The organism is Wenjunlia vitaminophila DSM 41686 (assembly GCF_000380165.1).
GTDB lineage: Bacteria > Actinomycetota > Actinomycetes > Streptomycetales > Streptomycetaceae > Wenjunlia > Wenjunlia vitaminophila.
Genome location: NZ_KB904675.1, coordinates 1 through 52,363 on the forward strand (window position 1 = coordinate 1; position 52,363 = coordinate 52,363).

At 73.2% G+C, this 52,363-nt stretch carries 44 protein-coding genes and 1 pseudogene; 21 read left to right on the forward strand and 24 right to left on the reverse strand.

Going from position 1 to position 52,363, the window contains the following annotated elements; genetic code table 11:
* Positions 1-414: 414 nt before the first annotated feature.
* Positions 415-657, reverse strand: coding sequence for a hypothetical protein (locus A3IG_RS0115720; RefSeq protein ID WP_018384534.1), 243 nt, complete (start codon positions 655-657; stop codon positions 415-417).
* Between the two features lie 107 nt (positions 658-764).
* Between A3IG_RS0115720 and A3IG_RS0115725 the strand changes: the two genes are divergently transcribed.
* Positions 765-1,508, forward strand: a complete 744-nt coding sequence (locus tag A3IG_RS0115725; protein WP_018384535.1) for a helix-turn-helix domain-containing protein — start codon at positions 765-767, stop codon at positions 1,506-1,508.
* 2 nt (positions 1,509-1,510) lie between these two features.
* A complete protein-coding gene (locus tag A3IG_RS0115730) occupies positions 1,511-1,981 on the forward strand; it encodes an NUDIX domain-containing protein (RefSeq protein WP_026220301.1) in 471 nt (156 codons plus the stop codon).
* 33 nt (positions 1,982-2,014) lie between these two features.
* On the opposite strand, the pseudogene A3IG_RS35965 reads toward A3IG_RS0115730, so the two are convergent.
* Positions 2,015-2,278: pseudogene (locus A3IG_RS35965) on the reverse strand (Uma2 family endonuclease); the annotation flags it as partial.
* Positions 2,279-2,488: 210 nt separating this feature from the next.
* Positions 2,489-5,026, reverse strand: coding sequence for a helicase-associated domain-containing protein (locus A3IG_RS29930; protein ID WP_018384538.1), 2,538 nt, complete (start codon positions 5,024-5,026; stop codon positions 2,489-2,491).
* 213 nt (positions 5,027-5,239) lie between these two features.
* On the opposite strand from A3IG_RS29930, the gene A3IG_RS33340 reads away from it, so the two are divergent.
* Positions 5,240-6,184 carry a hypothetical protein gene (locus A3IG_RS33340; RefSeq protein WP_018384539.1) on the forward strand — a complete coding sequence of 315 codons (945 nt, stop codon included), beginning with the start codon at positions 5,240-5,242 and terminating at the stop codon, positions 6,182-6,184.
* Positions 6,185-6,251: 67 nt separating this feature from the next.
* The gene (locus A3IG_RS34280; protein ID WP_157862255.1) at positions 6,252-8,936 is read left to right on the forward strand and encodes a WD40 repeat domain-containing protein; all 2,685 of its coding nucleotides are present in this window, start codon (positions 6,252-6,254) and stop codon (positions 8,934-8,936) included.
* A gap of 68 nt (positions 8,937-9,004) precedes the next feature.
* Here the strand turns inward: A3IG_RS34280 and A3IG_RS0115755 are convergent, their stop codons facing one another.
* The 4 genes from A3IG_RS0115755 to A3IG_RS0115770 are packed head-to-tail and all read right to left on the reverse strand — an operon-like array spanning position 9,005 to position 13,045.
* Positions 9,005-9,973, reverse strand: coding sequence for an ABC transporter substrate-binding protein (locus A3IG_RS0115755; RefSeq protein WP_018384541.1), 969 nt, complete (start codon positions 9,971-9,973; stop codon positions 9,005-9,007).
* Between the two features lie 20 nt (positions 9,974-9,993).
* Complete coding sequence (locus A3IG_RS29935) at positions 9,994-10,884, reverse strand: ABC transporter ATP-binding protein (RefSeq protein WP_018384542.1); 891 nt, start codon at positions 10,882-10,884, stop codon at positions 9,994-9,996.
* Positions 10,881-11,978, reverse strand: coding sequence for a FecCD family ABC transporter permease (locus tag A3IG_RS0115765; RefSeq protein WP_018384543.1), 1,098 nt, complete (start codon positions 11,976-11,978; stop codon positions 10,881-10,883). Before A3IG_RS0115765 ends, A3IG_RS29935 begins: the two co-directional genes overlap by 4 nt.
* Entirely contained in the window at positions 11,975-13,045 is a 1,071-nt protein-coding gene (locus A3IG_RS0115770) for a FecCD family ABC transporter permease (protein ID WP_018384544.1), read from the reverse strand. Before A3IG_RS0115770 ends, A3IG_RS0115765 begins: the two co-directional genes overlap by 4 nt.
* A gap of 301 nt (positions 13,046-13,346) precedes the next feature.
* On the opposite strand from A3IG_RS0115770, the gene A3IG_RS0115775 reads away from it, so the two are divergent.
* Positions 13,347-13,982: an HAD family hydrolase gene (locus tag A3IG_RS0115775; RefSeq protein ID WP_018384545.1), complete on the forward strand. Its 636-nt coding sequence runs from the start codon at positions 13,347-13,349 to the stop codon at positions 13,980-13,982.
* A gap of 29 nt (positions 13,983-14,011) precedes the next feature.
* Here the strand turns inward: A3IG_RS0115775 and A3IG_RS0115780 are convergent, their stop codons facing one another.
* Positions 14,012-14,251 (reverse strand): hypothetical protein, encoded by a 240-nt coding sequence (locus A3IG_RS0115780; RefSeq protein WP_018384546.1) that lies wholly within the window; start codon positions 14,249-14,251, stop codon positions 14,012-14,014.
* 222 nt (positions 14,252-14,473) lie between these two features.
* Between A3IG_RS0115780 and A3IG_RS35880 the strand changes: the two genes are divergently transcribed.
* A complete protein-coding gene (locus A3IG_RS35880; RefSeq protein ID WP_018384547.1) occupies positions 14,474-14,857 on the forward strand; it encodes a cold-shock protein in 384 nt (127 codons plus the stop codon).
* A 67-nt stretch (positions 14,858-14,924) separates the two neighbouring features.
* Here the strand turns inward: A3IG_RS35880 and A3IG_RS0115790 are convergent, their stop codons facing one another.
* From A3IG_RS0115790 to A3IG_RS0115805, 4 genes are all read right to left on the reverse strand, one after another.
* The gene (locus A3IG_RS0115790) at positions 14,925-15,857 is read right to left on the reverse strand and encodes a 1,4-dihydroxy-6-naphthoate synthase (protein WP_018384548.1); all 933 of its coding nucleotides are present in this window, start codon (positions 15,855-15,857) and stop codon (positions 14,925-14,927) included.
* Positions 15,854-16,663: a futalosine hydrolase gene (locus tag A3IG_RS0115795; protein WP_018384549.1), complete on the reverse strand. Its 810-nt coding sequence runs from the start codon at positions 16,661-16,663 to the stop codon at positions 15,854-15,856. Before A3IG_RS0115795 ends, A3IG_RS0115790 begins: the two co-directional genes overlap by 4 nt.
* A 25-nt stretch (positions 16,664-16,688) precedes the next feature.
* The gene (locus A3IG_RS0115800; protein WP_026220304.1) at positions 16,689-17,162 is read right to left on the reverse strand and encodes a hypothetical protein; all 474 of its coding nucleotides are present in this window, start codon (positions 17,160-17,162) and stop codon (positions 16,689-16,691) included.
* Positions 17,163-17,245: 83 nt separating this feature from the next.
* Complete coding sequence (locus tag A3IG_RS0115805; protein ID WP_018384551.1) at positions 17,246-18,595, reverse strand: MFS transporter; 1,350 nt, start codon at positions 18,593-18,595, stop codon at positions 17,246-17,248.
* Positions 18,596-19,087: 492 nt separating this feature from the next.
* Between A3IG_RS0115805 and A3IG_RS29940 the strand changes: the two genes are divergently transcribed.
* Positions 19,088-20,002 (forward strand): DUF3027 domain-containing protein, encoded by a 915-nt coding sequence (locus A3IG_RS29940; protein ID WP_051087516.1) that lies wholly within the window; start codon positions 19,088-19,090, stop codon positions 20,000-20,002.
* A 102-nt stretch (positions 20,003-20,104) separates the two neighbouring features.
* Positions 20,105-23,278: a sacsin N-terminal ATP-binding-like domain-containing protein gene (locus A3IG_RS0115815; RefSeq protein WP_018384553.1), complete on the forward strand. Its 3,174-nt coding sequence runs from the start codon at positions 20,105-20,107 to the stop codon at positions 23,276-23,278.
* Between the two features lie 109 nt (positions 23,279-23,387).
* Here the strand turns inward: A3IG_RS0115815 and A3IG_RS0115820 are convergent, their stop codons facing one another.
* Entirely contained in the window at positions 23,388-25,874 is a 2,487-nt protein-coding gene (locus A3IG_RS0115820) for an HAD-IC family P-type ATPase (protein ID WP_018384554.1), read from the reverse strand.
* 75 nt (positions 25,875-25,949) lie between these two features.
* Entirely contained in the window at positions 25,950-26,243 is a 294-nt protein-coding gene (locus tag A3IG_RS0115825; protein ID WP_018384555.1) for a DUF2530 domain-containing protein, read from the reverse strand.
* A 186-nt stretch (positions 26,244-26,429) separates the two neighbouring features.
* Between A3IG_RS0115825 and A3IG_RS0115830 the strand changes: the two genes are divergently transcribed.
* From A3IG_RS0115830 to A3IG_RS0115840, 3 genes are all read left to right on the forward strand, one after another.
* Positions 26,430-26,864 (forward strand): MarR family winged helix-turn-helix transcriptional regulator, encoded by a 435-nt coding sequence (locus A3IG_RS0115830; protein WP_018384556.1) that lies wholly within the window; start codon positions 26,430-26,432, stop codon positions 26,862-26,864.
* A 101-nt stretch (positions 26,865-26,965) separates the two neighbouring features.
* On the forward strand, positions 26,966-28,405 hold the full coding sequence (locus A3IG_RS0115835; RefSeq protein ID WP_407701027.1) for an MFS transporter: 1,440 nt from the start codon (positions 26,966-26,968) through the stop codon (positions 28,403-28,405).
* A gap of 160 nt (positions 28,406-28,565) precedes the next feature.
* Positions 28,566-29,537, forward strand: a complete 972-nt coding sequence (locus A3IG_RS0115840) for an alpha/beta hydrolase (protein WP_018384558.1) — start codon at positions 28,566-28,568, stop codon at positions 29,535-29,537.
* A 165-nt stretch (positions 29,538-29,702) separates the two neighbouring features.
* Here the strand turns inward: A3IG_RS0115840 and thpR are convergent, their stop codons facing one another.
* Positions 29,703-30,290: an RNA 2',3'-cyclic phosphodiesterase gene (gene thpR / locus A3IG_RS0115850; RefSeq protein WP_040911614.1), complete on the reverse strand. Its 588-nt coding sequence runs from the start codon at positions 30,288-30,290 to the stop codon at positions 29,703-29,705.
* A gap of 120 nt (positions 30,291-30,410) precedes the next feature.
* Between thpR and A3IG_RS0115855 the strand changes: the two genes are divergently transcribed.
* Positions 30,411-31,400, forward strand: a complete 990-nt coding sequence (locus A3IG_RS0115855) for an aldo/keto reductase (protein WP_018384560.1) — start codon at positions 30,411-30,413, stop codon at positions 31,398-31,400.
* A gap of 216 nt (positions 31,401-31,616) precedes the next feature.
* Here A3IG_RS0115855 and A3IG_RS0115865 read toward each other — a convergent pair whose 3' ends face one another.
* Positions 31,617-32,051, reverse strand: a complete 435-nt coding sequence (locus A3IG_RS0115865) for a hypothetical protein (RefSeq protein WP_018384561.1) — start codon at positions 32,049-32,051, stop codon at positions 31,617-31,619.
* 318 nt (positions 32,052-32,369) lie between these two features.
* On the opposite strand from A3IG_RS0115865, the gene A3IG_RS0115870 reads away from it, so the two are divergent.
* Complete coding sequence (locus A3IG_RS0115870; protein WP_018384562.1) at positions 32,370-32,906, forward strand: hypothetical protein; 537 nt, start codon at positions 32,370-32,372, stop codon at positions 32,904-32,906.
* A gap of 85 nt (positions 32,907-32,991) precedes the next feature.
* Here A3IG_RS0115870 and A3IG_RS32655 read toward each other — a convergent pair whose 3' ends face one another.
* Positions 32,992-33,531, reverse strand: a complete 540-nt coding sequence (locus A3IG_RS32655; protein WP_058032791.1) for an NUDIX domain-containing protein — start codon at positions 33,529-33,531, stop codon at positions 32,992-32,994.
* A gap of 1 nt (position 33,532) precedes the next feature.
* Entirely contained in the window at positions 33,533-34,885 is a 1,353-nt protein-coding gene (locus A3IG_RS0115880; protein ID WP_026220306.1) for a hypothetical protein, read from the reverse strand.
* Positions 34,886-35,075: 190 nt separating this feature from the next.
* Here A3IG_RS0115880 and A3IG_RS29945 point away from each other — a divergent pair, with 190 nt between their 5' ends.
* Positions 35,076-35,543 (forward strand): ATP-binding protein, encoded by a 468-nt coding sequence (locus A3IG_RS29945; RefSeq protein WP_018384565.1) that lies wholly within the window; start codon positions 35,076-35,078, stop codon positions 35,541-35,543.
* Positions 35,544-35,583: 40 nt separating this feature from the next.
* On the opposite strand, the gene A3IG_RS0115890 is transcribed toward A3IG_RS29945, so the two are convergent.
* Complete coding sequence (locus A3IG_RS0115890; RefSeq protein WP_018384566.1) at positions 35,584-35,979, reverse strand: NUDIX hydrolase; 396 nt, start codon at positions 35,977-35,979, stop codon at positions 35,584-35,586.
* A gap of 137 nt (positions 35,980-36,116) precedes the next feature.
* Complete coding sequence (locus A3IG_RS0115900) at positions 36,117-36,809, reverse strand: GDSL-type esterase/lipase family protein (protein ID WP_018384568.1); 693 nt, start codon at positions 36,807-36,809, stop codon at positions 36,117-36,119.
* Positions 36,810-36,868: 59 nt separating this feature from the next.
* Here A3IG_RS0115900 and A3IG_RS0115905 point away from each other — a divergent pair, with 59 nt between their 5' ends.
* On the forward strand, positions 36,869-37,927 hold the full coding sequence (locus A3IG_RS0115905) for a hypothetical protein (protein WP_018384569.1): 1,059 nt from the start codon (positions 36,869-36,871) through the stop codon (positions 37,925-37,927).
* A gap of 106 nt (positions 37,928-38,033) precedes the next feature.
* Here the strand turns inward: A3IG_RS0115905 and serC are convergent, their stop codons facing one another.
* Entirely contained in the window at positions 38,034-39,152 is a 1,119-nt protein-coding gene (serC, locus tag A3IG_RS0115910) for a phosphoserine transaminase (RefSeq protein WP_018384570.1), read from the reverse strand.
* A gap of 252 nt (positions 39,153-39,404) precedes the next feature.
* Between serC and A3IG_RS31965 the strand changes: the two genes are divergently transcribed.
* Positions 39,405-40,985 (forward strand): protein kinase domain-containing protein, encoded by a 1,581-nt coding sequence (locus tag A3IG_RS31965; protein ID WP_051087517.1) that lies wholly within the window; start codon positions 39,405-39,407, stop codon positions 40,983-40,985.
* Positions 40,986-41,063: 78 nt separating this feature from the next.
* Positions 41,064-43,967 carry an FAD-binding and (Fe-S)-binding domain-containing protein gene (locus A3IG_RS0115920; RefSeq protein WP_018384571.1) on the forward strand — a complete coding sequence of 968 codons (2,904 nt, stop codon included), beginning with the start codon at positions 41,064-41,066 and terminating at the stop codon, positions 43,965-43,967.
* A gap of 64 nt (positions 43,968-44,031) precedes the next feature.
* Here A3IG_RS0115920 and A3IG_RS0115925 read toward each other — a convergent pair whose 3' ends face one another.
* Positions 44,032-45,132, reverse strand: coding sequence for a citrate synthase 2 (locus tag A3IG_RS0115925; RefSeq protein WP_018384572.1), 1,101 nt, complete (start codon positions 45,130-45,132; stop codon positions 44,032-44,034).
* Positions 45,133-45,436: 304 nt separating this feature from the next.
* On the opposite strand from A3IG_RS0115925, the gene pdxH reads away from it, so the two are divergent.
* Positions 45,437-46,102, forward strand: a complete 666-nt coding sequence (gene pdxH / locus A3IG_RS0115930; RefSeq protein WP_026220307.1) for a pyridoxamine 5'-phosphate oxidase — start codon at positions 45,437-45,439, stop codon at positions 46,100-46,102.
* Between the two features lie 478 nt (positions 46,103-46,580).
* On the opposite strand, the gene A3IG_RS0115935 is transcribed toward pdxH, so the two are convergent.
* Positions 46,581-47,330: an SIS domain-containing protein gene (locus A3IG_RS0115935; RefSeq protein ID WP_018384574.1), complete on the reverse strand. Its 750-nt coding sequence runs from the start codon at positions 47,328-47,330 to the stop codon at positions 46,581-46,583.
* Between the two features lie 115 nt (positions 47,331-47,445).
* Here A3IG_RS0115935 and A3IG_RS0115940 point away from each other — a divergent pair, with 115 nt between their 5' ends.
* Positions 47,446-48,138: a metal-dependent transcriptional regulator gene (locus A3IG_RS0115940; protein WP_018384575.1), complete on the forward strand. Its 693-nt coding sequence runs from the start codon at positions 47,446-47,448 to the stop codon at positions 48,136-48,138.
* A gap of 447 nt (positions 48,139-48,585) precedes the next feature.
* Entirely contained in the window at positions 48,586-49,449 is an 864-nt protein-coding gene (locus A3IG_RS0115945) for an alpha/beta fold hydrolase (RefSeq protein WP_026220308.1), read from the forward strand.
* Between the two features lie 19 nt (positions 49,450-49,468).
* On the opposite strand, the gene A3IG_RS0115950 is transcribed toward A3IG_RS0115945, so the two are convergent.
* The gene (locus A3IG_RS0115950) at positions 49,469-50,116 is read right to left on the reverse strand and encodes a bifunctional DNA primase/polymerase (protein ID WP_018384577.1); all 648 of its coding nucleotides are present in this window, start codon (positions 50,114-50,116) and stop codon (positions 49,469-49,471) included.
* A 432-nt stretch (positions 50,117-50,548) separates the two neighbouring features.
* Between A3IG_RS0115950 and A3IG_RS0115955 the strand changes: the two genes are divergently transcribed.
* On the forward strand, positions 50,549-51,931 hold the full coding sequence (locus tag A3IG_RS0115955; protein WP_018384578.1) for a tetratricopeptide repeat protein: 1,383 nt from the start codon (positions 50,549-50,551) through the stop codon (positions 51,929-51,931).
* The last annotated feature ends 432 nt before the right edge of the window (positions 51,932-52,363 follow it).

Here is a 52,363-nt window from a genome sequence, read left to right on the forward strand (position 1 = left end):
TCGCGGTCGCGGCAGTGGCCACGAAGGCCACCGCCTGGTCCGCGATCCGCTCGGCCCGCTCGCGGGACTGCCCGTTGTGGACGATCACGAAGTGGGTGAGGCTGTCGAACAGTTCCTCACCAGCCGCCGCGCGACCAATCTTCTGGTCATTGGCCGTTGCCGTCATGCGAATACTCCTTGAGTGTCGCTGTGCTCTGGCACTTGCGCCCGCATCGGTCGCCGAGACACGGCCTATGGCGACCGGGGGGGATGGGAGGCCGACCCGAACGGGGACGGGGGAGCCAGGGAAGGTGGCACCCCGTTCGGGGCGGCCGGTCTACTGGCTGATATCGAGGGCCATGCCGATCACCAGGCCACACGAGCCGCTGACCATGAGGATGAACAGGACCCCGGCATACCGGCCGATGGCGCGCATCACAGCCCGTCCCGACTGTTGCCGTTCTTGATGGCAAGGCGGGCGCTCAGTTCTTCCCGCGCGGTCGGGGCCACCACGTTGTCCGGCAGGGCATCCCACTCGACGCCTCCGCCGACGGGCCTTATCTGCACCCGGGCGCCGACCTCGCCCATGACGACGCCGATACGTCCACTGGCAGTGTCCTTCGCCAGTTCACCGATGCCTGGTCTGGTCTGCTGGTTGCTCGCCATGCGGACGAGCATCCTGCCGCTCATCAGGACGTCGGAACCTCCGACAAACCCCACTTCGGGACGTCCCGCGTCGGGTAGAACGTCCCTAGTGCCGTCCCCGGCTGTTAGGAGAGATTGGGATGCCGAACGAGAGGTTACGTGCTGCCATGGCGGCCGGCGGCTGGACTTATGCCGCCCTTGCGGACAAGGTCGAAGTCGACCCCAAGTCCGTTGAACGATGGGTCAATCTGGGGCGTACGCCGCGCCGGGCCACAGCCATGCTGGCAGCGGAAATACTAGGAGAAGACGTGCACGCTCTTTGGCCCGCGCTCCGGCAGGCACGCCCTGCCCGCGCTGTCAGTCCGGAACTTGTGGCTCTCTACGACCAGCGGGCGGACATCCCCGTGTCCACCTTCGTGGACATGCTGACCCAGGCGCGTGAGCACATCGACGTGCTGGTGTACGCCGCCGTCTTCCTGCACGAGGCGTACCCGCGGCTCAACGACTTGTTGCGAGAGCGAGCGGACGACGGGTGTGCGGTCCGTATCGCGATCGGCGACCCGGACAGCACGAATGTCCAACAGCGTGGCGCGGAGGAGAGGTTCGGCCACGGGATTGAGTCCCGTTGCCGACTCGCCCTCATGCACTACCGCCCGCTCGCCGGGGTACCTGGCATCGAGGTGCGCACCCATGCCACCACCCTCTACAACTCGATCTATCGTGCGGATGACCAGGTGCTGGTCAATGCCCATGTCTGGGGCGTGAACGCCTACGGCGCTCCCGTGTGGCATCTCCGACGCAGCGGGAAGGGCGGCATGTTCGACACCTACGCCAGCAGCTTCGACGGGGTGTGGGAATCCGCGACGCCGGTACGAGAAGGGTGACCATGGCACGGACCGAGTACTACGACGACCCAGCGGCACCGGAGCCGAACAGCCTGGTGATCGCCGCGTCCGCCGTGGTCACCGACGACGAAGGGCGCGTACTCCTTCAGCGCCGCAGGGATAACGATCTATGGGCGCTGCCAGGTGGCGGCATGGAGATGACCGACTCACTCCCAGGAACGGCCGTCCGCGAGGTGAAGGAAGAAACCGGACTGGACGTAGAGATCACCGGGCTCGTGGGCACGTACACCGACCCTCGCCACGTCATCGCCTACTCGGACGGTGAGGTGCGCAGGCAGTTCAACGTCTGCTTCACCGCTCGTGTGATCGGGGGCCGACTCGCGATCTCGGACGAGTCCACGGAGCTGCGGTTCGTCCAGCCGGAGGAGATCGATCAGCTGCCGATGCACCACACGCAGCGGCTGCGGATCCGCCACTTTCTGGAGCACCGTGAGCAGCCCTATCTCGGCTGATCGCGCCCTCAGCACTCGCTTTAGGAGACAGTGCACCACCAACTGCCCCCGGTACGGGTCGGCGATGACGTAGACCGGGATGCAGGCGCCGGCGTACGCCCGCGGCTTGAGCTCGTAGTCCCGGGCCCGGCTGGTCGGGGAGACCACCTCGAAGGCGATCTCGATGACGCTCGCCTCGTAGACCGCGTCGTTCCGCTCCACCTCGGCCCGCGGCAGGACGATCAGGTCAGGGCAGAGCTCGGAGTCCTCCCGGGGGAAAGGGGTGATGGTGTCGCCGGTGACGTTCGATGATGGTATTGAGGTGGAAGGCGCGTGTGGGCGACAAGATGATCTCTCCGTGGACGACCTCGGCCCGGTAACCCTCGGGCACCTCGACGTGCCGAAGGGTGCTACGTGCGACTGCCAGCTCCACGGTCACGCGGGGCCCCTCTCCCGGCGGTGACCCCTCGGGGCGACGCTCGGGGTCGGTGGTCGGCTCGGTTTGACGGTGGTCGTCTGCCTGGGGCGTCATGCCGGTTCGTCCTCGAGTTCAGCCGTACCGGTGATCCGGTGCAGGGGGAAGGTGCGGACCGTGTCCGTGGCGTGGTCGTAGGCGGTGACGGTGCCGCCCTCGACCCGGACCGGGGTGACGACGTGCTGGCTGGCCGCGCCCTCCGCGTTGACGCAGCCGATCCACAGCGTCTCCCCGGCCAGCACCGCCGCCTGGAGCGCCGCCCGGGTGTCCGCGGCGGCCGAACGGGGCGCGGCGCCCGGCGGGGGAACCGCCGGGCGGCGGCGCACGGTGGCCGCCTTGTCGCCGGCGCGGATCGCCTTCAGGGCGGCCTCGACCAGCGCCTCGTCCGGGGCCGGGGGCCCGGAGGCGACCGGGGTGGGCGCGGACCGCGGCGGGGTCCGGTACACGTCCTCCCGGGCGATCAGCACGTCGCCCTCCGCCGACTCCGCGGCCGGGGCGTGGCCCAGCTCCCGCAGCACCTCCAGCAGCCGTTCCGGCGGGCACTGCGCGGCCACCGCGGTCGGGGCCAGCCGGCGCAGCCCCAGGCCGGCGCAGCGGCGGTCGGCCAACAGCTCGGTGAGCACCGCGGGGTCGTCGCAGCGCAGGTACGCCGAGGCCGCGCCGACCCGCAGCCGCCCGTGCCGGCGCGCCACGTCGTCGATCAGGTAGGTCAACGGCTGCGGCACCGGGGTGCGCGAGTGCCGGGCGAGGAACGCGTGCAGGTCCACGGCGCCGTGCCCGGCGTCCAGGGCCCGGCGCACCGACTCCGGGGTGAACCGGTACACCGTCGCCCCGCCCTTGGACTCCACCTCGGCGGCGACCCCGAGCAGGTCCGCGAGGGGGCGTCGCAGCGGGCCCGGGGCGACCGCGGTCAGGTCCGCCTGGAGCAGCACGTGGTCCAGCGGCTCGGGCAGCAGCGGGGCGAGGTCCCCGGCGGCCCGGCCCCCCGCCAGCAGGGCGCGCCCGTGCCCGGACAGCGCACCGCGGCCGGTGACGCCCAGCAGTTCGGCCTCGTCGGCGGTCCATCCGGTCACCGCGACCCGGAAGTCCTCCGCGGCCCCGCGCAGCGGACGGTCCCAGCGCAGCCGCGCCAGCAGGGCCCCGCGGTCCGCCGAGGCGCCCGGGGGGAGCTCGGCCAGGAGCCCGAGCAGCCGGCGGCGCAGCTCCGGGGCGAGCGGGCGGTCCAGGTCGGGGCCGAGCGGCGCCAGCACCCGACCCCGGCTGTCCTTGCTGCCCACCAGGCCCGGGACCCGGGTCCCGGCCAACCAGGCCCTGGCCAGGTGCTCCCACCGGTCCTCTGGGGCGAGCCGCAGCCACTCGTCGTAGCCGGGCGTGGGCGCCCAGCGTTCGTCGGCGTCACCGTCGCTGGCCAGCAGCCCGGCGGCGAAGCACAGGTCCAGCCAGAACGCGGCTGTCCTGTCGTCCGTCTCCAACGCCGCGGCGGTGCGCCGCAGCTCCCGCACGCTCAACCCGCCGGCCCGCAGCACCGGCGGGCCCCCGGTGTTCCACCGCGCGAGCAGTTCCTCCGCGGTGCGCACCGCGGTGAACGCCTGGCCCGCGGCCATGCCGTCCACCGTTCGCGGCTCGTGTGCCACGGCGGTGACCGCGGGCGGCTCGGGCTGGAGCTCGCGGTGCGCCCGACCACCACGCAGGTGCAGCGCCACCTCGCGGGGCAGCACCACGGTCCGTGGCCCGGCGGGCAGCAGCAGCCCCCGGGCGAGCAGCCACTGCACGCCGGTGGTGGCCTCGCTGGCCCGCACCCGTCGCACCCGGCCCGCCCCGCCCCGTCCGGTCCGTGCGCGCCCGGCGGGCTCCCCGGCGGCCGTGTCCGTGCCGGCCCCGGTGGCCTTCCGGTCGTCGCCGCCGCCGTCCGCCGGGCCGGTGGCGTCCGCGCCGAGGACCTCACCGTAGGGCGGGCCCCAGACCAGCTTGTCCAGGACGTCGTGCGCGCCCGGCGGGGCCTGTTCCAGCAGCGCGGTCATCCGTTGGCGGTCCTGGAACAGCGCGGTCAGGGCCGTCACCGCGCTCACCGCGTCGTGGGTCGGGGGAAGCCCCACGTCGGCCAGCAGGTCCTGCACCCTGGCCGGTGACCAGCCGGCGACGCACTCGGCGAAGCCCGGGCCGAGTCCGGTGGACGAGGGCGAGGCCGGGGTGGGGGCGAGCAGGTCGTGGGCGGTGCGCACCAGGTGGAACCGTTCCGCGCCGCCCCAGACCAGGGCCAGCTCCCGCAGCCGCTCCAGCGCGCGGTCCACCGACGCCGGGTCCACGTCGGGCAGCAGCGCGTGGAGCTCGTCGGGGGCGCAGGCGTCACCGCTGATTGCGAGCGCCTCGGCGGTCTGGAGGGTGAAGCGGTCGAGCTGCTCCAGCGCCCGCAGCACCGAGGCGCGGGTCCCCGCCCTGGTGGCGAGCTGGGTGAGGTCCGAAGGCACCGGGGCGAGCAGGTCCGGCCGGGAGCGCAGCAGCGCGGCCAGCGCCCCGTCGGGTCGGGCCCGCAGCTCCTCGGCCAGGGTGCGGGGGGCGGCCCGGGACCCCGTTCGCTGTGCGCTGCTCATCGGTACTCCTTGCCTGGGTCCCTGCTCCATCCCGGGAAGCGGAAACCCGGCCGGCGACGGCGGGAACCCCCGCCGTCGGCCAGGGGAGGACGTCAACCGCTCAACACTAACCGCAGCGACGGGAACGGGTCCTGTCCCCGCGCCAGTGCTTACCGTTGTCCGGACGGGATCACGACCGCCGCGGCACGGGCACCGACGACGTTGAGGGCTGGGATGGGGAACGAGACGGAGCGGTTGATCGACGACTACCTGGGCCAGGTCGGGGAGCTGGCCCGGCGCACCCTGCCGTCCGACTGGGGCGGGGACCTGGTGGCGCGGCTCCGCGAGGACATCGAGCGGGAGCGCGCCGAGGAGGAGGACAGCCCGGCGGGGATACGGCGGGTCCTGGGCCGTCTCGGCAGCCCGGACGAGGTGGTGGAGGCGGAGACCTGGCAGCGGGCCGCCGAGGGGGTGCCGCCGCCGTTCCCCGGCGACACGAGCCAGCAGGGCATGGTGTTCGAGCCGGACCCGGACGCGCAGTGGTGGCGGAAGCCGGGCCGGGACGACGGTCCGGACGACGCCGCGTCCCTGCCGGGGCCCGGGAGCGGGGGGGAGCGCCCCGGCGGACCCGGTGGCCCCGGGGCGGGGGACGACACCGCGGACCAGGACGGGACCGGGCAGGACCACGGGCCGGCCGCGGGCCGCTTGCCAAGGTGGGTCCGGGCCGCCGCGACGTCCCGGCGGTCAACGGAGGGCGCCGCCGGGACGGAGGCGGGGACTGACGCGGGGGACGGCGGCCCAGTGGCCCGGGGCGGGCTGCTGAGCGGCCGGGGCCTCCTCCTGTCCTGGCGGGAGCTGGTCGCGGCCGGGCTGCTGGTCGGCGGGCTGGTGGCGAACCAGTGGATCGCCCTGGTGGCCGGCTGGGCGCTGGCGTACTTCTCCGGCCGGCTCAGCCGTTTCGAGGCGAAGCTCGCGGCGGTCGGCATCCCGCTGCTCTCCGTCGGGGCCGCCGCCGTCTACCTGTGGGGCCGCGCGGAACGCCGCTGGGGCGAGCCCCTGCCGGAGGGCGAGTTGCGGTCGGTCCTCGCGGACCTGGTGCCGTTGACGGTGGGGGCGGCGGCGGTCGGCTCCGCGCTCTTCCTGCTCTGGCGGGCGCACCGCCACTCGAGGACGGGTTGACGGACTGTCACAGGGATCTGCCACCGTGTCCGCCGACGGTTTCCCTATGTCCCGAGTGAGTTGAAACGTGAGCGGTTCCCCGGCGGCTGGTGTGCTCAGCCCGAACGTCCTGAAGCAGATCGAACGACTGGGGGGCCGGGTGCCCGACGGTTTCCGGCCCCGGGACTGGTCGGTGCCCACGCCGGCAGGCGAACACCGGGTGCCCCCGGCGGTGCAGGAGTTCCTGGCCGTGGAGTGGCCCTCCGACCAGGGGCTGTGCACCGACGACGAGTTCCGCTGGGAGGTGCACCTGCCGTCGGACTGCGAGGTGGGGCGCCTCGTGGTGGAGGACACCCCACGGGCCTGGTACGCCGTCGGCTGGGACGAGGGCCAGTGGTTCCTGCTCGTCGATCTCGCCGAGGCGGACACCGACGACTTCCGCGTGTACCGCGTCGACCACGACGGGAGTGACGACGCCAGCAGTTGGCGGTACCTGTCGAGGCTCCTGGACGATCTGCGGATGGTCAGGGACCGGATCGTCGTCCCCGACACCGTCCTGGCCGGCGAGGCCGCTGCCACCTCCGCCGGGGCCGACGAGGTGGTCACCGACGCCCACTCCCTGGTCAACGCCGACCCCCTGACCGTGATGCCGCTCCTGGACGGCGTGACGACCGAGCGCGGTGAGCAGGCTGCCTCGGTGTACCGGGCCTCGGTGGGCCGGCACCACAACGCCGGCGCGGCGGTCCGCCGGCAGTTGCTCGCCCTCGACGCGGCGCGCCTCGGCGAACTCGGCCTGTCCCGGGAGCTCGCCGAGGTGCCGGTGCCGGGCGCGCCGCCGCTGGACTGGACGGTGGAGTGGGCCACCGGCGCGGCGCTCGACCGGCGGCTGCGGCTGCGGCTGCCCGTCGCCGGGCCCCAGGCGTTCGCCGAGCTGGACGGCCGGACCGTGGCGGTGACCGTGCACGCGTGGAAGCTCCACGTCCACGACCTGGCCACCGGGCGGAGCCTCGTCGAGGCCCACCTCGAGTGCGACCAGGAGTTCGCGTCGCTCGCGGTGGCCGAACTCGACGGGCGGTGGATCGTCGTGACGGGCAGCAACTGTCCGGGCTGTGACCGCCACGACACCTGCCGGGCGGAGTTCCGGCGGTGGAACCTGGCCGACGGCAACCCGGTCGGTGCCCCGGTGCGCGCGCACCCCAGGTCGGTCAACGCCCTGGCCGTCGCGGCGGTGGACGGCAGGCCGGTCCTGCTCAGCGGCGGATACGACTGCGTGCTGCGCATGTGGGACCTGCGCACCGACGAGCCGATCGGCGAACCCGCGGTCGGGCACCAGCGCGGGGAGGAGTGGGAGCTGGGCATAGGCGGCGTGGCCGTGACCGAGATCGACGGCCGGACGGTGGCCGTCACCGGGGCGGGCGACGGCACGGTGCGGCTCTGGGCGCTCGGCGAGGGCTGCGTGCCGGGACAGCTCATGACCAGCGGCGACGACGGGGACACCTGGATCACCTCGGTGGCCGTCTGCCGGCTCGACGGCCTGCCCGTCGCGGTGACCAGCGGCGACGACGACGTGCGGGCCTGGGACCTGTGCAGTGGCCGGCAGTTGGGCGCGGTGGTGACGCGCGGCTGCACGCGTTCCGACGTCGTGGAGATCGACGGGCGGCCCGTGGTGGTGACCGCCACCTACGACGGTTGGGTGCGCAGGTGGGACCTGGCCACCAGGGAGGAGATGGGCTCCCCGGTCAACGTGTTCACCGGGGACCGGCGCGTGGTCAGCGCGGTGGCCGCGGTGCGGGTGCGGGGACGCGCGGTCGCCGTGGTCCCGGACTACAGGGAGACGGCCGTGGTGGACCTGACCTCCGGAGGGTCGGACCGGACCGGTGTCGGCCACTCGGACGCCATCAAGGCGCTGGCCGTCGCCGACTCCGACGGCTCCCCGGTCGTGGTCACGGGCGGCGATGACGCCACCGCCAGGATCTGGGACCTGCGCGACGGCTCACCGGTGTGCCCGCCGCTGTCCGGCCACTCGGTGTGGGTCAACGCGGTGGCCGTGACGCGCGTCGGCGATCGCCCCGCGGTGCTGACCGCGGACGGCGACGCCGTCCGGGTGTGGGACCCGGCCACCGGTGAGCTGTCGCGGCGGATCGAGGCCCTCCGGGCCGATGGCGGGCACCAGGTGCTGACGCTGGCCGCCGGCCGGGTGGGCGGCCGGGACGTGGCGGTCACCGGGGGGTATGACGGCCAGGTGCTCGCCTGGGGCCTGGGGGACGCGGCAGCGGTGGTCCGTCCGACCCCGGTCGGGCCGGGGAAGTACCTCTACTCGGTGGTCGAACTGGCCGGGCGGCAGGTCGCCGTGGCGGGGGACGGCGCGGTGGTGCGGGTCCTCGACCTGCTCAGCGGCGAGGAACTGCGCTCCCTCGACGAGGGTGCCGGCGTCGACGCGGCCACGGTGGCGCGGTCGGGGGAGCGGGTGTTCGTCGCCTTCGCCACCTACGGGGAGCTGGTGGTCCGGGACCTGGCGAGCGGAGCACGGGTGGGCGCGCTGGCCGGCACCGGCTCGACGAAGGCGCTGGCCCTTGCTGACGTCGGGGGGCGCCTGGTCGCCGCCAGGGCGGGCTTCGACCGGACGGTGCAGGTGTGGGACGTGGCGGAGGACCGGCCCCGCCCGACCTCGTTGACCTTCCCCGAGGAGGTGAACGCCCTCGCCCTCACCCGCGGGGGCCGCCTGGTCGTCGCCTTCGGATCGGACCTGGCGGTGCTGTCGCCGCGGGGCTAGCCACGGCTGGGAGCGGTCCCCGGCCGGCCCGCCGCGTGGTGCCGGGCACCACGCGGCGGGTGGCGGGGTCACGCCGTGAGGTGTGCCTGCATCTCGTCGAGGATCTTGTCCGCGGCGGTGTAGCCGATGCCGACGATCCACAGGTCGTCGTTGACGGCGAAGGCCCGGTCGTTCTTGACCGCCGCGAGGTTCTTCCACAGCGGGCCGCCCGTGACCTCCTTCTCCTTGGACTTCTCGGGCGAGCCGTAGGTGGAGTAGAAGATCACGTCGCCGTCGGCCTTGTCGATCTTCTCGGGGCTGACCTCCACCTTGAACGTCTCCACGTCCTGCACCTCGGGTCGCCCGAGACCGACGTCGGCGAGGATGGTGCCGATGTAGCTCTGCCGCGCGTACAGCCGGATGTTGGCGCCCTCGACGAAGCGGACCACCGAGACCTCGGTCTCCTTGGCCCTGGCGGCGCCGCCCACGGCCTCGGCGACCTCCTTGGCGCGGGCCTGGTAGTCCCTGACGACCTTCGCCGCCTCGTCCTTCTTGTTGAGGGCGTCCGCGTGGAGCTCGAAGTTCTCCTTCCACTCGTACCCGGTGGCCTTGGTCATCACCGTGGGGGCGATCTTCGACAGCTCGTCGTAGCGCTGGGCGTCGCGGTCGCCGTTGGTGAGGATGAGGTCCGGCTCGAGCGCCAGGATGGCCTCCATGTTCGGCTGGCCGATCGTCCCCACGTCCTTGATGCCCTCGACCTGGTCCTCGCCGAGGTAGTTGAGGTAGCCGTCGGCCACCTCGGTGCGGGTGCTGCCGACCGGCTTGACGCCCAGCGTGAGCGCCGTGTCGAGCTCCGCGGTGTCCAGCACCACCACGCGCTCGGGGCGCACGGGCACCTGTACGGGCCCCTGGGGGGTCTGCACGGTGCGTTTGCCGCCGTCCTTGCCGCCCTTGGCCTCTGCGGAACCGTCGGAGTCGTCGGACCCGCAGGCGGCTGCGGACAGGGCGGTGGCGGCGGCGAGGGCGGCGACCAGGGCGGTGCGCAGGGTTCGGTTCATGGAGGTGTCTCTTTCGGTGGTCAGGGGTGGGGCAGCGCGTCGTCTTCGGTCCGGGCCACCTCGGTCGGGGTGACCCCGGTGCGGGTGTCGTCGCCGTGGCCGTGGGGCCGCCAGGGCGGGCCCGGCACCACCAGGGGGTCCCCGGTGACCGGGTCGGGCACCACCACCGCGTCCAGGCCGAAGACCTCGCGGACCAGTTCCGCGGTGACGACGTCCCGTGGACGGCCCTGGGCGATGATCCGGCCGTCCCTCATGGCGACCAGGTGGTCGGCGTAGCGGGCGGCCTGGTTCAGGTCGTGCAGCACGGCGACCACGGTGCGGGCCCGGCCGGTGTCCCGCGCGGCGTCGGACGCGAGTTGACGGACCAGGTCCAGGACCTCGATCTGGTGGGCGATGTCCAGGTAGGTCGTCGGCTCGTCGAGGAGCAGCAGGTCGGTGTCCTGGGCCAGTGCCATGGCGATCCACACCCGCTGCCGCTGTCCGCCGGACAGCTCGTCCACCATCCGGTCGGCGAGTTCGACGGTGGCGGTGCGTTCCATCGCCACCGTCACCGCTCGTTCGTCCGCCTCCGACCACTGCTGCCACCAGTGCTGGTGCGGCTGGCGGCCCCGGGACACCAGGTCGGCGACGGTGATGCCCTCCGGCGGCACGGGGGTCTGCGGGAGCAGGCCGATGGCGCGCGCCACCTCTCGGGTGGGCACGGAGCGCAGTTCCCTGCCGTCCAGCAGGACCGTGCCGCCGGCCGGTCTCAGCAGGCGTCCCAGGGCCCGCAACAGGGTGGACTTGCCGCAGGCGTTGGGGCCGACGATCACGGTGACCTCGCCCGTGGGGACCTCCAGGTGGAGCCCGTGGACCACGGTGCGGCCCTCGTAGGCCAGGGTCAGGTCGCGGGCGGCCAGACGGGTGCTCAACGGGGGCCTCCGGAACGGGCACGGACGATCAGCCACAACAGGTAGGGGGCGCCCACCGCGGCGGTGAGCACGCCCACCGGCAGTTCGGTGGGGGAGAACAGCCGACGGCCCAGCAGGTCGGCGAGGACCACGATCACCGCCCCGGTGAGGGCGGAGCAGACCAGCGGGGGCTGGGCGGTGCGGGTGAGCCGGCGGGCGATCTGCGGGGCGAGCAGGGCGACGAAGTCCACGGGTCCCGCCGCGCCGGTGGCCACCGACGCCAGGACCACGCCGATGCCGACCAGGCCGAGGCGGACCCGGCCGAGCCGCAGGCCGAGCGCCGTGGCGGTGTCGTCGTCGAACGCCACCGCGCGCATCGCCCACCCCGCCCAGGCCAGGGCCGGAAGCCCGAGCAGCAGCACCCAGAACAGGGGCTCGGCCTGGTCGTAGCCGCGGCCGTTGAGGCTGCCGGTCAGCCACACCTTGCCCTGTTGGGCACGGAACTGGTCGCCGTGGGTGAGGAAGAGGTTGCTGAGCGAGGACAGGGCCACGGAGAAGCCGATGCCGATGAGCACGAACCGCTGGGCGTGCAGCCCACCCCGCCAGGCGAACACGTAGACGAGTGCGGCGGCGGTGATCCCGCCGGCCACCGAGACGTAGGGCAGGGTCTGCCAGGAGGTGAGCCCGAAGGTCAGCGCCGCGACCGTGGCGGCGCCCGCGCCGTGCGAGACGCCGATGATGTCGGGGCTGGCCAGCGGGTTCCGGGCGACGGTCTGGATCAGCGCGCCGGCGAGCCCGAAGGCGACGCCGACGAGCAGCGCCACGGTGAGCCTGGGCAGCCGCAGGGTTCCCACGACCAGCTCGTCGGGGCTGGGCTGGCCGAGCACCACCTTCACCGCCTCGACGGGCGAGGTGGTGGTCTCGCCCAGGCAGAGCGAGGTGACGCAGACGGCGGCGAGCAGCGCGGCCAGGGCGGCGGCGACCGCCACGGCCCTGCGGTTCACCAGCAGCGAGGCGCCCGGGCGGCGCAGCACCGCGTAGCCGGCGGGGCGGGCGACCCAGGCCGGCCCCCCCGAGGGGGCGGCCGCGGTCGTCGCGGGCGGGTTCCCGGTCATGTCGCCACCACCGTGCGCCGGCGCACCAGCGCCACCAGGAACGGGACGCCGATCAGGGCGGTCATCACCCCGGCGGGCACCTCGGACGGGGGGAAGACGATCCGGCCGACCACGTCGGACACGAGCAGCATCGTCGGCCCGAGCAGCGCGGACATGGCCAGCACCCAGCCGTGCGCGGCCCCCACCAGGCCGCGGGCCAGGTGGGGCACGGTGAGCCCGACGAACGCGATGGGGCCGGCCGCGGCCACCGCGGCCCCGGTCAGCACCACCGCGGCCAGCGCGCCGACCAGGCGCACCAGGGCCACGTTCTGACCGAGTGCGGTCGCCACGTCCTCGCCCAGCGCCAACGCGTCCAGGCCGCGGACCACCAGCAGCACGAGGCAGCCACCGAACGCCACGACCAGCAGCGTCACCCAGGCCACCCGGGTCTCCCGGCCGGAGACCGAGCCGACCTGCCAGAACCTGAACTCGTCCAGGGCCGCCGCGTTGGTGGTCAGCGCCGCGGAGACCACGGAGGCCAGGAAGGCGTTGATGGCGGCGCCGGCCAGCGCCAGCTTGACCGGGGTCGCGCCCTCGCGCCCGTGGGCGGCGACCGCGTACACCAACACGGCGGCCACCGCGGCGCCCAGGTAGGCGAACCACATGTACCCGTACAGGTCGTGCACCCCGAACACGGCGATGGCCAGCACCACGCCCGCGGCGGCGCCGTGGCTGACCCCCAGGATTCCCGGTTCGGCGATGGGGTTGCGGGTCACGCCCTGCATGACCACCCCGGCGACCGCGAGCGCGACGCCCACCGCGATGCCCACCAGGGTGCGCGGCATCCGCAGGTCGCGCACCACCTGGGCGTTCTCGGTGTCCCCGCCGTGGATCAGGGCGTCGAGGACCTGGTCCGGCGGGATGTGTCGGGCCCCGACGGCGAGGCTGAGCAGGACCGCGAGCAGCAGCAGGGCCCCGGCGACCAGCAGGGCGCCGACGCGGCGCCGCAGCAGCGCCCCCCGTGGCGGCCCGCCGCCGTCGGGGGGAACGCCGCCCTGACGGACGCCGCTGGTCGGTTGGGTGCGCATCGTTCACATTCCGTCGTGGTGGTGTCGCGTCATGCTGTCCGGGCGGGCGGTGTCGTGGGGGACGGGCACGGTCGGCGAAGTGCACCGGCCGCAGGTGAGCTTAGGCTCAGCTAACCTCGCTCACAATACGTTCCCACCGTCACCGTGCGGTGGGCGGCCCCGCTCTGGTCGCCGCAGGTCAGGGCCGCGGACCGGAGAGGTGGCCGCGAACGGTCCAGAGTCGCTGGTCGGCCGCGGCGGACGCCCTGCCGGAGTGCCTCCGGGTGACAGCCCCGGGGGACGGTCGGGGACAATGGGACACATGTTCACCACTGGGCCCCTGACCGTCGGTTTCGACCTGGACATGACGTTGATCGACTCCCGTCCCGGCATCCGCGCCGTGTACCAGGCGCTGGCCGAGCAGACGGGGACCTACATCGACGCGGACCTGACGGTGACCAGGCTGGGCCCCCCGCTCGCGGAGGAACTGGCCCACTGGTTCCCGGCCGAGGAGGTCGCCGCCATGGTGCGGCAGTACCGGGCGCTCTACCCGGTGCACGCCATCCACCCGACCACCGCGATGCCCGGCGCCAGGGAGGCGGTCGCGGCCGTGCGGCGGCTCGGTGGGCGGGCGATCGTCGTCACCGCCAAGAACCAGCCCCAGGCCCAACTGCACCTGACGCACCTGGGCATCGACGCGGACGCCCTGGTCGGTGACGTGTGGGCGGAGGAGAAGGCGGTCGCGCTGCGCGAGCACCGGGCCGCCGTGTTCGTCGGGGACCACCTGGGTGACGTGCGCGGGGCGCGGGCCGCCGGGGTGTTCAGCGTCGCGGTGTGCACCGGGCCGTGCGACGCCGACGAACTGCGGGCCGCCGGGGCCGACCTCGTCCTCCAGGACCTCACCGGGTTCGCGGAGTGGCTGGAGGTCTACGCCCGCACCGGGTCACCGGACGCCTGACCGGCGGCCGGCCGGGGTGCCGGGGGGGCTCACTGCGCGGCGCGGGCCTGTCGCCGCTGCGCCCGGATGGACCGCAGCAGGCCGGCGCCCGAGATCAGGAAGCCCACTCCCATCAGCATCGACACCAGGTAGGCCGCGGTGGGCAGGGGGTCGAGGTCCAGCAGCAGGGGCACCACGGTGACGGCCGTGGCCACCGCGCCGACGAGGAAGACCGCAGCGCCGACGCGGACCAGGACGTCACCGGGGTCCCGGGGGGTTTCGTTACTCACCGGTCCAGGGTAGGCCGCTGGGGGGAGGAGGGCGCTGACGGGAGTAGGAAGCGCGGCGAGGTCAGGGGATCTTGCCACCGGCTGGGGGACCATTAGCCTGGTGGCAGCGGGTTACCGGTGCGTCCGGTCGCCCGCGACACTGCGTTTCCGTTGCTTTTCCGTGTGCCTTCCGGTACGCGAACCGCTTTGAGTTTACCCATCGACGCGAGGACGAGGTCTGACGTGCCTACCGGCAAGGTCAAGTGGTTTAACAGTGAGAAGGGCTTTGGCTTCCTCTCGCGCGACGACGGCGGCGACGTCTTCGTGCATTCGTCGGTGCTGCCCGCAGGGGTGGACGCACTCAAGCCGGGGCAGCGTGTGGAGTTCGGGGTGGTGGCCGGGCAACGCGGTGACCAGGCCCTGTCCGTGATCCTGCTGGAACCGGCGCCGTCGGTGGCCGCGGCGCAGCGTCGCAAACCGGATGAACTCCTGCCGATCGTGCAGGACCTGACCACCCTGCTCGAAGACGTCGCGCGGTCGCTGCAACGGGGCCGCTACCCGGAGAAGACCCACGGCCGCAAGATCGCCGGGGTGCTGCGCGCCGTCGCCGACCAGTTGGACGTCTGACGCGCCCCCTGCCCCCTGCCCCCTCCCCGCGCCGGTGCACGAGGGCGGGGGCGGGGGTGGGGCCGGCTCAGGGGAACGTCAGGGCGTCCGGAGCCGTCGGGGGGACGATGCCCTCCGCCGCGGCACGGTCCAGCAGCCCGCGCACCGCGGCGTACCCGTCCTCGCCCAGGTCCGCCGTGAACTCGTTGACGTACAGCCCGATGTGTCGTTCCGCCACGGCCGGGTCCATCTCCTGGGCGTGCTCGGCGACGTAGTCCCGGGACGCCTCGGGGTTCTTCCAGGCGTACCGCACCGACTCCCGGGCCGCCGCCGCCAGACGGCGCAGCTCGGTCCCCCCCAGGTCGCGTCGGGCGATGATCGCGCCGAGCGGGATGGCCAGTCCGGTCTCCAGTTCCCAGGACTCGCCCATGTCCGCCAGGCGGTGCAGGCCGTAGCGCTGGTAGGTGAACCGTGCCTCGTGGATGACCAGGCCCGCGTCCACCACACCGTCCCGCACCGCCGGCATGATGTCGTGGAACGGCAGCACCACGATCCGCCCCACCCCGCCGGGCACCGCCCGCGCCGCCCAGAGCCGGAACAGCAGGTAGGCCGTGGACCGCTCGCTCGGCACCGCCACCGTCCGGCCCGCGAGGTCCGCGGGCCCGAGGGCGTCCCTGGTGAGCACCAGCGGCCCGCAGCCGCGGCCCAGGGCGCCGCCGCACGGCAGCAGGGCGTACTCGTCGAGCACCCAGGGCAGCACCGCGTAGGACACCTTCAGCACGTCGAACTCGCCGCGTTCGGCCATCGCGTTGGTGATGTCGATGTCGGCGAACGTCACCTCGATCGGGGGCGCGTCGGGGACCAGGCCGTGCGCCCAGGCGTGGAAGACGAACGTGTCGTTCGGGCAGGGCGAGTACGCGATCTGCAGCGGCGCCCCCGAAGCCCCGGGGCCGTGCGGGGAGTTCTGTGGGTCCCCGGGGAGGTGCTGGTCGCGCCGGGGTCGCTGCGGCTCGGGGTTCATCCGGACTCCACGGGGGACGGCGGGGGAGCGGGGGCGTGGGTGACGGTGACTCCGAGGTGGGGCGGGAGGGCGGCGAACGCCTCGGCGAGGGCGTCGAGCGCGGTGCCGATCCGCCACGCGTCGCGGTCCCGGGGACCGACCGGGTTGGACACCGCCCGGACCTCCAGCGCCGGGACGCCGTGCCCCGCCGCGGCCTCGGCCACCCCGAAGCCCTCCATCGCCTCCGCCACCGCGTCGGGGTGACGTTCGGCCCGCGCGCGGGCGGTGCGGGCGGTGCCCGTGGCCGTGGAGACGGTGAGCACCGCGCCGGACACCGCGCCGAGGGCCCGGGCCACCCGGGTGACCAGGTCGTGGGGCGGCCGGTGGACGCAGACGCCGAAGCCCAGCTCCCGCACGGACAGGAACCCGGTGGGGCCCTCGGCGCCGAGGTCCGCGGCGACGATCGCGTCGGCGACCACCACCGAGCCGACCGGCGCCACCGGGAGGACCCCTCCGGCGATCCCCGCGGACACCACCAGGCCGTAGGGCTCGGCGCGCAGCGCGGCGGCGGTGAGGGCGGTGGCCGTCCCGACGGCCGCCGCGGCCGGTCCGACCCCGGCGGCCAGCAGGTCCAGCCGACGGCCCGCGGACCCCTGGTCGTCCCCGGCGGCACCGGGTGTCGGCGCGCGGGTCGTGACGCGGTGCAGGGTCAGCCCGCCGGGCAGCGGCACCTGCTGGGGCGGCTCGGCGCGGCCGGGGCCCGCCCACCGGGCCAGGCCGCGGGCGGCGGAGTCCCGCTCCGCCGCCACGGCGGTCACCACCAGCACGCGTCGCACGACGGGGGACCGGCCGTCAGTCGTTCAGCTTGACGGTGAAGTTCCACACCCCGTAGAAGGTCTGGTCCTTCAGGGAGCCGGAGATGATGGAGAGTTTGATCGACTTCGTGCGTTCCCCGGTGCTCTGGCTGACCGGGAAGAAGGAGTCCGCGCTCCAGCTCCGGTAGGTGTGGTCGGTCGGGTCGGTCTGCGGCCGGCCGTCGATCGCCAGGTACCACATGTCGTCGGCGATCGACTTGTCCACACCGAGCCTGAGCTTGTCGCCGGTCTCCACCGTGATGGTCTCGCCGGGCTTCTGCTCGATGCAGGCCATGGCCTTCTCGAAGGAGATCTTGTCCCCGTCGTTGTAGCAGCCGTCCTTGGCCTCGGTGTGGACCGTGTCGGTGTCCGCGGTGACGTACGCGAGTGGGGTGGGCTTCTCGCAGGCGGCGAGCGCGGCCACCCCGAGCACAACGGAGCCGATCACGGCGGCACGGCGGCGATTCGTCATGGGGCTGAGGCTACCCGTCGGCGTTCGCGTCCCACCCTCGGGGTGGGCCCGTGTGTGCCACCGCACACCGGCTCCGGGCCGGGTCAGACCGTCCGCGGGCTCGCGGTGCCGCGCCGTCCGGCGGCCAGCAGCGCCCGCGCGGTGGCCAGGCAGCCGAGCCCGACCAGGCCGGCGGCCACGCTCAGCCCCAGCGAGCCGTTGAGCGGGAGCATGATCCCGATCGCGCCGCCGAACACCCAGGACATCTGCAGCGCGGTCTCCGACCGGGCGAACGCCGACGTCCGCACCTCCTCGGGCACGTCCCGCTGGATCAACGCGTCGAGGGACAGCTTGCCGAGCGCCTGGGCCAGCCCGGCCGTCGCGGCCACCAGCGCCACGGTGACGATGCCGTGCCACACCGCCGCCGACACGGTGGCGGTCAGGGCCAGCGCCAACACCGTGGTGATGATCGTCTCCGGGGCTCGGGAACGCCGTAGTCGTGAGGCCAGCGCGGTGCCGAGCGCGTTGCCCGCGCCGGCGGACACCACCACCACCCCGAGCGACGTCTCCGCATTGAGCCCCCCGATCGGGTGTTCGCGGAGCAGGAACGCCAGGAACATGGTGAGGAACCCGGAGAGCGCGCGCAGCGAGGCGTTCGCCTGCAGGGCGTGCAGCACGGAGGAACCGACCGCACGCAGGCCGGGACGGCGCTGGCCCCTGTCCTGGCCCTCCTCCGCGACCCCCACGGTCTCCCGCAGGTTGACCATCCGGGCCTTCTCCTCGCCCTTGGCCGAGTCCACCTTGGGCGGCAGGCCGAACGCCAGCATCGCGCCGACCACGAACACCGCGAACGCCCCGTACAGCGGCCAACCGGGGCCGATCAGGTGCAGCCCGGCACCGACCGGTGCGGCCACCGCGGTGGCGAGCAGCCCGGCGAGGGTGACCCGGGAGTTGGCTTTCACCAGGGTGATCCGGTCCGGCAGCAGCCTGGGCACCACCACGCTGCGGACCACCCCGTACGCCTTGGAACCGACCAGCACCCCCAGTGCCGCCGGGTACAGCTCGAGGCTGGCGTTCTCCACCGCGCCGGCCATCGTCCAGGCCAGCACCGCCCGGGCCAGCATCGACATCGCCATGGCCGCGCGCCGCCCGTGCGGCACCCGGTCGAGCAGCGGTCCGATGACCGGGGCGAGCAGCGCGAACGGAGCCATGGTGACGAGGAGGTAGAGCGCCACCCGCCCCCTGGCCTCACCCGTGGGCACCGAGAAGAACACCGTGCTGGCCAACGCCACGGTGATCAGCATGTCGCCCGCCGCGTTCACGGCGTGCAGCTCGATCAGTTTGCCGAGGCCCGACTCGCCGGCTCCGCCCGAGTGGGTGGACCGGCGAATCCGGGACCCCAGTGCCGCGGCCACCCGCCCCAGTGCCCGAGCCGGCCAGGTGGCCGCGCGCATGACGCCCCCTCGGGCCCGGCGGACGGGGCCGGTCCGGATCGCACCTTTCGTTGCCACCCGGCCATAGTGCCTCACCGGGCCGGCGCCGGCCCCCGGTGGAGCGCATTCCCCTGCTCTGATCGACGGGGGAGTCCACCATGCGGTCGGGGTGGTGCGGTGCGCCGGGGCGGCGCCCCGGGCGTCAGTGCGCGCCCCCGTGTCCTTCACCGGAGCGTGGCCTGGCCGGGGGGCTCACGGCGCGCGGCGCCCGGTCCGGGTGACGAGTGGTTCTTTCCCGGTGTGCCCCGCGCCGGGTACCGTGCAGCGGGCAGCCGACCGGTGCGACGGCCGCGAGTTCGTTCCAGCAGAATGGGGGACAGAACCGCGTGCCGACGACAGCGTCGACGCGGACCACGCCCACCCCGCAGGGGTCGGCGCAGGTGGTCCGCTCCGCGACCGGGCAGGCGCCCTCGAGATACGGCTTAGGAGAGAATCGTTCTTGTGAGTGCTGCGATGCGAAGCCGTATTCCGGACCGTCTGTGCGCCGAGGCCGTGGAGCTCGCGCGCGCGGCGGCGGAGGAGGCAGCGGGGCCCGGCGGAGTTGGGGAGCACCTGGGCGCGGTGGCGGACGGGGACCGCGTGGTGACCCACTCGTTCGCCTGCAAGGAGCCTGCCTACCGCGGCTGGCGGTGGGCCGTGACCCTGGCCAGGGCCTCCCGCAGCAGGTACGTCACGGTTGACGAGTTGGTGCTGCTGCCCGGACCCGACGCGGTGCTGGCCCCCGAGTGGGTGCCGTGGAGCGAACGGCTCCGCCCCGGCGACCTCGGCCCCGGCGACCTGCTGCCGACCGAGGCCGACGACCTCCGCCTGGAGCCCGGCTGGACCGGCGCCGACCAGCCCCCACCGAACTCCGTCGAGGCCAGGCTCGAGCAGCCCTACGCCGAGGAGGCCGGGGTCCAGGACGCCGCCGTCCAGGAGGCGGTGATCCAGGACGTCGTCGCCCCGACCGTCGGCAGCATCGCCGCCGTCGCCGAGGAGATCGGCATGGACCGGGCGCGGGTGCTGTCCCGGTACGGCCTGACCACCGCGGCGGAACGCTGGGAGGACAGCTTCGGACCCCGCACCGCGATGGCCCAGGCCGCACCCGCGCACTGCGCGACCTGCGGGTTCCTGGTCCCGGTCGCCGGCTCGCTGCGCCAGGCGTTCGGGCTGTGCGCCAACGAGTACTCCCCGGCGGACGGCCATGTGGTCTCCCTCGGCTTCGGCTGCGGCGCGCACTCCGAGGCCGCGGTGATGCCCCGGCCCCCGCAGCCCGCCGAGCCGGTGCTCGACGAGCTGCGTGACGTCGAGTCGGTCACCCTGCACCCGGAGCGGGCCGAGGACGACGCCGAGGAGCCCGCGCAGGCGGAGGTGCCCGGCCGGCCCTGACCTGCCCGCTGACCGGCTGACTCCCTCCGGGTGCCACCACCGCACGCTGCTGTACCGTCGCCGGGTCAGCTTCCGATCAGCGTGTGCGGCGAGGGAGAAGCAGTGACCACGGCAAGGGTGCTCAGTGCGACCGGGGGCGGCGACCCCTTCGGAACCGCGGCGTTGCGCCGCTCGGTGCTGGACGCCTGGTCCGCGTCCCCCGCCCGCTTCCGGGAGGACGCCAACGCCGAGGAGGACCTCGCGCTCGGCGGCTACCGCGACCGGCTGGTGGTGGAACTGGCGCAGAACGCCTCGGACGCCGCCGCCAGGGCGGGGGTGCCGGGCCGGCTGCGGCTGACCCTGCACGCCGGTTCCGGCGGGCCCGGGTTGCTCGCCGCGGCCAACACCGGCGCGCCGCTGGACGCCGCCGGCGTGGAGTCGCTGTCCACGCTGCGGGCGTCCGCCAAGCGCGACCAGGCCCCCGAGGGGGTGGGCCGGTTCGGCGTGGGGTTCTCCGCGGTGCTCGCGGTCAGCGACGCCCCCGCGGTGATCGGCCGCACCGGTGGGGTCCGTTGGTCGCTCGCCGAGGCGAGGGAACTCGCCGAGGAGGCCGCCGCCGCCTCGGACAGCCCCGGCCTCGCCGACGAGGTGCGCCGGCGGGCCGGTCACGTCCCCCTGCTGCGGCTGCCGCTGCCCGCCGAGGGCACGCCCCCCGACGGCTACGACACCGTGGTGCTGCTGCCGCTGCGGGACGGCGCCGCCGAGGACCTGGTGAGCCGGCTGCTCGGCGCCGTGGACGACGCCCTGCTGCTCACCCTGCCCGGTCTGGCCGAGGTCGTCATCGAGACCCCGGAGGCGACCAGGACCCTCACCCGGGCCGACGAGCCGGGTACGGTCGCCATCACCGACTCCTTCGCCGGCACCACCCGGTGGCGGGTGGAGCACACCGGCGGGTCGCTCGACCCGGAGCTGCTGCGGGACCGCCCCGTGGAGGAGCGGCTCCGCCCGTTCTGGTCGGTGACGTGGGCGGTCCCCGTCGGCAAGGACGGCGCCCCGACCCGCCCCGACATCGCGGCGGTGGTGCACGCCCCGACCCCCACCGACGAACCGCTCGGCGTACCGGCCCTGCTGATCGGCTCGTTCCCCCTGGACCCCACCCGCCGCCACGTCGCCTCGGGACCGCTCACCGACTTCCTGGTCGAGCGGGCCGCCAGCGGCTACGTCCGGCTGGTGCGGGAGTGGACGCCGGTGGACACCGGCATCCTGGAACTCGTCCCCGGGCCGCTGGGCCGCGGTGAACTGGACGCGGCGCTGCGACGGGGGGTGCTGGAGCTGCTGCCGCGCACCCTGTTCCTGCCGTCGGCCGCGCCACCGCAGGAGGACGCCCCGGTGGTCCTGCGGCCGGTGGACGCGGAGCTGGTGGAGGGGGTGACCGCGGCCACCGTGGACGTGCTCGCCGAGGTCTTCCCCACCCTGCTGCCCGGCGGGCTCGAGCGCCGCGTCGAACTGCGCACCCTCGGGGTGACCCGGCTGCCGCTCGGTGAGGCCATCGACCGGCTCGCCGGCGTCGAACGCCCCGCCGCCTGGTGGCACCGCCTGTACGACGCGCTCTCCGGCACCGACCCCGACCTGCTCGGCGGCCTCCCGGTGCCGCTCGCCGACGGCCGCACGGTGACCGGCCCCCGCCAGGTCCTGCTGCCGCTGCCCGACGACGCGGCGGAGCCCGACCTCGACCTCGACCGGCTGGCCAGGCTCGGCCTGAAGGTCGCGCACCCCGAGGCGGCGCACCCGCTGCTGGAGAAGCTCGGCGCGGTGCCGGCCACCCCGCGGGCGGTGCTGACCACCCCGCAGGTGCGGGCGGCGGTCGCCCAGTCCCTCGACGCGGAGGAGGCGTGGGACTCCGAGGGCACCCTGTCCGCCGACGAGCTGGCCGAACTGGTGCTCGGACTCGTACGGGCGGCGAACCTCGGCCCCGGGGACGAACCGTGGCTGGGCGCGCTGGCCCTGCCCGACGAGGACGGCGAGCTGGCGCCCGCCGCCGAGCTGGTGCTGCCCGGCAGCCCGTTCGAGGCCGTGATCCGCGAGGGGGAGCTGGCCGCCTGCGACCCGGAGCTGCTGGTCCGCTGGGGTGAGCGGCCGCTCACCGCCGTCGGGGTGCTGGCCACCTTCGCCCTGGTGCGGGCCACCGACGTGGTGCTCGACCCCGACGACCTGGAGCCCGACGAGGGCCTCGACACCTGGGCCGAGGACGTCGGGCTGCTGGACGCGGTGGACGTGTGGTGCGAGGACGTCCTGGACCAGTTGCCGCAGACCGAGGTGCCGCCGGTGGCCACGGAACTCGTCGCGGTCCGGGACCTGGACCTGGTGGACGACGCCGCCTGGCCGCGGGCACTGGCGATGCTGGCCCAGCCCCCGCTGCGCGACGCCCTGGTCGCCCCGGTGCGGGTGCTGCTGCCGGACGGTTCCACCGAACAGGTGCGCCCCTACACCGCCTGGTGGCTGCGGGACCACCCGGTCCTGGACGGCCGCCGCCCGGTGGGGCTGCGGGCCGCCGGCACCGATCCGCTCCTCGACGGCCTGTACGACGAGGTCGGCGCCGATGCCGAGGTCCCGCTCCCGGACGACCAGGTGCTGCGGGCCCTCGGCGTGCGCACCTCGGTGGCCGCGCTGCTCGACGAGCCGGGCGGCCCCGCGGAGCTGCTTGCCAGGCTCGCCGACCCGGAGCGCGACGCCACCCCCGCCCAGGTGCACGGCTGCTACGCGGCGCTGGCCGATCTTGACCCGGCGGTGCTCACCCTCCCCGACGAGCTGCGCGCCGTCGTCGGCGACCGCACCCGGGTGGTGGACGCGGCCGACGCGCTGGTCGCCGACGCGCCCGACCTGCTGCCGCTGGTCGAGGAGGAGCCGCTGCTGCCGGTGCCGCCGGGCCTCGCCGACGACCTGGCCGAGCTGCTCCAGGTCCGCAGGGCCAGCGAGGTGTACCGGGCCGAGGTGGTCTCCGAGGGCGAGCGCCACCGGGTGCCCGACGAGGTCCTGCGGCTCCTGCCCGGAGCGCCCACCGAGTACGACGAGCACGAGGAGCTGCTGGTCACCGCGGGCCCGGACACGGCGCCCGGATCGACCGTCGAGGTGGACTGGCGGTACACGGGCGGCCGGCTGCACGCCGCCACGGTGGAGGGCCTGGCGTCCGGCCTCGCCTGGTCCGCCGGGCAGTGGCAGCGCCGGTTCGAGATCGCCGCGCTGCTCGCCGACCCGGACAGGACCGCCGAGCTGGCCCGGGACCGCTGGTTCGACTGACGCCGCACGCCGCCGGCACCCGGGCCGGGTGCCGGCGGTCGGGGGTCCCGACCGCCGGTCGGCGCCCGCCACCCAGGGGTGGCTTACCGGCCCACCGCCGCGGGGTTGGCTACCGGCTCACCGCTGCCTCGTGGTCGTCGTCCGTGCGCCGCGGGGCCGCCTCGTCCTGCGACTGCCGGCTGAGGTACCGCCAGACGCCCTCCAGGAGCACCGCCGCCACGGCGGCCACCGCGACGCCCATCCACGGCCCCTGCACCCCCACCAGCTTCAGTTCGAAGAACTTCTGCAGGTACGGGGTGATCAGCACGACGACGAACCCCAACGCCATCGTCAGCACCAGGCCGATCCGCCACCAGGTGTACGGCCGGGCGATGATCGCCAGCACCCACATGGCGACCAGGAACAGGGTCAGGGTCGCCACACTGGTCTCGGCGTCCAGCGCCCCGTTCCCGGTGTAGTGGTGCCGGGCGATCATGTAAGAGACGAAGGTGGCGGTGCCCGCGATGATCCCGGCGGGCAGCGCGTAGCGCATCACGCGCTTGACGAAGCCGGGCCGGGCCCGCTCCCGGTTCGGCGCGAGCGCCAGGAAGAACGCCGGCACGCCGATCGTCAGGGACGACAGCAGCGTCAGGTGACGGGGCAGGAACGGGTACGGGAGCTGGAAGATCGCCACCAGCATGGCGAGCAGCACCGAGTACACGGTCTTGGTGAGGAACAGGTTGGCGACGCGCTCGATGTTGCCGATCACCCGGCGGCCCTCGGCGACCACCGAGGGCAGCGTGGAGAAGCTGTTGTTGAGCAGCACGATCTGCGCCACGGCGCGGGTGGCCTCCGAACCGGTGCCCATGGAGACGCCGATGTCGGAGTCCTTCAGCGCCAGCACGTCGTTGACCCCGTCCCCGGTCATCGCCACGGTGTGACCGCGGGCCTGGAGCGCGCCCACCATCTCCCGCTTCTGCTGCGGCGTCACCCGGCCGAAGACCGTTCCGGCCTCCAGCGCCTTCGCCAGGGCCTCCGGGTCCGAGGGGAGTTCCCGGGCGTCCACCGGGTTCTCCGCGCCGGGCAGGCCGAGCTTGGCGGCCACCGCGCCCACCGACACCGCGTTGTCCCCGGAGATGACCTTCGCCTGCACGTTCTGTTCCGCGAAGTACCGCAGGGTGTCGGCGGCGTCAGGACGCAGCCGCTGTTCGAGCACGACCAGGGCGAACGGCTCGGGCGCCGCGGCCACCTCCGGGTCCTCCAGCGCCCTGGTGGTGCGGGCGAGCAGCAGCACCCGCAGGCCCTGCCGGTTGAGCTCCTCCACCTCGGCCAGCGAGGTGTGGCCGGTGGGCAGCAGCACGTCGGGGGCGCCGAGCAGCCAGGTGACGGCCTTGCCCGAGGGGTCGGGGAACGACGCGCCGCTGTACTTGCGGGCCGAGGAGAACGGCAGGGTGCCGGTCGCCCGCCAGCCCTCGGGCGCCGGGTAGGCGTCGATCACGGCCTGGAGGCTGGCGTTGGGCCGCGGGTCCGCGGCGCCGAGCGCGCCGAGCACCCGTTCGGCCTGTTCCTGGTCGCCGTCGAGGACCCGCAGCTCCTTGACGTCCATCCCGCCCTCGGTGAGGGTGCCGGTCTTGTCCAGGCAGACCACGCTCACCCGGGCGAGCCCCTCGATCGCGGGCAGCTCCTGCACCAGGCACTGCTTGCGGCCCAGCCGGATGACCCCGATCGCGAACGCCATGGAGGTGAGCAGCACCAGGCCCTCGGGGACCATCGGCACGATGCCGCCGACCATGCGCCGGACGGCCTCCTTCCACCCCTCGTCCTCCACGTAGAGCTGACTGGCGATCAGGGCCATCGCGGTCGGGACCATCAGGTAGGTGATGAACCGCAGGATGGAGCTGATGCCGCTGCGCAGCTCGGAGTGGACCAGGGTGAACCGGCTCGCCTCCTCGGCGAGCTGCACCGCGTACGCCTCCCGCCCGACCCTGGTGGCGGTGAAGGCGCCGGTGCCGGCGACCACGAAGCTGCCGGACATCATGGGGTCGCCCGGGCGCTTGAGGACCGGGTCGGCCTCGCCGGTGAGCAGCGACTCGTCGATCTCCAGTCCGTCGGCCTCGGCCACCACGCCGTCCACCACGACCTTGTCGCCGGAGCCGAGCTCGATCACGTCGTCCAGGACGATGTCCGGGGTGCTGACCTCCACGCTGCGGCCGTCCCTGCGGACCAGGGGCTTGGCCTCGCCGATCACCGCGAGGCTGTCCAGGGTCTGCTTCGCCCGCCACTCCTGGATGATCCCGATGCAGGTGTTGGCGACGATGACGAAGCCGAACAGCGAGTCCTGGATCGGCGCCACCGCGAGCATGATGACGAACAGCACGCCGATGATGGCGTTGAACCGGGTGAAGACGTTGGCGCGGACGATGTCGGCCATGCTCCGCGAGGAGCGGACGGGGACGTCGTTGACCTCTCCACGGGCCACCCGCTCGGCCACTTCCGCGGTGGTCAGTCCGCTCACCCGGGTGGTGGACTGGTCCTCGGGGGAAGGGGCCTGACGCACCGGGGCGTGGGCGCCTGACCGGTGGGGGTCGTCAATGCCGTTGTCGAGCCGGTTCTCCATGGGAGGAACGTTACGTGGCGGCGGTGAACGGTGCTTGAACCCGGTCGGGAACACCGTTCTCGGGGAGGAGACGGATCATCCCTGGGTCTGACCTGACTGGTCGCCCGCGCCGTCGCTGACCTGTGCCTGCTGACGGTGCCGCTCGATCGCGTCCCGGCGTCGGCGCACGTACCACAGGCCGATGAGCCCCAGACCGGCGCCGGCGAGGCAGGTCCACACCCACCAGGCGTGTCCGTGGTCGGCGTACCAGCCGTAGAACGGGAGCTGGACGAGGAACAGCACCAGCCAGACGATCGTGCCGCCGGTGACGATGGCGACGTCGTTCGCCTCGAGCGGTTCTGGGGCCGGACGCCGGGGGAGCTTTGCCATGGGGGAAGCCTACGGCTGCGGGGTGCCGCCGTGTCCTGGAGGACGGGGCCGCGGGGCCGGTCGACGGTGTGACCGGCTGCGTTCCGGGGTACCCCGCAAGTCTCGGTGGGACACGTGGTGACCACTGGGTCGAACGGGTGTCCAGTCAACTTTCTTTAGTTTGTGTAATGAGTTATTCTAAAGAGCATGCCGGAACTCTCCGAGGAGGACCTCACCGCGGTGAGCAGCCTCCGGGCCGCCGTGATGCGGCTCTCGCGCCGACTGCGACACCAGCGGGTGGACGAGTCGCTGAGCCCCACCGAAATGGCGGTGCTCGGCACCCTGTGCCGCTGCGGCTCCTCGACCCCGGGCGAACTGGCCCGCAAGGAGCACGTCCAGCCGCCCTCCATGACCCGCATCGTGGCGATGCTGGAGGCCAAGGGACTGGTCCGCAGGGAGCCCCACCCGCAGGACCGTCGCCAGATCGTGGTGACGCAGACGGAGCAGGCCGAGGCGATCCTCGAGGAGAGCCGCCGGCGCAGGAACGCGTGGCTGGCCGAACTGGCCGGCAACCTCACCGAGGACGAGTGGCGGACCCTGCGCGACGCCGCCCCGGTGCTGGAGAAGCTCGCCGAACTGTGAGATGCCGACCGCGCCAGCGCGGCCCCACCGGAAAGGAGAGGACACTCGTGAGTTCGGCCCCCGGACCCTCCGGCGTCGCCCCCGAACCCGAACCCGAACCCATACCCACCCCAGCAGGCGCGTCCGCGCCCGAACCCGCCCCCGGACCCGAGTCCCCCGATCCGGAGTCCGCCCCCGCGCCCGGGACGCCCACCCCCGCAACGCGCACGCCCCCCGCGGCGAAGCCCAAGAGCCCCGCCCGGGGCACCTTCGCCAGCCTGCGGAACCGCAACTACCGGCTGTTCGCCGGAGGCCAGGTGGTGTCGAACACCGGCACCTGGATGCAGCGCATCGCCCAGGACTGGCTGGTGCTCACCCTGACCGGTTCCTCCGCGGCCGTCGGCATCACCACGGCGCTCCAGTTCCTGCCGATGCTGCTGTTCGGTCTCTACGGGGGCGTCCTCGCCGACCGCTACCCCAAGCGCGTCCTGCTGTTCCTCACCCAGAGCGCCATGGGCCTGTTCAGCCTCGTGCTGGCCGCGCTCACCCTGTCCGGCGCCGTCGAGGTCTGGCACGTGTACCTGATGGCCTTCCTGCTCGGGCTCGCCACCGTGGTGGACAACCCCACCCGGCAGGCGTTCGTCGTGGAGATGGTCGGCCCACGGGACCTGCGCAACGCCGTCAGCCTCAACGCCGCGAACTTCCAGATCGCCCGGATCGTCGGCCCCGCCATCGCCGGCGTGCTGATCGCCGCCGTCGGCAGCGGCTGGGCGTTCGCGTTCAACGGCATGTCCTTCGTCGCCCCGATCGTCGCGCTGCTGCTGATGCGGGACGCGGAGCTGCACCACGTCGAGCGTGCCCCCAGGGAGAAGGGACAGCTACGCGCCGGGCTCGACTACGTCGCCGGCCGCCCCGAACTGATCTGGCCCATCGTGCTCGTCGGCTTCGTCGGGACGTTCGGCTTCAACTTCCCCATCTGGCTCACCGCCTTCGTGGACGACGTCTTCCACGCCGACGCCGGCACGTACGGCCTGCTCAACACGCTGATGGCGGCGGGCTCGCTGGTCGGCGCGCTGCTCGCCGCCCGCCGCGGGACCACCAGGATGCGGATGCTGGTCGGCTGCGTGCTGCTCTTCGGGGTGCTGGAGGTCGTCGCCGCCCTGTCGCCGACCTACTGGCTGTTCGCCGCGCTGCTGGTGCCGCTCGGGCTGGTCGGCATGACGTTCAACACCACGGCCAACTCCTCGGTGCAGCTCGCCACCGACCCGGCGATGCGCGGGCGGGTGATGAGCCTGTACCTGATGGTGTTCATGGGCGGCACACCCATCGGCGCCCCGCTCGTGGGCTGGGTCACCGACACCTACGGTGCCCGGGTGGGGTTCCTCACCGGTGGCCTGGTGTCGGTGTCGGCGGCGGTCGTCGTCGGCCTCGTCCTCGCCCGCGCCGGCGACCTCAGGCTCAGCGTGGAGCTGCACGGCGGCGGGGGACGCCCCCGGATCGCGTTCGTCCCCCGCGACCACCAGCGCGACCACCAGCCGGAGAAGGTCGCCGCGGCGGCCTGACCGTGCCGCCGGGGGCTCCGGCCGCCGGGCGGTCCCGGGCCGCCGGCCCGCGCGGACCGGAACCGCCGCCGAGTTGCGCGGGCCGGGGGCGTCCCCACCATGGGGAAGGGGGGAGCCGCCGGCTCCCTCCCCCTCCCCGGAACACGCACGGAGGAGCACCATGGCAGGTCTCCCACCGCCCCCCACCCCCCTCCTCGAGCCCGAGGCGCAGGAACTGGCCGAGGCCACCTCCCCGCACCCGCGGATCTACGAGGTGCCGCCGGAGCAGGGCCGCGACATCCTCGCCGGTCTCCAGTCAGGCGAGGGGGTGAGCAAGCCCGCCGTGGACGAGGAGTGGGTCACCGTGGACGCCGGCCGGTGGGGCACCGTCCGCACCCGCCTGCTGTACCCGCGCGGGGTGTCCAGGCCGCTGCCGACCATCCTGTTCATCCACGGCGCCGGATGGGTCTTCGGCGACGAGAAGACCCACGACGGCCTGGTGCGCGACCTGACCGTCGGAGTCACCGCCGCGGCGGCCTTCCCGGTCTACGACCGGGCGCCCGAGGCCAGGTACCCCACCCAGATCGAACAGAACTACGCCGTCGGCCGCTGGATCGTCGAGCACGGCGCGGAACACGGCCTCGACCCCTCACGCATCGCGGTGTGCGGCGACTCGGTCGGCGGCAACATGTCCGCGGTCCTCGCCCTCATGGCCAAGGAGCGCGGCGACGTGCCGCTGCGGGCCCAGGTGCTGCTCTACCCCGTCACCAACGCGGACTTCGACACCGCGTCCTACCTCCAGTTCGCCGAGGGCTACTACCTCACCCGCGAGGGCATGATGTGGTTCTGGGACCAGTACACCGCCGACCCGGCGCAGCGCGCCGAGGTCCACGCGTCGCCGCTGCGAGCCAGCGTGGACCAGCTCAGGGGGCTGCCGCCGGCCCTGGTCATCACCGACGAGGCCGACGTGCTGCGCGACGAGGGCGAGGCCTACGCGGCGAAACTGCGGGCGGCCGGCGTGGACGTCACCGCGGTCCGGGTGCTCGGGATGGTCCACGACTTCCTGATGCTGGACAGCCTGCGCGACGCCAAGGCCACCACCGTCGCCCGCCACCTCGCCGTCCAGACGCTCCGGGAGGCCCTGCACGGCTGAGGGCCCGCCCGGGTGCCCGGTCCCGGCGGGCAGGGCGCCACGGGGCACCGGTCGGGACCGGTTCCCGGCGGACCGACGGGCGTCAGCCGAGGGCCGCCGCGGCGACGACGACCACCAGCAGCAGCACGAAGGCGGAGGTGAGGACGCGGGCGCGGGTCTTGGGGTTCACGGCTCCACGGTAACGCCGGGCCCCGGCTCCCGACCCAGGGGCCACTGCCCGACCGGGGAGTAGCGCGGGGGCTGCCCCACCTCCCCCGGGTCGCTGCGCATCAGCAGCAGCGACGTGACCACCCAGGACGTGCCCTGGAACGACGCCAGGGCGTCGGCGAACGGGCGGAGCCTGGTGGCGGCGGTGTTCCGGGTGCGGGCCAGGGTCAGGTGGCCGTGGAACGGGCGGCCCTCCATGGGGATGCCGACGCGTCGGCCCGCGGCCGTGGCGGACGCGGCCAGCCGTTCCAGCTCCGGCCGCCCCTCCGACATGCCGACCCACAGCGCGCGGTCCCCGAACCGGCCCCCACCGGCCAGCCGGACGGTGGGGGGCTGGTGGCGTGCGGCGGCGCGCCCGAGTCGGGCGGACAGCTCGGGCAGCACCACCTCGTCCACCTCGCCGTAGAAGGCCATGGTCAGGTGCCACCCCTGCTGGTCCGCCCAGCGCAGCCGGTCGGCGTCGGGCAGCCGGCGGACCTCGGACACGACGCCGGCGAGTTCCGCGACGGCGGGAGGCGGTGGTTGTACGGCGGCGAAGAGTCTCACCCGTCCAGTGTGCCCCGGCCCGCGCCGTCCACCAGGGCCACGCGCGCCGCCCCACCCTCGCGCCCCGGCCGCCGGTACCCCCTTGCTTCGAGCGGACTCCAAGGCGTTGGCTGGTCGCCCATGGAGTACACGCAGCTCGGACGCACCGGACTCAAAGTCAGCCGACTCGTGCTCGGCACGATGAACTTCGGCCCGCAGACGGACGAGGCCGACAGCCACGCCATCATGGACGCCGCGCTCGACGCGGGGCTGAACTTCTTCGACACGGCCAACGTCTACGGCTGGGCGGAGAACAAGGGCCGCACGGAGAGCATCATCGGCAACTGGTTCGCCAAGGGCGGCGACCGCCGGGACAAGGTGGTCCTGGCCACCAAGGTCTACGGGAACATGGGCCCGGACGGACCCGCGTGGCCCAACCACGACAAGTTGTCGGCGGTGAACATCCGCCGGGCCGTGGACGGGAGCCTGCGGCGCCTGAAGACCGACCACATAGACCTGTACCAGTTCCACCACATCGACCGGGACACCCCGTTCGACGAGATCTGGCAGGCCATCGACGTGCTCGTGCAGCAGGGCAAGATCCTGTACGCGGGGTCCTCCAACTTCCCCGGTTACAAGATCGCCCAGGCCAACGAGGCCGCTGCCAGGCGGGGTTCCTACGGGCTCGTCAGCGAGCAGTGCCTCTACAACCTCGCCGAACGCCGCGCCGAGATGGAGGTCATCCCGGCGGCCCAGGACTACGGGCTCGGGGTCATCCCCTGGTCGCCGCTCCACGGCGGCCTGCTGGGCGGCGTCATCAGGAAGGAGGCGCAGGGGGGCCGCCGCGCCTCCGGCCGCGCCGTCGAGGCGTTGGCCGACCCGGAGGTCCGCGGGAAGGTCCAGGCGTACGAGGACCTGCTCGACAAGCACGGCCTCGAGCCGGGGGAGGTGGCGCTCGCCTGGCTGCTCGCCCGGCCCGGGGTGACCGGCCCGATCGTCGGCCCCCGCACCGCCGACCAGCTCCACTCCGCGCTCCGCGCCGCCGAGCTCGAGCTCTCGCAGGAGCTGCTGGCCGCGCTGGACGAGATCTGGCCGGGCCCGGGGCCCTCCCCGGAGGCGTTCGCCTGGTGACCCACCGGCTGTTCGGGCCCATGGCCGGCCCGGTCCACGGCTGGCCTCGTCCATGGCTGGCCGCCGTGGTCCGGGTCGCCCGGGACCCGGTGCCGCCGGGCGGACGGGCTTTCCGTTGACGTCACCGCCCTCGAACGGCGCGCGACAGGGAGAAGGCGGCCGTCACCACACGGTGACGGCCGCCTTCGACGTACGGGTTGCGCGAAAGGGCTCGCGTCAGGCGCGGGCCTTCATGGCCGCCACCGCGCCGCCGCCCAGGGCCAGCAGCACGCCGATCAGCACGAACCACAGGCCGACACCGGCGGTGATGTCGAACGGCTCGAGAAGCTGGTCAACCTGCTCGGACGGCACGCCCTCGTCCTCGGCCTCGGCACGCACGGCGCGGTCGGGGTTGATGAAGTTGAGGACGGCGAACACCAGGGTGATCAGGGTCGGCAGCAGCGAGGACGCCGCGACCTTGGTGTTCTTCATCGCCATGCCGGCGATCAGCAGCACTCCGGCGAGGCCGGAGGCGAGCAGCGTGAAGAGGCCGTCGCCCTTCATGCCGCCCGTGCTCTCCGTCTCACCCATGATCTCGGCCGTGGACCAGCCGAGGAAGGAACCTATGACGACCAGGGCGGAGCCGACGAGACCGACGAGGATGGGAACCATGGGGAACCCGAGCGCGGCGCCCCCCGACGGCGCCGCAGGTCGGGTGTATGTGTTTGGACCGTAACCACTCATGGCCGGAACGCTAGGAACCGGCGCGATGGGCGGCAATCTGGTTAGCCCTTATGTCGCCAATGCCAGTGATGTCTCCACAAGATATCCTCAACTTGAGCTCAACCTTTCCTCAAGAGTAGGGCGTCTTATTGAAAGCGCTGCTCAACAGCCGGCCCGGGCTTGCCCGTTCCACGTCGCAGAGCGTGCTTTTCCAGCCACCCAGCGGATCGCTGATCCGTTGTCAGTGGTCAGGTGCAGACTCGGTCCATGGACGAGGAGGAAGTGCTGCGCTGTCTCGCCGAGGCCGACACCGGCCAGCGCCGCCCCGAGCTGGAGGAGTCGCGGTACGCGGCGGTGGCCTACCCGATGGCCCCCGAGGAGACGGACGACGGCGGGGCGTGCCCCGACGAGGACCCGAGGACCGACTGCATCGGCACCCTCGGCGAGGCGACCTCGGTCTACGACGCGCTCGACCTGATCGCCGCGAACGTGGTCGCCGAGGACGTCCTGGACCGCCTCCTGGGCGAGCTGGCCGACGTCCGGGCCGGGGACGAGCCCCCGTTCCTCTCCGGAATCCACTCCAGGCGGCGACGCGCGCTGGCAGCCGTGGTGCTGGGCCACCTGTCCCCCGTGGACGTGCTCACCGACGGGTTCGACCGCGACCCCTACCTCGGCCCCGCGCCCCTGAAGTTCCCCGGCTCCCGCTTCGTGTTCTTCATCAGAGCCGCCCCGCCGCACGACGAGGTCGCCTACGGCATCCTCGAGCTCCAGCCCGTTAGCGACCCCACCGACGCCCGGGCGTAGCTCGCCGCCGCCCGCGGCGACACCGCGGCCATCGCCGCCCTGCTGCGCCCTCATCCAATCCCCGAGTTAGCTGGTTGATTCCTTCTCAGTGGCCTTCCCAGCCGTGGAGCGACACCCCCGGTCCTCCTGCCAGGTAGGACCTCAGTGCCTTCGCTGTGCTGGGCACGAAGTGATCAGGAAGGGCTGTGCAGTCTGTCCAGCAGACCTGGGAGTGCTTTGCAGGTTCGGCATTGGTGAGGGTGCCCGACCACTCATGGGTGGCGAAGACGACAGTCAGGAAGCCGTTGGGGGCCTCGACGCCCCAAGCTGCATGGATGAGATGGACGGGCCGCAGAGCCTTCTCATCAACGATGAGGCCGGTTTCCTCATATAGCTCCCGGGTGGCCGTCTGGGTGATGGGCTCGCCTGGCGCACTCTTGCCGACGGGAAGATCCCACATACCCTGAGCGAACTTCGCGTGAGGACCGCGTTGTAACAGAACAACTTGGTCAGTGTCGTGATCGTGGACGATCACGGCGGCAACGAGCAAGGTCATGGCTTCCGTAGCTGGCCTCAATGTTGCGCCAGCGTCAGTTGTCTGAGATTCGGTCACCATGGTCCCTTCGTCAGCAGAGGATATGCGCATGCTAGGCCAATGCCTCGTGTACGTGACAAAGCAGCTCCGCTGCCCCCGGTACTCCCCGTCGCTGGTACACCCTGAGTGTGGAGCGCATTGATGAAACCGCTTTGCGTGTTCGTTCAGAGGCCACACCCTGGATGAGGTCAAGCGCGTGCTTCCAGGTGGCAACGGCCTCGTCTGCGCGGGCCTGGGCAGCGAGACTGTCACCGAGGTCGGCATACGTGAGTGCGTGCACCCGCCTGTACTTCTCTGGGTCCCAACGCGTCAGGGCCGCACGGTGCTGCTGCTCCGTACCGGCGTGGTCGGCCAGGTCGGTCAGAGTTCGGGCGGTGTGGCTCGCCACGGTGCCGGCGGCCGGACCGCTGATCCGTGAGAAGGAAGGCTGGGGTTCGTCGTCCCTGATGATGGCTTTTTCTGCGAGAAGGAGGGCTCTCGCGGCGGCTGTCTTCTCCCTGATCGCGGCGTAGGCGCGAGCGTGAGTGACGTACAGGAGTGCCTCCGTTTTCCCGTCGGAATGTCCGACGCCTCGACTGAGTGCTGCCTCAACGAGTTGGACACAATGACGGGGCTGTTTCAGGGTCAGTGCCTGGTGAGCCAGGGCGCGCATCATCCAAGCGGCATGGGCGCGAGGATCGGATTCGCAGGCCAATTGGTAGCCAATTTGGTAGTACCGCTGAGCTGCGCCCTCATGGCCCAGGTCATGGTGCTTCCAGCCGGCGAGGTACGCCAGTTCCGCAACGGCGCCGAACGCACGTCGCCGTGTCTGCTCGGACGGGAACCGCAGTCGCAGTATCGGGGCAGCGGTGTCGGCCAGGTACGCACTGACAGTGGTCAGTCCGTGGCCGCCACCCAGGAGCTCGTCGGCGGCGCCGAACGCAGCCGTGACCTGTCGGACAACATTGACTTCCTCATCACCAACCGCGCCCGTGCCCGAGCGCGCCTGGAGCAAGCGGGACACGTTGTCGTGGTCGTAGCCCAGTGGCATGGCGACCCCCGCGGTGGTGAAGGCGGCAACCGCCAGGAAACGGCGGCGTTCGACATCCGCACGTCCCAGTTCGGTGGCGGCCACAACGGGGTCGTTGCTGGCAGGAGCTGTCTCCTCGCCGGTGTGTAGTCCGATCTCCGTCAGGGTGACGGTCCGGCCAGCCCGACGGGAGAGCGCCTCGGCGATGTACCCGCTGGTTCTCCCCGACGGCCGCGCGCCGTTGACCCAGTGGCACACCGCTGACTTGTTGGTCCGCAGGACCTCGCCGTTCTCGGCCGCCACTCTGCGCACCGCATAGGCGAGTGATTCGTACGAGCAGCCCACCGCCGTGATGGTGTCCCGCAGTCGCACGTTGGGCTCTCTCCGTGCTGCCACGACGCCTCCAGAGGGGTCGCTAAACCGGGTATACCCGCGCTACGTGGTTGCCACAGTACTTACCGTGAGGTGCGGAGGTTGACTGAACACCGGCTGCCGCGGTTTCGGCTGAACCGAGCGGCCCCTGATTGACGCCCCCGCGCCCCCTGTGGGCCGTGCGGGGGCCGCTCTCCTTGGAGGAGTTCGTGCCATGTCCGCTCTGAGGTTCTTCGCCCCGGCTGCGGGTTGGGCGGTGGCGCCTGTCCGGCGCCGTGTGCTCGCCCAGCTACGCGCCTGGAACGCGCCGTTGGACGAGGAGGTCGCGCACGCCGTTGAAGTGGTGGTCTCCGAGTTGGTCACGAACGGCGTCGTCCATGTCGGTGGAGTGCTCACCATCGGTCTTCACCTCGACGGCGACCGGCTGATGGTCGAGGTCTGTGACAGCAGCGACCGGACGCCGCGGATGCGTGCCGCGGCTGACGACGACGAGTCGGGGCGTGGGCTCGTTCTGGTTCAGGCACTTGCCCACCGCTGCGGTACCCAGTCCGTCCGCGGGGGGAAGAGGACGTGGGCGGAACTGCGCCTGGGTTCGTCCCGCACCACGGCCGGTGACGGCGTGTTCAGCGAGGGCGGTCGTCCTCGCCGCAGCACGACGGTCACGCCTGGACCGTGTTGGTGACGGAACGTGGAACCAGCACCGCCCGGAACGACCCGTGGCCTCAGGCCAGTTCCCCGGAGGCCCGCAGGTCGTCGAAGAGGAGTTGGTCCACGGGGGGCACCAGGGGACGGTCCGCGTAGGAGAACCAGGCCGTCTCCTCGATCTCGCTGCTCGGGGCGAGGGTGCCCCGGTACTCCGCGGTGTAGCAGCTCATCCGCACCACGGCGCCGTCGGGCAGACCCGGCCCTGTGGCCTCGTAGGTGCCCAGGTGCACGGCGGTGTCCGGGGCGAGGTGGACCGTCAGCTCCTCCTCGATCTCCCGGACCAGCGTCTCCAGGTCGCTCTCCGTCCCCTCCCGCTTGCCGCCGGGGACGTAGAAGACGTCCTTGCCCCGGGGGCGGGCGCACAGGATGCGTCCGCCCTCGATCCGCACCCATGCCACGGTGTCGATCAGCACCTCGCGCCACCCCCTTCCACCGGAACCCTACTGCGCGGCACCCGCCACCGGCCCCGTCACCAGGGCGCCCGTCACCAGCACGCCCGGCACCAGGGCACCCGCCACCAGCCACCAGGGCGCCCCGCACCCGGGCCGGGTCACCGCGCCGGTACCAGGTACTCCCCACCCACTCCCCACGCGGTGTGCAGCACCGTGGCGAAGGCGGCGGCGATGCGGTGTTCGCCGCGGGGGGTGGGGTGGGTGCCGTCGTAGGTGTCGGTGGGCAGGTGCCAGGGGTCCGGCGGCTGTGCCAGCAGCAGCGGGGAGGCGGGCGTGTTCAAATCGTTGACGGCGTCGCGCATCCGGGCGTTGAGGTCGGTGACCTGCTCCTGGAACGGCGGGTCGGTCCGCGCCCGGGAGTTGGGCAGGACGGGGAGGAAGACCATCCGCAGGGACGGGTCGGCGGCGCGGGCCTGGGCGACGAAGCGGCGGAGGTTGGCCTCGGTGTCCGCAGGTCCGGTGTAGAAGCCGAGGTCGATCAGGCCGAGGAAGACCAGCAGCAGGTCGGGGCGGTGGAGGGTGACCGCGTCGCGGATCACCGGCGCCATGTGCAGCCACCCCTCGCCCCAGCCGGCGAGGTGGCGCCGGGCGTCGGCGGGGAAGGACGGGTCGCCGTAGTGCTGGGACACCGCGGCGTCGGCGGCCTTGTCGTACAGGGCGGTGCGGGGACCCACCAGGTGGAACGAGGACGGGCCCGCCGTCGCCCGCAGGTGTTGCCACAGCCGGTACCGCCAGGTGAAGTCACCGCTGCTGCCGACGGTCATCGAGTCTCCGACGGGCATGATCCGCATGGGCCCATCATGGAGGAGTTGGCGGGGTCAGGGGTGGTCGGGGGTGGCAGGCTGTCCCCATGCGCGTACACGTGTCGCCGGCCGCGCCGGTCGCCTTCCTGTTCGGTGCCGTGACCGCGGTCTGGGGCCTTTCCGCGCCGGCCGTGGCGGCGGACGGTTCCCGGGTGCTGTTCTCGTTCCAGGACGAACGGATCGCCGAGTCCAGCGGTCTCGCCGCGAGCCACCGGCACCGCGGCGTGTACTGGACGCACAACGACAGCGACGACGGCCCCTACGTGTACGCCGTGGACTCCCGGGGGCGCACGGTGGCCACCGTGACCCTGCGCGGGGTGGACCCCCGCGACGTGGAGGGGATCTCGGTGACCCCGTCAGGCCAGGTGTACGTGGGGGACATCGGCGACAACCTGGACGGCGAGTGGCCCGAGGTGTGGATCTACCGGTTCACCGAGCCGGAGCAGCTCGCGGACACCACCGTGGACGTGGTCAGGTACCGGGTGCAGTACGCGGACGGGCCGCGGAACGCCGAGGCGCTGATGGTCCACCCCCGCACGGGGCGGGTGTACATCGCCAGCAAGGAGACCGCCGACAGGGCGGGGCTGTACGCCGGGCCGCGGGAGCTGACCCCGGACGGGGTGAACACCTTCACCCGGGTGGACCAGGTGCCGTGGGTGACGGACGGCGCGTTCTCCCCCGACGGCCGCCACCTGGCCCTGCGGGGGTACCTCTGGGCGTCCGAGTACACGTGGCGGGACGGGAAGCTTGGCGACCGCAGGCGGCTGCCCGCGCCGCTGCGCGGCCAGGGCGAGGCGGTGACGTACACCGCTGACGGGCGGTCGCTGCTGTTCGGCAGCGAGGGCGCCGGCAGCGACGTCTGGCAGTTCGACCTGACCGAGCCGGAGGAGGAGGCCGACGGGAAGGGGAACGCGGGCGGCGAGGGAAGCGATGCGGAAACCGACGGCGACCGGGGCAAGGGCGGGGACTCGGTGGACGACCGGGGCGGGGACACCGCCGACGACGCCTCGGGGCAGCGGGACACCACGTCCCGGGTGCTGCTCGGCGTGCTGGCCACGGTGGGTCTCGTGGTCGTGGTGCTGCGGCTGTTCCGGCGCCGCAAGTGAACGGCCGCCCCGGGAGGGGCCGCGGGAGCCCGCCGCCGGACGCCTGAGGGCGGGCCAGGCCCCCAGGCCCTGCCCGCCCTCGTGCGGTCCGCGGTGGAGCCGCGTGTCAGAGGCGTTCGATCACGTGGTCGATGCAGGCGGTCAGCGCCTCGACGTCGTCCGGCGTCACCGCCGGGTACATCGCGACCCGGAGCTGGTTGCGGCCGAGCTTGCGGTAGGGCTCGGTGTCCACGATCCCGTTCGCCCGCAGGACCTTGGCCACCGCCGAGGCGTCCACCGCGTCGGAGAAGTCGATGGTGCCCACGACGTTGGACCGCTGGGCCGGGTCGGTGACGAACGGGGTGGCGTACGACGACTTGTCGGCCCAGGTGTAAAGACGCGACGCGGAGTCGGCGGTGCGGGCGGCCGCCCAGTCGAGGCCGCCCTGGCCGTTGATCCAGTCGAGCTGGTCGGCCAGCAGGAACAGGGTGGCCACGGCAGGGGTGTTGTAGGTCTGGTTCTTCGCGGAGTTGTCGATCGCCGTGGGCAGCGAGAAGAACGCCGGGATGTGCCGGTCGCTGGCGGCGATCCGCGCGGCGCGGTCCAGCGCGGCCGGGGAGAACACGCCGATCCACAGGCCGCCGTCGGAGGCGAAGCTCTTCTGCGGGGCGAAGTAGTACACGTCGGTCTCGGTGATCTCCACCGGGAGCCCGCCCGCCGCGGAGGTGGCGTCCACCAGGACCAGGGCGCCGTCGTCGGCCCCGGCCACGCGTCGGATCGGCGTGGCGACACCCGTCGAGGTCTCGTTCTGGGTGAACGCGTACACGTCCACACCGGCCTCGGCGGTCGGCTCCGGGTGGGTGCCCGGCTCGGACTTGATCACGGTCGGGTCATCCAGCCACGGAGCGGCCTTCGCCGCCGCGGCGAACTTCGAGGAGAACTCGCCGAACGACAGGTGCTGCGACTTCTGGCGGATCAGGCCGGCGGTGGCGATGTCCCAGAACGCGGTGCTGCCGCCGTTGCCGAGAACCACCTGGTGGTCCTCGGGCAGCGAGAACAGGGCGCGTACGCCCTCGCGCACCCGGCCCACCAGGTTCTTCACCGGTGCCTGGCGGTGGGACGTGCCCAGCAGGGAGGTACCGGTGTCGGCCAGGGCGGTCAGCGCCTCGGGGCGCACCTTGGACGGGCCCGAGCCGAAGCGACCGTCGGCGGGCTTGAGTGCTGCGGGAATCTCGATCTCAGCCACAGGTGAAGCGTAGTGCCTGCCCGGTCACGTCCACGAAGCGGTCCACGCCGTGAGACGACCGGCGTGGCCCCCCGGCGCGCGCCCGGGGGATAGCGAGACCCGACGGCCGGGGGACGCCGACGGGGGGTCGGACGGGCCGGGACCGGGAGATAATTTCTGGTTGCGCGTGCTGGGAGGCGACACGGCGGCGCGCGGGGGAGCGGCCGGCGCCCGGCTGTGGTTCCGGGGCCGGAGCGGCGACGGGAGGCGCGGATGCGCGGAGAGCTGCTGGACGGCCGGTACCGGCTGCGGGAGCCGTTGGGTTCCGGCGGCATGAGCGAGGTCTGGCGGGCCGAGGACGAACGGATGTGCAGACCCGTCGCGGTGAAGATACTCTCCGCTGCCCGGCGCGGCGCCGACGCCGCGGTCCTCGCCGCCAGGTTCGCCCGCGAGGCCCGCACCGTGGGCAACCTGTCCCACCCGCACATCGTCACGCTGCACGACTACGGCGAGGACGAGATCGACGGGCGCCGGGTGCTCTACCTGGTGATGGAACTGTTGGTGGGCCAGGACCTCGGCCGGGTCGTCGCGGACGGACTGCCAAGCACCCACCAGGTGCTGGACTGGGCCGAGCAGATCTGCGACGCGCTGCAGGCGGCGCACCGAGCGGGCGTGGTGCACCGGGACGTCAAACCGGCCAACGTCCTGTTGACCGCCGCCGGCACCATCAAGGTGCTGGACTTCGGCATCGTCCGGTTCGTCGAGGGCGCCGCGGCGCGCACCACCACCCTCACCGAGACCGGGGCGGTGCTCGGCACCCCGGCGTACATGGCACCCGAGCAGGTCGAGGGCCGGGCGGTCGATGCCCGCACCGACCTGTACGCGCTGGGTTGCGTGCTGTACGAACTGGTCACCGGGGAGCCGCCGTTCAGCGGCGACAGTTGGAGCGCGGTGCTGGTCAAGCACGTGACCGAACCGGTGGTCCCGCCCAGCAGCCGGGTTCCCGGGCTGCCCCGGGAACTCGACCAGCTCATCCTCGACCTGCTGGCCAAGGAGCCGGAACACCGACCGGGGGACACCGCCGAGGTGACGGCACGGCTGCGGGCGGTCCGGCGCCTGGTCGGGAACGGCCCCGGGGCGGCGCCCGCCGTCCCGTTCGGGAACGACGTCCGGCCGGGCGTCCCGGACGGGTTGGGCGCGCCGGACGTCGAAGGGCTGGACGTCGAAGGGCCGGACGCCGCGGGGCAGGACGGCGACCGGGTGGTCGCCGGGTGGGTGGGCGCCGGAGGGCTGGTCACCGGAACAGCGGTGGCGGTCCCGCTGCTGGCCCTGGACGGACCTGCCGCCTGGCGGGTCGCGGCGGCGGGGGCGGCCGGCGCGGTGGTGGCCGCGGCGCTGTTCCGGCTGGTGATCGGGGTGGTCAGGACGATGACGGCGCGACGGCCGTTCCTGGAGGTGTGGGCCCTGTTCCTGGCCCTGGGGCTCGGCGCGGTGGGCGCGTCCCGCGACGCGCTGCCCTGGTGGGCGGAGCTGCTGGTCGGCGCCGGGGTCGCGGCCTGCGGGTACCCGGCGGGGGTCGCGGCGGAACGGACGGTGCTCGTCGTGGACCGCCGGCCCCGCGCCGCCGCGGACGCCGCCGCCTACCGGGAACCGGGCCGGGTGGTGGCGGTGCTGGCCGGGCCGCTCGCCGGAGCCGTCGGGTTCTGCGCCGCGTCCCGGGACCAGGCCGACATGCCCGGCTGGGCCGCGGTGCTCGTCGGCCTCGGGGAGTGGGCGGTGGCGGGCGCGGTGCTCGCGGGCTGCGCCTGGTACGCCGGGTGGAGGCATGCCGCCACCCGCGGCGCGACTGCCTGACGGGCCGGGCGGCCCCCGGCGGGGCCGCCGCGCCCGGCCGGCCTGGTGCGGTGCCCGGCGCCCGGGTCACCATGGACCATGCGTGACCGGTTGAGTGGATCGGAAGGACGGCCCGCCCCGGACGCCACCGGCGACCTGGAACGGGCGCTGCGGGCACGGGTCCGCGGCGACGTCGGCTTCGACGTCGGACAGCGGGCCCTGCACACCATGGACGCCTCCAACTACCGACGGGTACCGCTCGGCGTGGTCGCGCCACGCGACGCGGAGGACACCGCGGCGGCGCTCGCCGTGTGCCGTGAGCACCAGGTGCCGGTGGTGGCGCGCGGCGGCGGCACCAGCCTCGCCGGGCAGGCCACCGGGGTCGGGGTCGTCCTGGACTTCACCCGCCACATGAACGCGCTGGTGGAACTCGACCCGCTGACCCGCACGGCCAGGGTGCAGCCAGGCCTCGTCCTGGACGCGCTGCGGGCCGCCGCGGCCCCGCACGGCCTGACGTTCGGCGCGGACCCCTCGACGCACAGCCGCTGCACCCTCGGCGGCATGATCGGCAACAACGCGTGCGGTGCCCACTCGGTGGCCTGGGGCACCACGGCGGACAACCTCGAGACGGTGCGGGTGCTCGGCCCCGACGGCCTGCACGTCGAGCTGGCCGCAGCCGGGCGGGCCGGCCTCGACGCCCTCGCCCGACGGCCCGGGCGGGAGGGAGAGCTGTTCTCCGGGGTCAGGGAGCTGGTCGAGGGCAACCTGGCCCTGCTGCGCACCGGCTTTCCCACGTTGCCCCGCCGGATCTCCGGCTACCCGCTCGACCAACTGCTCCCGGAACACGGCAGCCACCTGGCCCGGGCGTTCGCTGGGAGCGAGGGCACCCTCGGCGTGGTCACCGAGGCCACGGTGCGGCTGGTGCCGGCGCCGGCCGCCACGGCGCTGGTGGTGCTCGGCTACCCCGACGAGGGCGCGGCGGCGGACGCCGTCCCCGGGCTGCTGTCGTTGGACCCGCTCACCGTGGAGGGCATGGACGCCGGCCTGGCCGCGCTGGCGTCGGGCGGCGCCGCGCGGAACCTCCCGGCCGGTGCCGCCTGGCTGTTCGTCGAGGTCGGCGCGGACACCCCGGCCGAGGCCGAGGCGGTCGCCCGGCGTCTGGGGGCGCGGGCCGCCGACGGCACCACCGGCCGCCTGGTGGTCACCGACCCCGCCCACCAGCGCCAACTGTGGCGGGTGCGGGAGGAGGCGGCGGGGACGGCGACCCGGCGTGCGGACGGCGCCGAGGCGTGGCCCGGTTGGGAGGACACGGCGGTGCCGCCGGAGCGCCTCGGCGACTACCTGCGGGCCTTCCGGGCGTTGCTGCGGGAGCACGGGCTCAACGGCGCGCCCTACGGCCACTTCGGAGAGGGCTGCATCCACGTCAGGATCGACTTCGACCTGCTCGACGAGGCGGGGTTGCGGCGGTTCCGGGTGTTCTCCGGGGAACTGGCCGACCTGGTGGTGGCGCACGGAGGTTCGCTGTCCGGTGAGCACGGCGACGGCCTCGGCCGGTCGGAGCTGCTGCACCGGATGTACCGGCCGGAGCTGATCGACCTGTTCGCCCGGTACAAGGACCTGTGGGACCCGCGGGGCACGCTGAACCCCGGGGTGCTGGTCCGCCCGCAGCGCCTGGACGAGAACCTCCGCTTCGTCGCCCCTCCCGGCCACCCGGTGCCGGTGGCGTTCGGCTACCCGCACGACAAGGGGGACTTCGCCGCCGCGGTGCGCCGTTGCGTGGGCGTCGCCAAGTGCCGCGACACCGCCGTCACCACGGGGGTGATGTGCCCGTCGTACCGGGTCACCGGCGAGGAACGGCACTCCACCCGCGGCCGGGCCAGGCTGCTGCACGAGATGCTCGGCGGCGACCTGGTGCGGGACGGCTGGCGCTCCACCGAGGTCCTGGAGGCGCTGGACCTCTGCCTGGCCTGCAAGGGCTGCCGCTCGGACTGCCCGGTGGGGGTGGACATGGCCACGTACAAGGCGGAGTTCCTGCACCACCACTACGCGGGGCGGCGGCGTCCCGCCGCGCACCACTCGATGGGGCAGCTCCCGCGCTGGCTGTGGGCCGTGGGCACGGTGGCGCCGGTCGCCGCCCCCGTGCTCAACGCCCTGGCCCGCACGCCGGTGGCCGCCCTCGCCAAACGAGCCGGCGGCCTCACCCCGGAACGTCCCGTCCCCGAGCTGGCAAGGGACCCGTTCACCCGGTGGTTCCGCCGCACCGCCGGCCAGCGGCGGCGCACCGGCCCCGCGGTGGTGTTGTGGCCGGACACCTTCACCACCTACCTGCGTCCGCAGGTGGGCAGGGCCGCGGTGCGGGTGCTGGAGGCGGCGGGGCTGCGCGTGGTGGTGCCCCCGGGGCCGGTGTGCTGCGGTCTGACCTGGGTGACCACCGGGCAGTTGGACACCGCGCGGCGGGTGATGCGCCGCACCGTCGAGGTGCTCCGTCCAGCGCTGGCCGCCGGACTGCCGGTGGTCGCCCTGGAGCCGAGCTGTGGCGCCGCGCTCCGCACCGACCTGACGGAGCTGCTGGGCCCCGAGGGGGACGCGGCACGGCTCGCCGCCTCGGTGCGCACCCTCGCCGGCGTCCTCGAGGAGCTCGCCCCGTCCTGGGAGCCGCCGCGGCTCGACCGGCCAGCGGTCGGCCAGACCCACTGCCACCAGCACGCGGTCCTCGGTGACGCGGCGGAACGCCGGCTGCGGGCCAGGGCCGGCCTCGCCGGGGAACTCGTCGGTGGCTGCTGCGGGCTCGCCGGGAACTTCGGCTTCGAACGGGGGCACTTCCGGACCTCCGTCGCCTGCGCCGAGGAGCAGCTCCTGCCCGCGGTGCGGGCCGCGCCCCGCGACGCGGTGGTGCTCGCCGACGGCTTCTCCTGCCGGACCCAGATCGCCCAGCTCACCGGCGTTCGGGCCCGGCACCTGGCGGAGGTGCTCGCCGCGTCGCTCCCCGACGGGGCGGGCTGACACCGCGGGGCGGGCCCCGGTGGGCCTCCCGGACGCCGGCCCGGGAGGCCCACTGTTCGGCGTGTCAACCGTTGGTGTCGCGGAACCCCTCGATGTCCTGCGGGTCACGGGCACCGGGCCCGGTGTACCGGGCGGAGGGCCGCACCAGGCGCCCGGTGCGCTTCTGCTCCAGGATGTGGGCGCTCCACCCGGCGGTCCGTGCACAGGTGAACATCGAGGTGAACATGTGCGCGGGCACCTCGGCGAAGTCCAGCACGATGGCGGCCCAGAACTCCACGTTGGTCGCCAGCACCCGGTCCGGCCGCCGGTTGTGCAGCTCCTCGAGGGCGGCCCGCTCCAGTGCCTCGGCCACCTCGAACCGGGGCGCGTCCAGCTCCTTGGCGGTGCGGCGCAGCACCCGGGCACGGGGGTCCTCGGCCCGGTAGACCCGGTGGCCGAACCCCATCAGCCGCTCGCCGCGGTCCAACGCGCCCTTGACGTACGCCACCGCGTCGCCCGTGCGCTCGATCTCCTCGATCATGCCGAGGACCCGGGACGGCGCGCCGCCGTGCAGCGGACCCGACATGGCGCCCACCGCGCCGGACAGTGCCGCCGCGACGTCCGCGCCGGTCGAGGCGATCACCCGCGCGGTGAAGGTGGAGGCGTTCATTCCGTGTTCGGCGGCCGAGGTCCAGTAGGCGTCCACGGCCTTGATGTGTTTCGGGTCGGGTTCGCCCCGCCAACGGATCATGAAGCGCTCGACGACGCTCTGCGCCTTGTCGATCTCCCGCTGCGGCACCATCGGCTTGTCCAGGCCCCGGGCCGACTGGGCGACGTAGGACAGCGCCATCACCGCGGCCCGGGCCAGGTCCTCGCGGGCCTGGACGTCGTCGATGTCCAACAGCGGTTTCAGACCCCAGACCGGGGCGAGCATGGCCAGCGCGCTCTGCACGTCCACCCGGATGTCCCCGGAGTGGATGGGGATCGGGAACGGCTCCGCGGGCGGCAGCCCCGGGTTGAACTTCCCGTCCACCAGCAGGCCCCACACGTTCCCGAACGAGACGTGCCCCACCAGGTCCTCGATGTCCACGCCTCGGTAACGGAGGGAACCGCCTTCCTTGTCGGGTTCGGCGATCTCCGTTTCGAACGCGACGACTCCCTCGAGTCCGGGTACGAAGTCGGACATCAGGCGGCTCCTCATGATGTGGTCGACAGATGACGTGTCGCGAAGTCGAAGACCGGCCACCGTGGGGCGCACGGCTCCGCGGCGTATCCCGGTCATGCCCCGCTGAGGTGGTGGTCACCCGGTCGAGGGGGTCGGACTCGTGTCGAGCACGTCAGGAGGGTCCACACTATCTCTTGATGTCAAGATGTTACAGAGTCCGAGTCGGAATCCTGGTGAGATCCCACACACATTCCCGTGTCCGGGTGGTCTCCACCGACCGGCCCGCCAGGACCGGGTGCCGGGCGCCCGGCTGACGTGTTGCAGGATGTGGCGCGTGGAGTACCCCGACCCCGCCGCCATGCGCCGGCAGTACCGAGCCCAGGGACTGTCCGAGGCCGACCTCGCCGACGACCCCGTCCAGCAGTTCGAACGCTGGTTCGTGCAGGCCGCTTCCAGTGGGCTGGACGAACCCAACGCCATGGTGCTGTCCACGGCGGACGGCCACGGCCGGCCGAGCTCCCGCACCGTCCTGCTCAAGGGGTACGACGAGCGGGGCTTCGTCTTCTTCACCAACTACGGCTCCCGCAAGGGCGACGAGATCACGCAGAACCCGCGGGTGTCGCTGCTCTTCCCGTGGCACCCCATCGCCAGGCAGGTGCTGATCTGCGGCGAGGCCGTGCGGACCACCGTCGAGGAGACCGAGCGGTACTTCCGCAGCCGCCCCCGGGGGTCACAGCTCGGGGCGTGGACGAGCCGGCAGTCCCAGGTCGTCGCCTCGCGTGAGGAACTCGAACAGCGCTACGCGGACCTGGAGCGGCGTCATCCGGTGGGAACCCCGGTGCCGGTACCGCCGTTCTGGGGCGGTTTCCTCGTCGTGCCGCACACGGTGGAGTTCTGGCAGGGGAGGGAGAACCGGCTGCACGACCGGCTCCGTTTCCGTCGGGCCGACGACCATGCGCGTGGCTGGCTGGTGGAGCGTCTCGCCCCGTAGGCCGTCCCCGACGGGCCGCCCCGACGCGGGCCCGGAACGTGCCGGGGCCGAGGGCCGGGGGAGCGAGGCTGGTCGGGAAAGGGAGATCGCGCGGGAAATGGACAACCCGCGGGCTGCTTCCTGGTCGGCTGGGCCGGAACCAGGCGCCGGACGGACGTACCGGCGAGCCCGCGGGTCGGGTAGCTGCTTGGGATTAGCCCGCCGCGCACCGCGCTGCGAGCGGGGCGGCTAGCTGGCGGCCACCTCACGCGTCCGACAGTCGATCATTCTCCGGACCACCTCCCTTCTTGTGTGCTGTCACCGTAAACAGGCACCCAGGAGCAACGCAAGGCAATTAACACCACGGCCAACCCCATCGGCGTACGCGCGTGACGTGCACGGATAGGACCGACACCGTTCGGAGCCACCCGGAGCCCGACGGTGACGCCACCCGGCAGCGGCCTGGCTCCACCGGCGACGGCACGGGGGCGGTGGGCGGTCACCGTGTGTAGAAGATCCGGTCCCGGTGCTCGTCGAACACCTTGCTGTTCCAGTCGAGGCCGCCATCGACGTTGCCGGAGCGGAGCATCGGCGGGGTGCTGCCGCGGGCGCCCAGGGCGGCGATGGCGCCCGCCACCATCGACTGCATGATGGCGCTGGTGACCACGGTCGAGACGGAACCGAACCTGACCTCCACGCCGGGGGCCTCCAGTTCCGCGTCGCCGACCTCGATCTTGCTGTCCACGACCAGGTCGCAGTGGTCCTTCAGGAACGTCCCCGAGGCGTGCCGTGAGGTGGTGTGCTCGGCGTACGCCACCGAGGTCACCCCTACCACTGCCAGGCCGCGCTCCCTGGCGCCCATCGCCATCTCCACGGGCAGCGCGTTCCTCCCGGACAGCGAGATCACCACCAGCAGGTCGCCGCGGCGCACCGGACTGGTCTCGAGCACCGCGGCAGCGAGTCCGCTCACCCGTTCCAGGGCGCTGCCCAGGGGGGCCGGCACCTCCACACCGGTGCCGCCCGGGACCGCGAGCAGGTTCACCAGGGCGAGACCGCCGGCCCGGTAGACCACGTCCTGGGCCGGCAGGCTGGAATGGCCGACACCGAACGCGAACAGTCGCCCACCCTCGGTCACGGTGTCGGCGATCAGTGCCCCCGCCTCGCTGATCTTCTGGGACTCTTCTTCCCTGACCCGCTCCAGGAGGGCGATGGCCGTCTCGAGGTAGCGGCCGGGCAGCTCGTCAGTCATGGCCGATCACGGTGCTGGCTGCACGGTGCGCTGTCAATACGGTCGCGAGGTCTCCCGTTGTCGGTGGCATGGGTCAGAATTGTTGGAGAGCAACCATGAGGATCGAGGGGCACGCATGTCCGGACTCATCGACACCACTGAGATGTATCTCCGCACCATCCTGGAGCTGGAGGAGGAAGGTGTGGTCCCCATGCGCGCCCGCATCGCGGAGCGGCTCGAGCAGAGCGGCCCCACGGTCAGCCAGACCGTGGCGCGGATGGAGCGCGACGGCCTGCTGACCGTGGAGGGCGACCGCCACCTGGAGCTCACCGAGGAGGGGCGGCGGCTGGCCACCAGGGTCATGCGCAAGCACCGCCTGGCGGAGTGCCTGCTGGTGGACGTGATCGGTCTGGAGTGGGAGCAGGTCCACGCGGAGGCGTGCCGCTGGGAGCACGTGATGAGCGAAGCCGTCGAGCGCCGTGTCCTGGAACTGCTCCGGCACCCCACCGAGTCGCCCTACGGGAACCCCATCCCCGGCCTCGAGGAGCTGGGCCAGCAGTCCGAGGCGGACCCGTTCCTCGGGGACGGCATGGTCAGCCTCGGGGACCTGGCGCCCGGATCGGACGGCAAGAGCGCCGTGGTCCGCCGCATCGGAGAGCCCATCCAGGCCGACGCCCAGCTCATGTACACGCTGCGCCGCGCCGGGGTGCAGCCGGGCGCCGTGGTGATGGTCACCGAGTCCGCGGGCGGGGTCCTCGTGGGCAGTGGCGGGGAGGCGGCGGAGTTGGCCCCCGAGGTCGCCTCGCACGTCTTCGTCGCCAAGCGCTGAGGCCGCCTCGGCCGCCCGGTGCCGCCGCGGGCCCGTCGGACACGGACGGGCCCGCGGGGTGCGGGCCGACACGCTGGAAGGGCGGGTGCGCCGGGAGGGCGGAGAGCCCTGGGCGCTGCACCGCGCCCCGGGCTACTCCGCCCTCTGCCCCCCTGGTGACACCCGGAACCCCGAGCTTTCCGGGTTTCCCCTTTTCGCGGTCCGGCTTCCCCGTCCGGACCCCCTCCCGCTCAAAGACTCCCCTCAGTAACGGCGGGCAACACGTGGGCGTTGTCACTCAAACGAGCGTTATTTGGCGCCACCCGGTCTCTTTGGCGCGTGTGTCCCACATGCATCGAAAGCATGTATCGAAAGTGTGTTCGATAGCCTGAGAAGTGTCCGAAGCAGAGCTGACAGGTTGTGCCAGGTGGGGGAGACCCTGGCAGGACGCGGATGGGGGTGCGACACATGGTTCGACAGATCGACGTCATGGGCGCCGACGGTGTCAGGCTCACCGCCTGGGAGTTCGGCGCGGGACGCGGGGCGACGGACGGTGGGAGGCGTGACCGCCCCGGCCTGCTGCTCCTGCACGACCTGATGGGCCGGGCCTCCACGTGGGCGGACAACACCGCCCGGTGGCTCGCGCCCCGGTTCCGGACCGTGGCCGTGGACCAGCGCGGCCACGGCCACAGCGAGAAGCCCGCGGGCCCCTACGACCGCGGCTCGTACGTCGCCGACGTCGAGGCGGTGGTGGAAGCCCTGGGGCTCGCCCCGGCCGTCCTGGTGGGCCACGCGATGGGCGGACTGACCGCCTGGCAACTCGCCGCCAGACGCCCCGACCTGGTGCGTGGCCTGGTGGTCAGTGAGACCAAGGCCTCCACGCTCGGCGAGGACGGGCAGCGGCGCTGGCTCGACTGGTTCAAGAGCTGGCCGCTGCCGTTCGACTCCCTGGACGCGGTGCGCCGCTGGTTCTCCGAGGACGACCCCACCCTGGAACGCCCGAGCCCCGGGCGCGGCGACTACTTCGTGGAGGTGATGGAGGAGCGGGCGGACGGCTACTGGCCCGAGTTCTCGTTCGACCACATGATGCTCTCCCTGGAACCCTGGGCCTTCGAGTCGCACTGGGACGACCTGGCCCTGGTCCACTGCCCGACGCTCGTCGTGCGCGGGCTGGACGGTGCGCTCGGCCGCGCCGAGGCCCAGGAGATGGTCCGCGCGCTGCCGGACGGACACTACGCCGAGGTGCCGGACTGCGGGCACATCGTCCACTGCGAGCGGCCCGAGGGGTGGCGTCAGGCCGTGGAGCCGTTCCTGGCGGGCCTGGGGCGCTAGGGCCCGGGCCGGACGGCGTTCAGCGCGGCCGGGCAGCCGCGGCGTCCCGGCCGCAGGCGTAGGCCAGCGCGCCGATCAACTCCTCCGCCTCGGGCAGCCAGCGGTTGGCCGGGGTCGGCGGACGGGCCCAGAGCGTCGGGCCCAGGGCGCCGACCCGCGACGGGGGCGCGACCACGTGGTCACGCTCCCCACGGCCAACGAGGTCAAGTGACCTCGGCGACCAGCCGAGCTGCCGCACCAGCGTCGGGACGCGGGCGGCCGAACCCGCGAGGACGAAGAACTGCATGCGGCGGCCCGGGGCGCAGGCCACCGGGCCGAGCCGGACCTCGGTGCGCTCCATCCTGGCCAGGGCGAGGCAACCCGCCGGCTCGGGCACGTCGATCACGTCGAAGGTCCGCCCGGTGGGCAGCAGGATCGAGGCCAGGGGCGTCTGCGACCACATCCGCCGCACCGCCGTGGGGCTGCTGCTCGCCTGTTGCGCCCAGTCGGGCTGTAGCGGGTGCGCCCCCGGCGCGGGGCAGTGCGGCGTGCCACACGAGCACTGCGTGTCGCCGGCGTCCTCCACCAGCCAGGCTCCCGAGCACACGTCCCAGTGACGTTCCCGGGCGTACCGCATCGCCGACTCCAGCAGCGGACCGTCCAGTTGGGCTCCCATGGTGTCGTCCACACTCACTCAACTGCCTTTCCCCAGAGGGGTTACGGCTCGAAGTCGCCAACCTCGGTGCGCGCACGCAGGGCGCACCGATGCACCACTGGGGGCGCGCAGGAGGAAGGCAGTCCGGTTCCGGGTAGTCCGCTGGTGGTGTCCTCTGTGGGGCGTACCGCGACATCCCAGGAAATGTGGTGAATTCGCGCCGAAGTGTGTGGGCAGGATTCCGCCAGGACCGACGCCGTGCGACCGACCCGGCCACGGTGAGGGCCACGGGGGCGTCGAACGGCGGCGCCGGGCAACGGCGGTGCCGTGACGTGGCGGTCGCCTCCCGGGGAGCGCCATCAGCGGCAGGAGAACCACACGGGTGAGCCCGGAGCCGGGCTCACGGTCAGCAGGGCACCGGGGACACCGTCACCAGCACAGGGCCCTACACACGAAGGAGGGGCCATGGCCGCTCGACCGTTGGTCGCACGACAGCCGAACGAACGGCTACAGGCACTGATCCAGGAGGCCGGCTGCTCGAACGCCGGACTGGCGCGCAGGGTGAACATGTGCGGGACCGAACACGGCCTGGACCTGCGCTACGACAAGACCTCCGTCGCCCGCTGGCTCCGGGGCCAGCAGCCCAGGGGGCGGGCGCCGGCCATAATCGCCGAGGCGCTGGGGCGGAAGCTGGGCCGTGCGGTCACCCTCGACGAGATCGGCATGGCCGACGGCAAGAACCTCGCCTCCGGGGTGGGGCTCCAGTTCGCCCCCACGATCTCCGGAGCCGTGGAACAGGCATGCGAGCTGTGGCGCAGCGACGTGGGACGGCGGGACTTCCTCACCGGCTCGTCGGTGGCCGCCTCCGCGCTGGTCGAGCCGAGCCGGGACTGGCTGATCACCGGACCCGACCCGCACGTGGGGCGGACCGCCGGCCCCCGGGTGGGGCGGGCGGACGTGGCAGCGGTGCGCGCGACCACTCAGGCGCTGGTGGAGCTCGACCACCGTTTCGGCAGCGGTCACATCAGGCCGGTCCTGGTGCACTACCTCAACAGCGTGGTCTCCGGGCTGCTCGGCGGCTCCTACACCGAGGCGACCGGGCGGCAGCTCTTCGCGGCGGTGTCCCGACTGACCGAGCTGGCCGGCTACATGGCCGTGGACACCGGGCAGCCCGGCCTGGCCCAGCGCTACTACATCCAGGCGCTGCGGCTCGCCCAGGCGGCGGGGGACCGCGCCTACGGCGGCTACGTGCTGGCGGCCGGCATGAGCCACCTGGCCGCGCAGCTCGGCAACCCCAGGGAGATCACCCAGCTCGCCCGCGCGGCCCAGGAAGGCGCCCGTGGCCAGGTCACCCCCACCACCCAGGCGATGTTCTTCGCCGCCGAGGCGCGCGGCCACGCCCAACTCGGTGACGCCAGGGCCTGCCAGCTCAACGCCAGCAGGGCCATGGAGGCCATGGAGCGCCGTCGGCCGGACGACGACCCCGACTGGATCGCTCACTTCGACCAGGCCTACCTCGCGGACGAACTGGCCCACTGCCACCGCGACCTGGGTCAGCCCGGCCCCGCCCAGCGGTACGCGCAGGAAGCACTGGCCGGACACCCCGAGGAGCGGGTGCGGCGGCGAGCGGTTGACCTGCTGCTGCTGGCGTCAGCCCAGGTACAGCAGCGCGAGGTGGAACAGGCCTGCGCCACGGCCGACCAGGGGGTGCGGCTGTTGACGGCGCTGCGGTCCAACCGGGGTGCCGAGTACCTGGACGACTTCCGGCGGCGCCTCGAGCCGTTCCGCGAGGAGACGGTGGTGCGGGAGTTCAGCGCGCGTCTGGTTGAGGAGGAGATGGCCGCATAGTTGTCCGCTGGCTGATTGTGGCTGTGACGGCGACCACGCGGCATAGCGGACTTCTGCCGGGCTAGTCGGACGATTCGCGGGCCGAGGGTGTCACCGTCCTCGCCGCCCTTCCGTGAGCACGTGGTCGATCGCGAAGCGGAACCGGTAGCGTGACCCGACGGTTGGCAGTCCACAGCAGAGCCATGAAGCGGGAGTTCCGGTGACGTACGGCGGACGGGGAGACGAAACGGGGGGACCGAGAGGCCGGCGTCGGGCGAACTCCGGCGAGCTGACACCGGACGACCTGTTCCGTCCGCAGCAGCCGCAGGCCCCGGGTGGTTACGGCTATCCGCCTCCGGCTCCGCCGCCGCAGCCGCATGCTCAGGCGCCGGGTGGCTACGGTTATCCGCCTGCGGCTCCTCCGCAGCAGCCGCAGGCCCCCGGTGGTTACGG

Bases quoted from the DNA above. Each gene is read 5' to 3' on its own strand.
- A3IG_RS0115830 (WP_018384556.1), top strand. From the start codon at position 26,430: ATGCCGGAACTCTCCGAGGAGGACCTCACCGCGGTGAGCAGCCTCCGG.
- A3IG_RS29930 (WP_018384538.1), bottom strand. From the start codon at position 5,026: ATGAGCAGCGCACAGCGAACGGGGTCCCGGGCCGCCCCCCGCACCCTG.
- A3IG_RS0115805 (WP_018384551.1), bottom strand. From the start codon at position 18,595: ATGCGCGCGGCCACCTGGCCGGCTCGGGCACTGGGGCGGGTGGCCGCG.
- A3IG_RS0115825 (WP_018384555.1), bottom strand. From the start codon at position 26,243: ATGGCAAAGCTCCCCCGGCGTCCGGCCCCAGAACCGCTCGAGGCGAAC.
- A3IG_RS31965 (WP_051087517.1), top strand. From the start codon at position 39,405: ATGCGCGGAGAGCTGCTGGACGGCCGGTACCGGCTGCGGGAGCCGTTG.
- A3IG_RS0115755 (WP_018384541.1), bottom strand. From the start codon at position 9,973: ATGAACCGAACCCTGCGCACCGCCCTGGTCGCCGCCCTCGCCGCCGCC.
- A3IG_RS29945 (WP_018384565.1), top strand. From the start codon at position 35,076: ATGTCCGCTCTGAGGTTCTTCGCCCCGGCTGCGGGTTGGGCGGTGGCG.
- A3IG_RS0115865 (WP_018384561.1), bottom strand. From the start codon at position 32,051: ATGGTTCCCATCCTCGTCGGTCTCGTCGGCTCCGCCCTGGTCGTCATA.
- A3IG_RS0115800 (WP_026220304.1), bottom strand. From the start codon at position 17,162: ATGACGAATCGCCGCCGTGCCGCCGTGATCGGCTCCGTTGTGCTCGGG.
- A3IG_RS0115730 (WP_026220301.1), top strand. From the start codon at position 1,511: ATGGCACGGACCGAGTACTACGACGACCCAGCGGCACCGGAGCCGAAC.
- pdxH (WP_026220307.1), top strand. From the start codon at position 45,437: ATGTGGCGCGTGGAGTACCCCGACCCCGCCGCCATGCGCCGGCAGTAC.
- A3IG_RS29940 (WP_051087516.1), top strand. From the start codon at position 19,088: ATGCGAAGCCGTATTCCGGACCGTCTGTGCGCCGAGGCCGTGGAGCTC.
- A3IG_RS0115935 (WP_018384574.1), bottom strand. From the start codon at position 47,330: ATGACTGACGAGCTGCCCGGCCGCTACCTCGAGACGGCCATCGCCCTC.
- A3IG_RS33340 (WP_018384539.1), top strand. From the start codon at position 5,240: ATGGGGAACGAGACGGAGCGGTTGATCGACGACTACCTGGGCCAGGTC.
- A3IG_RS32655 (WP_058032791.1), bottom strand. From the start codon at position 33,531: ATGCGCATATCCTCTGCTGACGAAGGGACCATGGTGACCGAATCTCAG.
- A3IG_RS0115720 (WP_018384534.1), bottom strand. From the start codon at position 657: ATGCTCGTCCGCATGGCGAGCAACCAGCAGACCAGACCAGGCATCGGT.
- A3IG_RS0115725 (WP_018384535.1), top strand. From the start codon at position 765: ATGCCGAACGAGAGGTTACGTGCTGCCATGGCGGCCGGCGGCTGGACT.
- A3IG_RS0115870 (WP_018384562.1), top strand. From the start codon at position 32,370: ATGGACGAGGAGGAAGTGCTGCGCTGTCTCGCCGAGGCCGACACCGGC.
- A3IG_RS0115955 (WP_018384578.1), top strand. From the start codon at position 50,549: ATGGCCGCTCGACCGTTGGTCGCACGACAGCCGAACGAACGGCTACAG.
- A3IG_RS0115820 (WP_018384554.1), bottom strand. From the start codon at position 25,874: ATGGAGAACCGGCTCGACAACGGCATTGACGACCCCCACCGGTCAGGC.
- A3IG_RS0115940 (WP_018384575.1), top strand. From the start codon at position 47,446: ATGTCCGGACTCATCGACACCACTGAGATGTATCTCCGCACCATCCTG.
- A3IG_RS0115905 (WP_018384569.1), top strand. From the start codon at position 36,869: ATGCGCGTACACGTGTCGCCGGCCGCGCCGGTCGCCTTCCTGTTCGGT.
- A3IG_RS0115770 (WP_018384544.1), bottom strand. From the start codon at position 13,045: ATGCGCACCCAACCGACCAGCGGCGTCCGTCAGGGCGGCGTTCCCCCC.
- A3IG_RS0115855 (WP_018384560.1), top strand. From the start codon at position 30,411: ATGGAGTACACGCAGCTCGGACGCACCGGACTCAAAGTCAGCCGACTC.
- A3IG_RS0115775 (WP_018384545.1), top strand. From the start codon at position 13,347: ATGTTCACCACTGGGCCCCTGACCGTCGGTTTCGACCTGGACATGACG.
- A3IG_RS0115790 (WP_018384548.1), bottom strand. From the start codon at position 15,857: ATGAACCCCGAGCCGCAGCGACCCCGGCGCGACCAGCACCTCCCCGGG.
- A3IG_RS0115925 (WP_018384572.1), bottom strand. From the start codon at position 45,132: ATGTCCGACTTCGTACCCGGACTCGAGGGAGTCGTCGCGTTCGAAACG.
- A3IG_RS0115945 (WP_026220308.1), top strand. From the start codon at position 48,586: ATGGTTCGACAGATCGACGTCATGGGCGCCGACGGTGTCAGGCTCACC.
- A3IG_RS0115900 (WP_018384568.1), bottom strand. From the start codon at position 36,809: ATGCGGATCATGCCCGTCGGAGACTCGATGACCGTCGGCAGCAGCGGT.
- A3IG_RS0115840 (WP_018384558.1), top strand. From the start codon at position 28,566: ATGGCAGGTCTCCCACCGCCCCCCACCCCCCTCCTCGAGCCCGAGGCG.
- A3IG_RS0115920 (WP_018384571.1), top strand. From the start codon at position 41,064: ATGCGTGACCGGTTGAGTGGATCGGAAGGACGGCCCGCCCCGGACGCC.
- A3IG_RS0115765 (WP_018384543.1), bottom strand. From the start codon at position 11,978: ATGACCGGGAACCCGCCCGCGACGACCGCGGCCGCCCCCTCGGGGGGG.